The sequence below is a fragment of the Streptomyces sp. NPDC047081 genome (assembly GCF_040643775.1).
GTDB lineage: Bacteria > Actinomycetota > Actinomycetes > Streptomycetales > Streptomycetaceae > Streptomyces.
Window position 1 is genome coordinate 1 of record NZ_JBEYUY010000047.1, and the last position, 48,074, is coordinate 48,074.

The 48,074-nt window shown below is 71.7% G+C and carries 49 protein-coding genes and 2 pseudogenes; 24 read left to right on the top strand and 27 right to left on the bottom strand.

What is annotated here, in order from left to right:
• Nucleotides 1-184: 184 nt before the first annotated feature.
• A pseudogene (locus ABZ848_RS46520) lies at nucleotides 185-1,094 on the bottom strand (helix-turn-helix domain-containing protein).
• 62 nt (nucleotides 1,095-1,156) lie between these two features.
• On the opposite strand from ABZ848_RS46520, the gene ABZ848_RS46525 reads away from it, so the two are divergent.
• Complete coding sequence (locus ABZ848_RS46525; RefSeq protein WP_360842283.1) at nucleotides 1,157-1,975, top strand: phytanoyl-CoA dioxygenase family protein; 819 nt, start codon at nucleotides 1,157-1,159, stop codon at nucleotides 1,973-1,975.
• On the opposite strand, the gene ABZ848_RS46530 is transcribed toward ABZ848_RS46525, so the two are convergent.
• Nucleotides 1,976-2,947 carry an aldo/keto reductase gene (locus ABZ848_RS46530; protein ID WP_360842285.1) on the bottom strand — a complete coding sequence of 324 codons (972 nt, stop codon included), beginning with the start codon at nucleotides 2,945-2,947 and terminating at the stop codon, nucleotides 1,976-1,978.
• Between the two features lie 326 nt (nucleotides 2,948-3,273).
• Here ABZ848_RS46530 and ABZ848_RS46535 point away from each other — a divergent pair, with 326 nt between their 5' ends.
• The 7 genes from ABZ848_RS46535 to ABZ848_RS46565 all read left to right on the top strand — a co-directional run bounded on the left by ABZ848_RS46535 (nucleotide 3,274) and on the right by ABZ848_RS46565 (nucleotide 10,787).
• Nucleotides 3,274-4,557 carry an ABC transporter substrate-binding protein gene (locus tag ABZ848_RS46535; RefSeq protein WP_360842403.1) on the top strand — a complete coding sequence of 428 codons (1,284 nt, stop codon included), beginning with the start codon at nucleotides 3,274-3,276 and terminating at the stop codon, nucleotides 4,555-4,557.
• Between the two features lie 23 nt (nucleotides 4,558-4,580).
• On the top strand, nucleotides 4,581-5,546 hold the full coding sequence (locus ABZ848_RS46540; protein ID WP_360842287.1) for a sugar ABC transporter permease: 966 nt from the start codon (nucleotides 4,581-4,583) through the stop codon (nucleotides 5,544-5,546).
• Nucleotides 5,543-6,364: a carbohydrate ABC transporter permease gene (locus ABZ848_RS46545; protein ID WP_360842291.1), complete on the top strand. Its 822-nt coding sequence runs from the start codon at nucleotides 5,543-5,545 to the stop codon at nucleotides 6,362-6,364. Before ABZ848_RS46540 ends, ABZ848_RS46545 begins: the two co-directional genes overlap by 4 nt.
• Complete coding sequence (locus tag ABZ848_RS46550) at nucleotides 6,361-7,308, top strand: sugar kinase (protein WP_360842294.1); 948 nt, start codon at nucleotides 6,361-6,363, stop codon at nucleotides 7,306-7,308. The genes ABZ848_RS46545 and ABZ848_RS46550 overlap by 4 nt, the downstream gene beginning before the upstream one ends.
• Complete coding sequence (locus tag ABZ848_RS46555; RefSeq protein WP_360842298.1) at nucleotides 7,308-8,609, top strand: alpha-glucosidase/alpha-galactosidase; 1,302 nt, start codon at nucleotides 7,308-7,310, stop codon at nucleotides 8,607-8,609. The genes ABZ848_RS46550 and ABZ848_RS46555 overlap by 1 nt, the downstream gene beginning before the upstream one ends.
• Before the next feature lie 124 nt (nucleotides 8,610-8,733).
• On the top strand, nucleotides 8,734-9,579 hold the full coding sequence (locus ABZ848_RS46560; RefSeq protein ID WP_360842301.1) for a hypothetical protein: 846 nt from the start codon (nucleotides 8,734-8,736) through the stop codon (nucleotides 9,577-9,579).
• A 383-nt stretch (nucleotides 9,580-9,962) separates the two neighbouring features.
• On the top strand, nucleotides 9,963-10,787 hold the full coding sequence (locus ABZ848_RS46565; RefSeq protein WP_360842304.1) for an alpha/beta hydrolase: 825 nt from the start codon (nucleotides 9,963-9,965) through the stop codon (nucleotides 10,785-10,787).
• An 18-nt stretch (nucleotides 10,788-10,805) separates the two neighbouring features.
• On the opposite strand, the gene ABZ848_RS46570 is transcribed toward ABZ848_RS46565, so the two are convergent.
• On the bottom strand, nucleotides 10,806-11,333 hold the full coding sequence (locus tag ABZ848_RS46570) for a flavoprotein (protein WP_360842306.1): 528 nt from the start codon (nucleotides 11,331-11,333) through the stop codon (nucleotides 10,806-10,808).
• A 31-nt stretch (nucleotides 11,334-11,364) separates the two neighbouring features.
• Nucleotides 11,365-11,826, bottom strand: coding sequence for a nuclear transport factor 2 family protein (locus ABZ848_RS46575; RefSeq protein WP_360842309.1), 462 nt, complete (start codon nucleotides 11,824-11,826; stop codon nucleotides 11,365-11,367).
• 109 nt (nucleotides 11,827-11,935) lie between these two features.
• Between ABZ848_RS46575 and ABZ848_RS46580 the strand changes: the two genes are divergently transcribed.
• Complete coding sequence (locus tag ABZ848_RS46580; RefSeq protein WP_360842405.1) at nucleotides 11,936-12,484, top strand: TetR/AcrR family transcriptional regulator; 549 nt, start codon at nucleotides 11,936-11,938, stop codon at nucleotides 12,482-12,484.
• 3 nt (nucleotides 12,485-12,487) lie between these two features.
• Here the strand turns inward: ABZ848_RS46580 and ABZ848_RS46585 are convergent, their stop codons facing one another.
• Both ABZ848_RS46585 and ABZ848_RS46590 read right to left on the bottom strand, forming a co-directional pair.
• The gene (locus tag ABZ848_RS46585; RefSeq protein WP_360842312.1) at nucleotides 12,488-12,694 is read right to left on the bottom strand and encodes a ferredoxin; all 207 of its coding nucleotides are present in this window, start codon (nucleotides 12,692-12,694) and stop codon (nucleotides 12,488-12,490) included.
• Between the two features lie 13 nt (nucleotides 12,695-12,707).
• Nucleotides 12,708-13,907, bottom strand: coding sequence for a cytochrome P450 (locus ABZ848_RS46590; protein ID WP_360842315.1), 1,200 nt, complete (start codon nucleotides 13,905-13,907; stop codon nucleotides 12,708-12,710).
• Nucleotides 13,908-14,180: 273 nt separating this feature from the next.
• Here ABZ848_RS46590 and ABZ848_RS46595 point away from each other — a divergent pair, with 273 nt between their 5' ends.
• A complete protein-coding gene (locus tag ABZ848_RS46595; RefSeq protein ID WP_360842318.1) occupies nucleotides 14,181-14,633 on the top strand; it encodes a nitroreductase family deazaflavin-dependent oxidoreductase in 453 nt (150 codons plus the stop codon).
• A 59-nt stretch (nucleotides 14,634-14,692) separates the two neighbouring features.
• On the opposite strand, the gene ABZ848_RS46600 is transcribed toward ABZ848_RS46595, so the two are convergent.
• Nucleotides 14,693-15,673, bottom strand: coding sequence for a cation diffusion facilitator family transporter (locus tag ABZ848_RS46600; RefSeq protein WP_360842321.1), 981 nt, complete (start codon nucleotides 15,671-15,673; stop codon nucleotides 14,693-14,695).
• A 95-nt stretch (nucleotides 15,674-15,768) separates the two neighbouring features.
• On the opposite strand from ABZ848_RS46600, the gene ABZ848_RS46605 reads away from it, so the two are divergent.
• A complete protein-coding gene (locus ABZ848_RS46605; protein ID WP_360842324.1) occupies nucleotides 15,769-16,782 on the top strand; it encodes a glutathione S-transferase C-terminal domain-containing protein in 1,014 nt (337 codons plus the stop codon).
• Between the two features lie 31 nt (nucleotides 16,783-16,813).
• Nucleotides 16,814-17,128 carry a DUF4235 domain-containing protein gene (locus ABZ848_RS46610; protein ID WP_360842327.1) on the top strand — a complete coding sequence of 105 codons (315 nt, stop codon included), beginning with the start codon at nucleotides 16,814-16,816 and terminating at the stop codon, nucleotides 17,126-17,128.
• A gap of 9 nt (nucleotides 17,129-17,137) precedes the next feature.
• Here ABZ848_RS46610 and ABZ848_RS46615 read toward each other — a convergent pair whose 3' ends face one another.
• Together ABZ848_RS46615 and ABZ848_RS46620 are read right to left on the bottom strand one after the other, a co-directional pair.
• Entirely contained in the window at nucleotides 17,138-17,530 is a 393-nt protein-coding gene (locus ABZ848_RS46615) for a VOC family protein (RefSeq protein WP_360842330.1), read from the bottom strand.
• 77 nt (nucleotides 17,531-17,607) lie between these two features.
• Nucleotides 17,608-18,309: a helix-turn-helix domain-containing protein gene (locus ABZ848_RS46620; RefSeq protein WP_360842332.1), complete on the bottom strand. Its 702-nt coding sequence runs from the start codon at nucleotides 18,307-18,309 to the stop codon at nucleotides 17,608-17,610.
• Nucleotides 18,310-18,442: 133 nt separating this feature from the next.
• On the opposite strand from ABZ848_RS46620, the gene ABZ848_RS46625 reads away from it, so the two are divergent.
• The 3 genes from ABZ848_RS46625 to ABZ848_RS46635 all read left to right on the top strand — a co-directional run bounded on the left by ABZ848_RS46625 (nucleotide 18,443) and on the right by ABZ848_RS46635 (nucleotide 23,473).
• Nucleotides 18,443-19,945, top strand: coding sequence for an APC family permease (locus ABZ848_RS46625; protein WP_360842334.1), 1,503 nt, complete (start codon nucleotides 18,443-18,445; stop codon nucleotides 19,943-19,945).
• Nucleotides 19,946-19,955: 10 nt separating this feature from the next.
• A complete protein-coding gene (locus ABZ848_RS46630; RefSeq protein WP_360842338.1) occupies nucleotides 19,956-21,590 on the top strand; it encodes an amidohydrolase in 1,635 nt (544 codons plus the stop codon).
• Between the two features lie 176 nt (nucleotides 21,591-21,766).
• A complete protein-coding gene (locus ABZ848_RS46635; RefSeq protein WP_360842340.1) occupies nucleotides 21,767-23,473 on the top strand; it encodes a hypothetical protein in 1,707 nt (568 codons plus the stop codon).
• A 60-nt stretch (nucleotides 23,474-23,533) separates the two neighbouring features.
• Here the strand turns inward: ABZ848_RS46635 and ABZ848_RS46640 are convergent, their stop codons facing one another.
• The 5 genes from ABZ848_RS46640 to ABZ848_RS46660 are packed head-to-tail and all read right to left on the bottom strand — an operon-like array spanning nucleotide 23,534 to nucleotide 27,877.
• A complete protein-coding gene (locus ABZ848_RS46640; protein ID WP_360842343.1) occupies nucleotides 23,534-24,781 on the bottom strand; it encodes a cytochrome P450 in 1,248 nt (415 codons plus the stop codon).
• The gene (locus ABZ848_RS46645; RefSeq protein WP_360842346.1) at nucleotides 24,778-25,383 is read right to left on the bottom strand and encodes an ATP/GTP-binding protein; all 606 of its coding nucleotides are present in this window, start codon (nucleotides 25,381-25,383) and stop codon (nucleotides 24,778-24,780) included. Before ABZ848_RS46645 ends, ABZ848_RS46640 begins: the two co-directional genes overlap by 4 nt.
• Nucleotides 25,364-25,735 carry a DUF742 domain-containing protein gene (locus tag ABZ848_RS46650; RefSeq protein ID WP_242767437.1) on the bottom strand — a complete coding sequence of 124 codons (372 nt, stop codon included), beginning with the start codon at nucleotides 25,733-25,735 and terminating at the stop codon, nucleotides 25,364-25,366. Before ABZ848_RS46650 ends, ABZ848_RS46645 begins: the two co-directional genes overlap by 20 nt.
• A complete protein-coding gene (locus ABZ848_RS46655; RefSeq protein WP_030043913.1) occupies nucleotides 25,732-26,142 on the bottom strand; it encodes a roadblock/LC7 domain-containing protein in 411 nt (136 codons plus the stop codon). Before ABZ848_RS46655 ends, ABZ848_RS46650 begins: the two co-directional genes overlap by 4 nt.
• Before the next feature lie 4 nt (nucleotides 26,143-26,146).
• On the bottom strand, nucleotides 26,147-27,877 hold the full coding sequence (locus ABZ848_RS46660; protein ID WP_360842349.1) for an ATP-binding protein: 1,731 nt from the start codon (nucleotides 27,875-27,877) through the stop codon (nucleotides 26,147-26,149).
• Between the two features lie 315 nt (nucleotides 27,878-28,192).
• Here ABZ848_RS46660 and ABZ848_RS46665 point away from each other — a divergent pair, with 315 nt between their 5' ends.
• From ABZ848_RS46665 to ABZ848_RS46675, 3 genes are read left to right on the top strand one after another with little or no spacing between them, the layout of a single operon-like run.
• Nucleotides 28,193-29,407, top strand: a complete 1,215-nt coding sequence (locus tag ABZ848_RS46665; protein WP_360842352.1) for a helix-turn-helix domain-containing protein — start codon at nucleotides 28,193-28,195, stop codon at nucleotides 29,405-29,407.
• A 59-nt stretch (nucleotides 29,408-29,466) separates the two neighbouring features.
• Complete coding sequence (locus ABZ848_RS46670) at nucleotides 29,467-29,829, top strand: DUF1304 domain-containing protein (protein WP_360842354.1); 363 nt, start codon at nucleotides 29,467-29,469, stop codon at nucleotides 29,827-29,829.
• Nucleotides 29,826-30,389 (top strand): TetR/AcrR family transcriptional regulator, encoded by a 564-nt coding sequence (locus tag ABZ848_RS46675; RefSeq protein ID WP_360842356.1) that lies wholly within the window; start codon nucleotides 29,826-29,828, stop codon nucleotides 30,387-30,389. The genes ABZ848_RS46670 and ABZ848_RS46675 overlap by 4 nt, the downstream gene beginning before the upstream one ends.
• Before the next feature lie 4 nt (nucleotides 30,390-30,393).
• On the opposite strand, the gene ABZ848_RS46680 is transcribed toward ABZ848_RS46675, so the two are convergent.
• Entirely contained in the window at nucleotides 30,394-31,254 is an 861-nt protein-coding gene (locus tag ABZ848_RS46680) for a hypothetical protein (protein WP_360842359.1), read from the bottom strand.
• A gap of 68 nt (nucleotides 31,255-31,322) precedes the next feature.
• A complete protein-coding gene (locus ABZ848_RS46685; RefSeq protein ID WP_360842361.1) occupies nucleotides 31,323-32,282 on the bottom strand; it encodes a helix-turn-helix domain-containing protein in 960 nt (319 codons plus the stop codon).
• A gap of 71 nt (nucleotides 32,283-32,353) precedes the next feature.
• Here ABZ848_RS46685 and ABZ848_RS46690 point away from each other — a divergent pair, with 71 nt between their 5' ends.
• Complete coding sequence (locus ABZ848_RS46690) at nucleotides 32,354-33,304, top strand: NADP-dependent oxidoreductase (protein ID WP_360842364.1); 951 nt, start codon at nucleotides 32,354-32,356, stop codon at nucleotides 33,302-33,304.
• Nucleotide 33,305: 1 nt separating this feature from the next.
• Here the strand turns inward: ABZ848_RS46690 and ABZ848_RS46695 are convergent, their stop codons facing one another.
• The gene (locus ABZ848_RS46695; protein WP_360842366.1) at nucleotides 33,306-34,412 is read right to left on the bottom strand and encodes an NAD(P)-dependent alcohol dehydrogenase; all 1,107 of its coding nucleotides are present in this window, start codon (nucleotides 34,410-34,412) and stop codon (nucleotides 33,306-33,308) included.
• Between the two features lie 60 nt (nucleotides 34,413-34,472).
• Nucleotides 34,473-35,927, bottom strand: a complete 1,455-nt coding sequence (locus tag ABZ848_RS46700; RefSeq protein WP_360842369.1) for an aldehyde dehydrogenase family protein — start codon at nucleotides 35,925-35,927, stop codon at nucleotides 34,473-34,475.
• 103 nt (nucleotides 35,928-36,030) lie between these two features.
• Between ABZ848_RS46700 and ABZ848_RS46705 the strand changes: the two genes are divergently transcribed.
• Nucleotides 36,031-36,468 (top strand): MarR family transcriptional regulator, encoded by a 438-nt coding sequence (locus ABZ848_RS46705; protein ID WP_360842372.1) that lies wholly within the window; start codon nucleotides 36,031-36,033, stop codon nucleotides 36,466-36,468.
• 231 nt (nucleotides 36,469-36,699) lie between these two features.
• Nucleotides 36,700-37,080: an anti-sigma factor antagonist gene (locus tag ABZ848_RS46710; protein WP_360842374.1), complete on the top strand. Its 381-nt coding sequence runs from the start codon at nucleotides 36,700-36,702 to the stop codon at nucleotides 37,078-37,080.
• 17 nt (nucleotides 37,081-37,097) lie between these two features.
• Here ABZ848_RS46710 and tuf read toward each other — a convergent pair whose 3' ends face one another.
• Complete coding sequence (gene tuf, locus ABZ848_RS46715) at nucleotides 37,098-38,291, bottom strand: elongation factor Tu (protein ID WP_360842377.1); 1,194 nt, start codon at nucleotides 38,289-38,291, stop codon at nucleotides 37,098-37,100.
• A 54-nt stretch (nucleotides 38,292-38,345) separates the two neighbouring features.
• Complete coding sequence (locus ABZ848_RS46720; protein ID WP_360842379.1) at nucleotides 38,346-39,299, bottom strand: ribose-phosphate pyrophosphokinase; 954 nt, start codon at nucleotides 39,297-39,299, stop codon at nucleotides 38,346-38,348.
• A gap of 192 nt (nucleotides 39,300-39,491) precedes the next feature.
• Here ABZ848_RS46720 and otr(A) point away from each other — a divergent pair, with 192 nt between their 5' ends.
• Nucleotides 39,492-41,354 (top strand): tetracycline resistance ribosomal protection protein Otr(A), encoded by a 1,863-nt coding sequence (gene otr(A) / locus ABZ848_RS46725; RefSeq protein WP_360842382.1) that lies wholly within the window; start codon nucleotides 39,492-39,494, stop codon nucleotides 41,352-41,354.
• 7 nt (nucleotides 41,355-41,361) lie between these two features.
• Here the strand turns inward: otr(A) and ABZ848_RS46730 are convergent, their stop codons facing one another.
• Complete coding sequence (locus tag ABZ848_RS46730) at nucleotides 41,362-42,543, bottom strand: cytochrome P450 (protein WP_360842385.1); 1,182 nt, start codon at nucleotides 42,541-42,543, stop codon at nucleotides 41,362-41,364.
• Between the two features lie 149 nt (nucleotides 42,544-42,692).
• Here ABZ848_RS46730 and ABZ848_RS46735 point away from each other — a divergent pair, with 149 nt between their 5' ends.
• On the top strand, nucleotides 42,693-43,355 hold the full coding sequence (locus tag ABZ848_RS46735) for a DUF4230 domain-containing protein (RefSeq protein WP_360842389.1): 663 nt from the start codon (nucleotides 42,693-42,695) through the stop codon (nucleotides 43,353-43,355).
• Here the strand turns inward: ABZ848_RS46735 and ABZ848_RS46740 are convergent, their stop codons facing one another.
• The 6 genes and pseudogenes from ABZ848_RS46740 to ABZ848_RS46765 form a co-directional block, all read right to left on the bottom strand.
• Nucleotides 43,356-45,119, bottom strand: a complete 1,764-nt coding sequence (locus ABZ848_RS46740) for a complex I subunit 5 family protein (protein WP_360842391.1) — start codon at nucleotides 45,117-45,119, stop codon at nucleotides 43,356-43,358.
• Complete coding sequence (locus tag ABZ848_RS46745) at nucleotides 45,119-45,466, bottom strand: sodium:proton antiporter (RefSeq protein WP_360842407.1); 348 nt, start codon at nucleotides 45,464-45,466, stop codon at nucleotides 45,119-45,121. The genes ABZ848_RS46740 and ABZ848_RS46745 overlap by 1 nt, the downstream gene beginning before the upstream one ends.
• An 8-nt stretch (nucleotides 45,467-45,474) precedes the next feature.
• Nucleotides 45,475-46,215 carry an MnhB domain-containing protein gene (locus tag ABZ848_RS46750; RefSeq protein WP_360842394.1) on the bottom strand — a complete coding sequence of 247 codons (741 nt, stop codon included), beginning with the start codon at nucleotides 46,213-46,215 and terminating at the stop codon, nucleotides 45,475-45,477.
• Entirely contained in the window at nucleotides 46,212-46,472 is a 261-nt protein-coding gene (locus tag ABZ848_RS46755) for a hydrogenase subunit MbhD domain-containing protein (protein WP_360842397.1), read from the bottom strand. The genes ABZ848_RS46750 and ABZ848_RS46755 overlap by 4 nt, the downstream gene beginning before the upstream one ends.
• Nucleotides 46,465-46,918: pseudogene (locus ABZ848_RS46760) on the bottom strand (MrpF/PhaF family protein). The gene ABZ848_RS46755 and the pseudogene ABZ848_RS46760 overlap by 8 nt, the downstream one beginning before the upstream one ends.
• Nucleotides 46,915-47,097 carry a hypothetical protein gene (locus tag ABZ848_RS46765; protein WP_360842400.1) on the bottom strand — a complete coding sequence of 61 codons (183 nt, stop codon included), beginning with the start codon at nucleotides 47,095-47,097 and terminating at the stop codon, nucleotides 46,915-46,917. The pseudogene ABZ848_RS46760 and the gene ABZ848_RS46765 overlap by 4 nt, the downstream one beginning before the upstream one ends.
• A 332-nt stretch (nucleotides 47,098-47,429) precedes the next feature.
• On the opposite strand from ABZ848_RS46765, the gene ABZ848_RS46770 reads away from it, so the two are divergent.
• Complete coding sequence (locus ABZ848_RS46770; protein WP_360842409.1) at nucleotides 47,430-47,921, top strand: VanZ family protein; 492 nt, start codon at nucleotides 47,430-47,432, stop codon at nucleotides 47,919-47,921.
• The last annotated feature ends 153 nt before the right edge of the window (nucleotides 47,922-48,074 follow it).

A 48,074-nucleotide genomic window follows, 5' to 3' on the forward strand; every position in this document is an offset into this window, starting at 1 on the left:
ACATCGCCGCCGCCCTACGGCATCACGCACGCGACACCGACCGCCCCATCAACCTGCTCCTGACGGCGTGATCAACGACTTTGCCGGAGCCCTGGTATTCAGCTGGCCGCATGCCGACTCGATGCTCAACCATTGAACTACCTCCCCCACCACACAGGCTGCCGTTCGCCACGGCTGCCCCGCCTCACGTCCCAACCATTGAGCCACTTGTCCGGTACACGCCAGGCGGTACTCCATAGCGCGTGCGGAAGACACGGTTGAAGTGGAACGGGCTGACGAACCCGGAAGCCGCCGCCACCCGGTCCACCGACAGGTCGGTGCTCTCCAGGAGTCGCGCGGCGTGTCGCAGCCGGGCCTCGCGCAGGGCCCGCATCGGGGACTGGCCAAGCTGCTGGGTGAACAGATGGGCGAGGCGGGACGGCGACAGGGAGACGCTCTCGGCGAGCGAGCGGACGGTGTGCGGGGCCCCCGGGTCGGCGGCGATCAGCGCCTCGGCCCGGCGCACCCGGGCGTCGACACCGGGCACGGGTGCCGGAGGGCGAGCGGTGGCGGCGGTGAGCAGGACGACCTCCTCCAGTGAGGACAGGGCGAGTTCGCGGGCCGCAGTGCCGTGCGCGACGGCGACCCGGTCGTCCGCCGGGGCGGTGGTCGCGGGCGGCGGCTCGGTGCCGGTCCAGCGGGCGTCGGCGAGCATCCGCCGGAAGGCCGCCTCGATCCGCCCGTGCAGCGCGACGGGGGTCGGCGTGACGAGGTACAGGGCCGTCGCCGGTGTCGTACGGGCGCAGCCAGGGTGTCCAGGAGGGGCGGGCCTGGCAATGTGCCCACCAGAACTGCCAGTTGGGGGCGCCGGGTTCGACCGCGTACTGGTGGCGGACGCCCGGCGCGAGCACGACCAGGTCCCCGGCGCCGGCCCGCGCCTCCGCGGCGCCCTGGCGCACCCGGCCGCCGCCGCCCGTGGTCCAGAGGAACAGCCAGCTGTCGGCGCCGCCGGGCCGGTTGATGCCATAGCCCGGCAGCTCGTCGTAGCGGCCGGTCACCACCAGGCCGGGTGGCGGCGCAGCAGCCACGGGCAATCCGTCAGCGTTCACGGGCATCCTCCTGGAGCGGGCGTCGGCCTAGCGTTCCGGGTGTGGGAACCCGAACGAGGAGTGGAAGCATGACAGTCACGGACAACGACGCCACCGGCACCCCCACCCTGACGCGGAGCGGGCTGAGGCAGTTCCAGGAGGACGGCTTCACCGTCGTACACGGACTTTTCGGGTACGACGAGATCGAGCGCCTCTGCGCGGAGTTCGAGGCGCTGCACGCGGCCGGGCCGGTGCCGGGGCACTTCCAGCCGCGCGAGTCGGCGGACCCGCTCGCCGCGTATCCGAGGGTGATGCATCCGCACGAGATCAACGACCGGGCCCGGGGCGTGCTGCTCGACGCGCGGCTGCGAAGTGCCCTGGAAGCGCTGCTCGGTGAGGAGGTGCTGGCCGCGCAGAGCATGTTCTACTTCAAGCCGCCGGGGGCGCGCGGGCAGGCGCTGCACCAGGACAACTTCTATCTGCGGGTCGAGCCGGGCACATGTGTGGCGGCCTGGGTGGCCTGCGACGTGATCGACCGGGAGAACGGCGGCCTGGAGGTCGTACCGGGAACGCACCGCATGGACCTGTTCTGCCCGGAGGAGGCGGACGAGCGGGTGTCCTTCGCGCGGGAGTACGTGCCCCCGCCGCCGGGGCTCGCGGCCGTGCCCGTCGACATGGCGCCGGGCGACGTGCTGTTCTTCAACGGCAGCCTGGTGCACGGCTCGGGGCCCAACCGTTCGGCCGACCGGTTCCGGCGGTCCTTCATCGGGCACTACGTGGGGCGGTCGGCGGAGCGCGTCGGCGTGTACTACCGGACCCTGACCATGAGCGGCGACCGTGTCGTGCTGCCGGAGAGCGAGGGTGCCGGTCCGTGCGGCACGGAGTTCGCACCGCACGGACCGCACTAGTCAGCTGTGCCCGACGATCGGGTGCGGGGCGTACGGCTGCTCCAGCTCCTCGATCTCCTTGTCGCTCAGCTCCAGTTCGACCGCGGCCGACGCGTCCTCGATGTGGTGCGGCTTGGCGGCGCCGACGATCGGTGCCGCCACCGTGTCCTGGTGGAGGAGCCAGGCGAGGGCGACCTGGGCGCGCGGCACGGCACGGTCGTTCGCGATGCGGGTGACCGCCTCGACGATCGTGCGGTCGCCCTCCGGGTAGAGGCGGCTGCCGAAGTTGTCGTTGGCGCTGCGCTCGGTCACCGTGCCCCAGTCCCGGGTGAGCCGGCCGCGGGCCAGCGGGCTCCAGGGCAGCGCGCTCACGCCCTGGTCGGCGCAGAGCGGCAGCATCTCGCGCTCCTCCTCGCGGTAGAGGAGGTTGTAGTGGTTCTGCATGGACACGAACTTGGTCCAGCCGTGCCGCTCGGCGGTGTACTGCATCTTCGAGAACTGCCAGGCGTACATCGAACTCGCCCCGATGTAGCGGACCTTGCCCGCCTTCACCAGGTCGTGCAGGGCCTCCATGGTCTCCTCGACCGGGGTGTGCGGGTCGAAGCGGTGGATCTGGTAGAGGTCGACGTAGTCGGTGCCGAGGCGGCTGAGGCTGTGGTCGATCTCGGCGAGGATCGTCTTGCGGGACAGGCCCGCGCCGTTCGGTCCGGGCCGCGTCCGGCCGTGCACTTTCGTCGCGAGCACGATCTCGTCGCGGTTCGCGAAGTCGCGCAGCGCCTTGCCGACGATCTCCTCGCTGGTGCCGTCGGAGTAGACGTTGGCGGTGTCGAAGAAGTTGATCCCGGCCTCCAGCGCCTGCCGGATGAGCGGACGTGACGCCTCCTCGTCGAGGGTCCACTCGTGCACGCCCCGGTCCGGGAGGCCGTAGGTCATGCAGCCCAGACAGATCCGCGACACGTCCAGGCCCGTCGAACCGAGCTTCACGTACTGCATCGTTGCTGCTCCTGCCTTCGGGGTGGGGTACCAGTTCGGAGCGTACGTGGTTCCCTCCCCCGGGCCGCCGCTTTCCAGGCCCCTCTTGACGGCGGGCGGCACCCGGCGCTTTCATCCTGGACACGTGCCGCCGCGCGCAGCGGGGCACTCAGAGGTGCGCCCAGCCGGTAGCGGACGAGCTCCAAGTCCGGCCAAAGTCGCCAGGACCGACCGGACACCCGGTCCGAGGCGGGGTCGTACCCGCGATTGATGGAGCGGACATGCCCGTCAAGGGTGTCTACCGCGTCGGAGGTCCCGGGACGACCGTCGGCGCCTGTGTTCCCGGAATGTCACGCCGTCGGCTGTTGCTCGGCGCGGCCTCGGCCGCCGCCCTGAGCGGCTGTGCGGGCGGCGCCTCGGGCGGCGTCGGAGCCGACGGCAGGGTGACCGTGGAGCTGTGGCACGGGCAGGCCGACACGGCGCGCAAGGCGGTGGAGGCGCTGGTCGCCGAGTTCAACCGCACGCATCCGACGATCCGGGTCGACCCGGGCGGCGGCGGGGTGATCTCCGACGCGATGCTGCAGAAGGTGACCGCGGCGCTCGCCGCCGGCTCGTACCCGGACGTCGCCTACATCTTCGGCTCGGACCTGGCGAACATCGCGCGCAGCCCGCGCGTGGTCGACCTGACCGACGCGCTGCACCATGGCCCGACGCCGTGGAACGCGTACTGGAAGCCGGTGCGGGACGCGGTCACCGTCAACGGCCGCATCCGGGCGGCGCCCGCGCTGCTCGACTCGCTCGCCGTCGTCTACAACCGCAAGCTGTTCCGCCGGGCCGGTGTGCCCTTCCCGGAGGCCGGCTGGTCCTGGGACGAATTCGCCGCCACGGCAAAGGCGTTGACCGACCCCGGCCGCGGCGTCTTCGGCACCGGCTGGCCCGGCACCGGCGACGAGGACACGGTGTGGCGGCTGTGGCCGATGATCTGGGACCTCGGCGGGGACGTCGTCGCCCCCGACGGCAAGCACATCGGCTTCGCCGAGGAGGGTGTACGGGCGCTCGGGACCCTCGCCCGGCTCGCCGCCGACAAGAGTGTGTACGTCGACCCGAAGCCGGGCGGCGAGCAGATGTACCAGGCCTTCCAGAGCGGCCGTATCGGCATGGTCGGGACCGGGCCCTGGAAGCTCCCGGACATCGTCGAGGCGAGGATCGACTACGGCGTCGTACCGCTGCCGACGTACAGCGGGCGGGCGGTCACCATCTCGGGGCCCGACACCTGGACGGTGTTCGACAACGGCTCGGCCCGCTCACGGGCGGCCGTGGAGTTCGTGCGCTGGATGACCGAGCCCGCCCAGGACGTGCGCTGGGACGCCTCGGCGGGCAGTCTGCCGCTGACCACGACGGCCGCGAAGCTGCCCGGGTGGCGGCGGTACAGCGCCGGCACCACCGGCCTCGACGTGTTCACCGACTCGCTGTCCTCGGCCCGGGTGCGGCCCGTGCACCCCGCGTACCCGCAGATCTCCCAGCCGCTCGGCGAGGCGATCGTGTCCGTCCTGCTCGCCCAGGACTCCCCCGCACACGCCCTGCGCAGGTGCGCCGACAAGGCCGACGCGGCCCTGCGGATCCCCAGGTGACTTCCCCGGTACGGGAGACCGTCATGTCCACACTGCCCCGCGCCCTCACCCTCCCGCCGCCCACCGCGGCGGAGGTCCCCGCCGCGGCCCGCCGGGCCGCCCGTCGCCGCGCCCGCCGTGAACGGGCCACCGCCTGGGCCTTCATCGGCCCCTCGGTCGTGGTGATCCTCGGCCTGAGCGTGGTCCCGGTCGTCTGGTCCCTGCTGCTGTCCTTCCGGGCGGACGACCTGGTGACGCCGAGCCGCTGGGTCGGTCTCGACAACTACCGCGCCCTCGCCCAGGACCCGGGCTTCCGTACGGCGGTGGGCAACACGCTCCTCTACACCGCCCTGTACGTGCCGCTCAGCCTGGTCGGCGGGCTCGCCCTGGCCCTCGCGCTCAACCGCCGGATCCGCTTCATCGGCCTGTACCGGACGCTGGTGTTCATCCCGTTCGTGGTGTCGGCGACCGCGCAGGGCGTGCTGTTCTCCTTCATCCTCGACCCGGAGTTCGGCGTCGCCAACGCGCTCCTGCACCACCTCGGCATCTCCTCCCAGGGTTTCCTGACCGATCCCGGGCAGGCGCTGTATCTGCTGGTGCTGATCTCCCTGTGGAGCGGCGTCGGGTTCTGCGTCGTCGTCTATCTCGCCGCGCTCCAGGACGTGCCGCCCGAACTCGTCGAGTCCGCCCGCCTGGACGGCGCGAACCGGCGGCAGGTGCTGCGCCATGTCACGCTGCCCGCGCTGACGCCGGTGACGGTGTTCCTGCTGCTGTGGGAGTGCATCACTGCCCTTCAGGTCTTCGACCTGATCTACGTGACGACGAAGGGCGGGCCGCTCGGTTCGACGACGGTCGTCGTGTACTTCGTCTGGCAGCAGGCCTTCCAGATGTTCACCGCCGGGTACGGGGCGGCCGCGGCCTACGTCCTGGCGGTGGCGCTGCTGGTGGCGGGCGGCGCGCTGCGGATCGTGCGGCGCCGGCAGGTGCGTACGGAAGGAGCCGCCCGATGAACGCGCGCAGGTCGGGTCTCGGCTGGCATCTGCTGCTCGCGCCGATCGCGCTGGCGTTCGCGGTGCCGTTCGTGTGGCTGGTGCTGAGTTCGGTGATGTCGGACGCCGAGATCAACCGGTTCCCGCCGGCGCTGTGGCCCAAGGGCATTCATCTGGACGGCTACCGGTACATGCTGGGCAACGCGCTGTTTCCGCGCTGGTTCGGCAACTCGCTGATCGTCGCCTCGGTGGCGGTGCTGTCGAACCTGCTGCTCGGGGCGCTCGGCGGCTATGCCTTCGCCCGGATGCGGTTCGGCGGGTCGCGGCTGATGCTCGGCCTGATGCTGGCGACGATGGTCGTGCCGTTCCAGCTGACGATGATCCCGACCTTCCTGGTGATGAAGTGGCTCGGGCTGATCGACACCCTGGGCGCGCTGATCCTGCCGTCGCTGGTGACGCCGTTCGCGGTGTTCCTGTTCCGGCAGTTCTTCCTGTCGCTGCCGCGGGAGATGGAGGAGGCGGCCTGGATCGACGGGTGTTCACGGCTGCGGGTGCTGTTCTCGATCGTGCTGCCGCTGTCCCGGCCCGCGCTCGCGACGGTCGCCGTGCTGACCTTCCTGACCACCTGGAACGACCTGACCTGGCCGCTGATCGCCATCAACCACGACACCCAGTACACGCTCCAGCTGGGCCTGACCACCTTCCAGGGGCTACACCACACCAAGTGGTCGGCGGTGATGGCGGGCAACGTCATCACGGTGCTGCCGGTGCTGGTCGCGTTCCTGCTGGCGCAGAAGACGTTCGTGCAGTCGCTCACGTCGAGCGGGATCAAGGGGTGACCGAGGTGTCGTACGACCTGCTGGTGATCGGGGACGTCAATCCCGATGTGGTGGTCGGGCCGGTGACGGGCGGGCTCGCCTTCGGGCAGCGTGAACAGCTCGTGGAGCACGGCCGGTTGGTGCTCGGCGGGTCCGCGGCGATCATGGCGTGTGGGGCGGCGCGGCTCGGGCTGCGGGTGGCGTTCGCGGGGCGGGTCGGCGACGATCCGGCGGGGGCGTTCGTCCGGCAGGCGCTGGTGGCGCGGGGCGTGGACGTGAGCCACCTCGTCGTGGATCCCCAACTCCCCACCCCCCTCACGGCGATCGTGACCACCGCCGACGGCGACCGGGCCATCCTCACCTCGCCGGGCTGTCTGGCCGCGACCGGCCTCGAGGACGTGCCGGCCGGGCTCCTGGCCGCCGTCCGACATGTCCACTCCGCGTCCTTCTTCCTGATGCCGCGCCTCGCCCGCTCCCTGTCCGAGGTCTTCGCCGAGGCCCGCGCACACGGGGCGACGACCTCGCTGGACACCAACGACGACCCGGCGGGCAGCTGGGACCGCGCCCTCCTGGACCCGGTCCTGAAGGTGACCGACGTCCTCCTGCCGAACGCGGCCGAGGCCCGCGCGCTGTCCGGCGAGGCCCAACTGACCCATGCCGCGGCCGAGTTGACCCGGTACGGCCCGACCGTCGTCGTGAAGGACGGGGCGCGGGGCGCCCTCGCCCACACCGGAGCGGAGTCGCTGCGCGTCGCCGCCGTGCCCGTCGAGCCGGTCGACGCCGTGGGCGCGGGCGACAGCTTCGACGCCGGGTTCGTCGCCGCGCGGCTGCGCGGACTCGATCTGCGCGCGTCCCTGGCGGTGGCCGTCGCCTGCGGCTCGCTGTCGACGCGCGCCCACGGGGGTACGGCGGCACAGCCGACGTGGGACGAAGCGTGTACCGCCACCGAGCCGAAAGGGACTTGATGAAGATCGCCTTCGTGGGGGCGGGCAGCGTGGTGTTCACGCAGGGCCTGCTGGCCGACCTGTTCGCCTTCCCCGAACTCGCCGACGTCAGTGTCGCGTTGCACGACATCGCCCCGGAGCGGCTGGCCACGGCGGAGGGCGCCGCCCGCCACATCGCGGACGTACGGGGAGTGAAACCGGTGATCTCCGCGCACCTGGACCGGCGGGCGGCGCTGGCGGACGCCGACTTCGTCGTCAACATCGTCCAGGTCGGCATGGCCTCGGCCACCCGCACCGACTTCGAGGTCCCGGCGCGCTACGGACTGCGCCAGACCATCGGCGACACCCTCGGAATCGGCGGCATCTTCCGGGCGCTGCGCACCTTCCCGGTGCTGCGCGGTATCGCCGAGGACATGGCCGAACTCTGCCCGGACGCCCACCTGTTGAACTACACCAACCCCATGGCGATGAACGTCCTCTACCTCAGCCGCATCGCCCCGCGGCTGAAGGTCACCGGCCTGTGCCACTCGGTGTACTGGACGATGCACGACCTCTCCGCCCTGGTGGACGTGCCGTTCGAGGAGGTCTCCTACCTCGCCGCCGGCGTCAACCACCAGGCCTGGGTGCTGCGCTTCGAGCGCGCGGGACAGGACCTGTACCCGCTGCTGGACAAGGCGATCGCCCGCGACCCCGGTCTGCTGCGCCGGGTCCGGGTGGACATGTACCGCAGGCTCGGCCACTACCCGACCGAGACGAGCGAGCACTCCTCCGAGTACGTGCCCTGGTATCTGCGCCACGACAGCGAGATCGAGCGGCTGCGGCTGCCGGTCGGCGCCTATCTGGGGATCGTCGAGGAGAACGCGGCGAGCTACGAGCACACCCGTGAGGCCCTCGCCGCGGGGCGCCCGCTGCCGGTGGAGGGCACCCTGGAGTACGCCCCGCAGATCATCCACTCGATCGCCACGGGCACACCCCGCACGGTGTACGGCAATGTCCCCAACCGCGGCCTGATCGACAACCTCCCGGCCGACTCGGTGGTCGAAGTGCCGTGTCTGGCGGACGCGTTGGGCGTCCAGCCGACCCGCGTCGGCACGCTCCCGCCGCAGTGCGCGGCCCTGAACCGGTCGTACGTCTCCGTCACCGACCTGGTGGTCCGCGCGGCCACGGACGGCGACCCGCGCCACATCCGGCACGCGGCGATGACCGACCCGGCGACGGCGGCAGCGCTGCCGGTGGAACGGATCTGGGACCTGTGCGACGACCTCGTACGGGCACACGGGGAGCTGCTGGCGCCGGAGCTGCGGGAGGTGCTCGGGCACTGATGGTTGCTGCCCCCAGGTGACCGTCCGGCGTGGGAGCGGTCGGGGGGTCCGTCGGGTCCCGCATTCTCGGCGCAGGTGACCGGTGGTCGGCCGGTCGTGGCTCTGCGGGAGGAATCCGGTGCCGATGACGAAGCTCAGGACGCTGCTCGGAGCGGCGGTGCTGCCGCTCGCCCTGATCACCCCCGCGTGGGGCAGCCCCGCCCCGGCTCCGGCGCCTACGGCTGATGGTCCGTCAACCATGTGTGCCGAGGCGGGAGTTCTGCGGGGTGCGTATGGGCAGAAGGCCTCGGTCAGTCTCTGCGCGGGCAGCGGCAGCCCGGTCATGGCCGTGTCGGCGCCGGCGAACTGCCACCGGCTCGGCGCGGCCGACGGTCTCGCCTGTCTCACCTCGGGCACGTGGACCGCGCGACGGGACGGCGCGGTGGTCGCCTCGGGGCGGCTGCCGGGCTCGGGCGAGTATCCCGGTCCGGGGACGTACGACGTCGAGGCCGACGTCCGGGTGCGGTCCGCGCCGGCCGGCCTGGACCTGCACGGCACCGTCCACGCCAGGCTCACCCTGACCGCGCCCAAGCCGCTGGCCACGCACCGCATCGAGGTCGACCACGGCACCCTGCGACGAGGCTCGGCGACCACACTGACGTACCGGATCCACCGCGACAGCGAACAGGGCGACGGCAGTGCGCGGTTCGGGCTGATCGGCGAGGAGGGCTCCGGAGTGGAGCTGACCACGGACGACCCGCGCTGTGTGAACCCGCTGATCGGCCGTTACCCGGCCACGACCCGTCAGCCGCATGCCCTCGACTGCGCGCTCACCGACCTCCAGCCGGGGCACCCCGCGACGGTTGTCGTACGGGCGGTGGTGACGGGCTCGTGCTCCACCGTCGTGTCGAAGTTGGGCTACTGGATGCCGCAGGGACAGGCCCTGTACACGGGCGGCATGCTGGCGGGGCCGACGGTCGGGTGCGTTTGAGATCCGTACTCACGTTCCCGGGACAGACGTGTCATGAAATTGGTTGAATGACGGGGCTTCACGAGAACTGCCGAAGGGCGTCGTCGTGATCCTCAAGGGACGGTTCCGGGAACGTGAGCGGCTCGACGACCTCGTCACGGCGCTGCGCAAGGGACTGAGCGGGGTCGTGGTGCTGCGGGTTCTGAGGGTGGCGGGGGTCGAGCCCGAGTCCGGTTTCCCGTTCGATCTTCCGGAAGCTCGACGTCACCTCACGGCGGCAGCTGCGGCAGCTGCCGGGCCTCTGAGGCGGGTCACGACTACGCGCCGCACGGGATACGGGGTGCGCCGGGCCGTACGAGGATCGGCGCGTCGGACACGTCCGTCCCGCACAACGGGAGGCTCACATGCCGTACGTCACCGCAGCCGACGGGGCCGAGATCTTCTACAAGGACTGGGGCGCGGGCCGCCCCGTGGTGCTCAGCCACGGCTGGCCGCTCAACTCGGACAGCTGGGAGGCACAGCAGCTGTTCCTCGCCTCGAACGGCTTCCGCGCGATCGCGCACGACCGGCGCGGGCACGGCCGCTCCACGCAGACGTGGAACGGCAACGACATGGACACCTACGCCGACGACCTGGCCACCCTGATCGACACGCTCGACCTGCGGGACGTCACGCTCGTCGGGTTCTCCACCGGTGGCGGCGAGGTCGCGCGCTACGTCGGCCGGCACGGCACCACGCGCGTCGCCCAGCTGGTGCTGGTCTCCGCCGTCCCGCCGTTCATGCTGAAGACCGACGACAATCCGAGCGGGGTGCCGGTCGAGGTGTTCGACGGGCTCCGCGCCGGTTCGCTGGCCGACCGCTCGCAGCTCTACCGGGACCTGGCCGACGGGCCGTTCTTCGGCGACAACCGGCCCGGCGCCACCGTCTCGCAGGGCACCCGGGACGCCTTCTGGCGCCAGGGCATGGAGGCGGGTCACCGCGGCGCCTACGAGTGCGTCGCCGCGTTCTCCGAGACCGACTTCCGCCGCGACCTCGACGCGGTCGACGTACCGGCGCTGGTGATCCACGGCGACGACGACCAGGTCGTACCCATCGACGTCGGCGGCAGGGCGTCGGCGGCCCGGCTCAAGAACGCGTCGCTGAAGGTGTATCCGAGCGCGCCGCACGGCGTCACGGACACGCGCAAGGAGCAACTCGGCGCCGATCTGCTGGAGTTCCTCAACTCCTGACCGGACGGCGGGCGCCGCTCACCCGAGCAGGTCCAGCGCCCGCTCCCACCCGAACTCCGGTCGTACGCCGTCCTCCCCCGCCTCGCCGGAGTACGGCTCCCCGAACCGCACGCCCATCCCGCGCAGCCGGATCAGGCTCTCCCGGTACGCGGGGTGGGCCGCCAACGCGTCGGCCACGCACGGGAGTACGGCCACCGGGACGCCCAGGCCGTACGTCTCGCACAGGGTGGCGACGGCGAGGGTGTCGGCGAGACCCGCCGCCCACTTGTTGACCGTGTTGAAGGTGGCCGGCGCGACCACGACCGCGTCCGGCGGCGGGAAGGGGCGGGGGTCGCCGGGCATCCGCCAGGCCGAGCGTATGGGGCGGCCGGTCTGTGTGCGCACGGCGTCCGTGTCGAAGAAGCCGTTCATCGCCACTGGTGTGGCTATCACGCCGACCTCCCAGTCCCGCTCCTGCGCGGCGGTGATCAGCTTGCTGACCTCCGCGGCGATCCCGGCGGCGCAGACGACGACGTAGAGGAAGCGTTTCCCGGCCTGTTCGGTCATCCGGGCACCTTATGCGAGGGGGCCCGCCACCCTAGGCGAGAGGGAAGGACTCCCCGCGCTCGGACTCCGGCCTCGGTCCGTGGATCCGGCGCTCCTTCTCCTCGATCGGCACGTCGTTGATGCTGGCCTCGCGGCGGGTCATCAGGCCGTGCTCGTCGAACTCCCACAGCTCGTTGCCGTACGAGCGCCACCACTGGCCGTCGGCGTCCCGGCACTCGTACCGGAAGCGGACCGCGATGCGGTTGCCGTCGAAGGCCCACAGGTCCTTGCGCAGCGCGTACTCGTGCTCGCGCGCCCACTTGGCGGTCAGGAAGCCGACGATCTCCGCGCGGCCGGTGACGAAGACGGAGCGGTTGCGCCACACCGAGTCCTCGGAGTAGGCGAGCGCCACCTTGTGCGGATCACGGGTGTTCCAGGCGTCCTCGGCGGCCTGCACCTTCTGCGCGGCGCTCTCCCTGGTGAACGGGGGCAGGGGCGGGCGGTCGGCGGCCATGAGTCCTCCTCGGCTCGGAAACAGCGGAGAACGTGCGTTCTCCGGCTGGCTGCTACCGTAGGAGAACGCTCGTTCTCACGTCAAGGAGAGGTCGTACGGCATGGCCGTCATGGACAGCGCAGCCGCCCGGGAGCAGGCGCTGGACGCCGCCGAGGAGCTGTTCTACGGGCGGGGCATCCAGTCCGTCGGCATGGACGACATCCGCGGTGCGTCGGGGGTCTCGCTCAAGCGGCTGTACCAGTTGTTCCCGGCCAAGGAGCAACTGGTGGAGGCATACCTGGAACGGCGCGACCTGCGCTGGCGCGGACGGCTCGCCGAGTTCGTGGCGCGGCGCGAGGATCCGCGGGAGCGGATCCTCGCCGTCTTCGAGTGGCTGGAGGGGTGGTTCGGCGAGGACGGCTTCCGCGGGTGCGCGTGGATCAATTCGTACGGTGAGCTGGGGGCCACCTCGGACCGGGTGGTGGCCCAAGTGCGGGCGCACAAGCAGGCGTTGCGGGACTATCTCGCCGGGCTGGTGGCGGACGCGGGGCTGCCCGGCGCTGTGGCCGGGCAGCTGTTCCTGCTCGCCGAGGGCGCGATGGTGACCGCCGGCATCACCGGGAGCACCGAGCCCGCCCGGGAGGCGCGCGAGGCGGCCCGGGCGCTCATGGCCCGCTGACCGTCAGCCCTCCGCCACGGTGATGGCACCCACCGGGCAGGCCCGGGCCGCCTCCCGCACCATCGGGTCGCCGCCGCCGTCCTCGCGGCCCGGCAGCAACGTGCTGAATCCGTCGTCGTCCTGGGTGAAGACGTTCGGGGCGGCCAGGGCGCACTGCCCGGCGCCGATGCAGACGTCCCTGTCGATCTCGATACGCGTGTCGGTGTGCATGACCTCGAGCCTCTTACCAGGTCACGGGGAGTTCCAGCATCCCCTGGATCGTGTCGCCGGGTTTGAAGGGGATCTCGTCGGCCGGGGCGGCCAGGCGCAGCTCCGGCAGTCGGTGGAAGAGGGTGCGCAGGGCGATCTCCATCTCGGCGCGCGCCAGGTTCTGGCCGAGGCACTGGTGGATGCCGAAGCCGAACGCGACATGGTGGCGGGTCGGCCGGTGCCAGTCGAGGGCGTCGGGCTCGGCGTAGACGTCCTGGTCGCGGTTGATGACCGAGGTGGAGAAGACCACCCCGTCGCCCGCCCGGATGGTCGTGCCGCCGGCGTCGATGTCCTCGGTGGCCCGGCGCAGCAGTCCGTCGGCGATGGACAGCATGCGCATCAGCTCCTCGACCGCGGCGGGCAGCAGCTCCGGGTCGGCGCGCAACTCCGCCAGTTTCTCCGGGTGCTGGAGGAGGGTGAAGGTGCCGAGGGAGATCATGTTGGCGGTCGTCTCATGGCCGGCCACCAGCAGGATGGTCGCGAACGAGACGACCTCCTGGCGGTCGAGGACCCCTTCGCGCAGCTGCTGATGGACGAGTTCGTCGAGCACGCCCTCGCCGGGTTCCGGCTGCTTCTGCTTGCGGTCGATCAACTCCTCGAAGTATGCGTCGAGTTGACCCCGTGCGTCCTGAACGTCCTCGACCGCCGGGCCGCGCAGCAGCCGGCGCGACTGCGCCTCGAAGAAGTCGTGGTCGGCGTAGGGGACGCCGAGCAGGGCGCAGATCACCATCGACGGCACGGGCAGCGCGAAGGCGTTCACCAGCTCGGCGGGCGGCCCCTGCGCGACCATCGCGTCGATGCGTTCGTCGACGATCCGCTGAATCTGCGGGCGCAGTTCCTGGGCGCGCCGGAGGGTGAAGCTGGGCACCATCATCCGCCGCTGGGTGCGGTGTTTCGGGTCGTCGACGCCGAGCAGCGCGACCCTCCGGTTCTTGACCGCCGAGAACCGCTCGGTGGGCGCCGGGAAGTCGGGGTGGGTGCGGTCGGTCGACAGCCGCTGGTCGGCGAGCAGTTCGCGGGCGAGGGCATGACCGGTCACCAGCCAGGCCGGACGGCCGTCGTAGAGCGTGATCCGGGCCAGCGGGCGGGCGGCGCGCAGCGGGTCGTAGGCGGTGGGCGGGTGATAGGGGCAGGTCCGGTCCTGGGGGAAGGCGACGGGTTCCGTTTCCGTCATGGAAGACCTCGCAGACGAAGAGAGCGTCGTGCAGATCTTCATTAGATGCCCGGGGCATCTATGGGGCACCGAGAAGTTCGGCCAGATCGGTGGTGCGGCCGATCTGGCCGGGGATGCTCGCTCAGGCATCGGAACCGGTAGTCGGGCCCGGCCGGTTCGGGGTGAACCTGGCGTGATACGTGCGGACGAGGTGGCCGACGGCGGATGAAACGCGTCCGGTTCGGTGTTGAGTAGGAGCGATCAGCCGTACGCCTCGACGATGGGACGGATGCCATGCCTCTTGAGGGCGAGTACGAACCGAGTCCGGCGCAGTGGGTGCGTGACCAGGTGGAGCTGTACGAGAGCTCCGGCGGCACCAAGGGGACGACCCTGATGGACACGGGAATGCCGGTGATCGTGCTCACGACCCGTGGTGTGAAGAGCGGCAAGATCCGCAAGACGCCGCTGATGCGGGTCGAGCACGACGGCCGCTACGCGATCGTGGCCTCGCAGGGCGGGGCGCCCAAGCACCCGGTCTGGTACCACAACGTCAAGGGAGATCCGCGGGTCGAGCTCCAGGACGGGCCGGTGAAGCAGGAGATGACGGCCCGTGAGGTGACCGGCGTGGAGAAGGCCGAGTGGTGGGAGCGTGCCGTCGCGGCCTATCCCCCGTACGCCGACTACCAGAAGAAGACGGACCGGGAGATCCCGGTGTTCGTGCTGGAGCCGGTCGCCGGGGGCGAGTGAGCCGAAGAAAAATCTTCCGGCGCGGGTGCATAAACCTGTTCGCGTCGGGAAGCCGTGCGTCAGGCCCCGCCGCGTTCCCCCGTCGCGGCGGGGCTCTCCCGTGCCTCGCCGGCCGGCCGGTCGGTGATGTCGAGGAAGATCTGGTCCGCCTCGGGGACGGTGTCGGAGACGGTCCGCTTGATGCGTACGGCGACCTCCTCGACCCGTTCGCTGTCCAGGCCGGGCATCAGGTCGACGCGGGCGGCCACCAGAGCCGTGTCGAGGCCGGTCTTCATGGTGAACAGCGCCTCCACGCTGTCGATCTCGGGCTGCTCGGCGAGCAGGTCCCGGATCCGGTCGGCCGCCGCGGTGTCGGCGGCCTCGCCGATCAGCTGGTCGCGGGCCTCCCGGCCCAGGGTGTAGGCGACGTAGACGAGCAGCGCGCCGATCGCGAGCGAGGCCGACGCCTCCCAGACCACCTGCCCGGTGACCATGTGCAGGACCATGCCGACGGCGGCCAGCGTGACGCCGAGCACCGCGGTGCCGTCCTCGGCGACCACCGTGCGCAGCGCCGGGTCGCGCAGGCCCCCCTTGCCGCCCTGCCGGCGCACCTGGTGCAGGGCCCGCAGCAGTGAGACGCCCTCGGCGACGAAGGCGACGCCCAGCACGATCAGACCGGCCGCATAGCCGCTGAGCTTCTCCTCGGCGCCGTTGCGCAGCGCCTCGAAGCCCTGGAAGAAGGAGAAGCAGCCGCCCATGACGAAGATGCCGACGGCCGCGAGCAACGACCAGAAGAAGCGTTCCTTGCCGTAGCCGAAGGGATGCCGTTCGTCGGCGGGGCGGCGGCTGCGGCGCAGCGCGGCCAGCAGGAAGACTTCGTTGAGGCTGTCGGCCACCGAGTGCGCGGCCTCCGACAGCAGGGCCGGGGAGCCGGCGACCAGCCCGCCGACCGCCTTGGCCACCGCGATCACCAGGTTGGCCGTGAGGGCCACCAGCACGGTGACCCGGGTGCGCCGGTCCGACTTCTTTTCCGAGTGCTTGTCCGAGGTTGTCCCGCTCACCTTCGCCGACTGCCCCGCTCGGGTCGGCTCACACCGTGCGGGCGGCGGAATTCGGGGAACGCGGCAGTCAGACGAGCACTGCGCAGGGAGGCACCATGGGCGTCGGGGGCAACGACACGTACGGCAGGAAGGCGTTCAAGCGGTCCAAGAGCCACTTCACGGACCGGATCACCGCGGACGGCCGGGACGGCTGGCCGGTGGCGGCGGACCGCTACCGGCTGGTGGTCAGCCGGGCCTGTCCGTGGGCGAGCCGGGCGGTGATCTCACGGCGGCTGCTCGGTCTGGAAGGCGCGCTGTCGATGGCGATCGCCGACCCGATCCAGGACGACCGCAGCTGGCGCTTCACCCTCGACCCGGACGGCCGCGACCCGGTGCTCGGCATCCGCTACCTCGCCGAGGCCTACGACAAGCGGGAGACGGACTACCCGGGCGGGGTCAGCGTCCCGGCGATCGTCGACGTACCCAGCGGGAAGCTCGTCACCAACGACTACCAGCAGCTGACGCTGGACCTCGCCACCGAGTGGACCGCGCTGCACCGCGAGGGGGCACCCGAGCTGTACCCGCGGGCGCTGCGCGACGAGATCGACACGGTGATGGCCGACGTCTACGAGGACGTCAACAACGGTGTGTACCGGGCGGGTTTCGCCACCGGCCAGGAGGAGTACGAGGCCGCCTGCGCCGGTGTCTTCCGGCGGCTGGAGCTGCTCGAACCGCGCCTGGCCCGGCAGCGGTATCTCGTCGGCGACACGATCACGGAGGCGGACATCCGGCTGTTCACCACCCTGGTCCGCTTCGACGCCGTCTACCACGGCCACTTCAAGTGCAACCGCTGGAAGCTGGCGGAGAACCCGGTGCTGTGGGCGTACACGCGTGACCTCTACCAGACGCCCGGCTTCGGTGACACCGTCGACTTCGACCACATCAAACGGCACTACCACCAGGTCCACACCGGCATCAATCCGACCCGGATCGTGCCCCTGGGCCCGGACCTGTCCGGCTGGCTCGCTCCCCATCACCGGGAGGAGCTGGGCGGCCGGCCGTTCGGCGACGGGACACCGCCGGGGCCCGTGCCCGCGGGTGAGGAGGTTCCGGAGCAGGGGCGTCCATGACGACGCGTCCGTGACAACGAAGGAGGCACACATGGCCAAGAACAAGAAGGCCAAGAAGAAACTGAAGCTGCCCCTCGCCTACAAGCCGCTCGGCTTCGCCATGGGGTGGCTGAGCGGGGCGGTGGCGGGGCTCGCCTTCCGCAAGACATGGATGGCGATACGGCACGAGGAGGACGCCCCCGACGCGCTCGACCGGGACCGCGGCTGGGGGGAGATCCTGCTGGCCGCCGCGGTCCAGGGGGCGATCTTCGCCGTGGTGCGCAGTGCCGTGGACCGCGGCGGCGCGAAGGCCATCGAGCGCTCTACCGGTGTGTGGCCGACCGACGACAAGGGCGGCCGGGACTGACGCCGGGGCTCAGCCCTGCTTGGGTGCCGTCGGGGTGACGCGGCGCAGGGTGAAGGAGTGGCCCGCGGGGTCGGCGTAACCGCGCGCCTCGAAGGGCCCGGACGCGTCCTTGGTCTCCAGCGGACGCCCGCCCAGCTCCACCACCTTGCGCTCCGCCTCGTCCAGGTCCGTGACGACGAACTCCAGATGCGCCTGGAGGGAGTTCTCGGGGCGCGGCCAGCTGGGCGGTGTGGCGTTCACATCGCGGCGGAAGGCCAGCCGGGTGCCCTCGGCACCCCTGATCTCCACGCGGTTGGCGGACGCGTCCGTCTCCTCGGCATCCAGGAACTCCTTGTAGAACACGGCGAGTTTCTCGGGCTCGGCGCAGTCCAGCACCACGAAGCCCGCTTCCACCACTGGCATGTCTCCTCCGAACGGTCCGGGGCGCGGCACGGTCGTGCCGCGCGCCCGCCTCTTCCGGATATCCAGGTCCGGCCGTTTCAGTCCGCGACCAGCCGCGCACGCGCCGCGCTGAGCAGCAGGTCCAGGGCGGCCGGATAGGAGCTGCGGCCCATGTCCGCGACCAGATGGCGGGCGGTCGCCGCGATGTGCGGATGGGTGTCGGCGGGCAGCCGGGCATAGGTCGCCCGCCATACGTCGTCCTCCGCCTCCTGGGCCGGCTTCGGCATGGCGACGGTGGCCGAGTCCAGGGCGCCGAAGGCGAGGGCCTGGTCGACGAAGGCGTGATAGACGCGCACCGCCTCGGCGTCCGGGAAACCGGCTCCGCGCAGCACACCCAGAATCGCCTCGACGGCCTGGATCTCGTACGCCCGCCCGGTCACCCGGTAGGAACTCAGCACCGCCGCCCGGGGATGCGCGAGGGCGCCGGCGTGCATGCGCAGGCCGAGGTCGCGCAGGTCGGCGACCCAGTCGCCGGTGGGCCGCCAGCTGCGCATCGTGCGGCCGATGAGCTCGTCCGCGATGGCCAGCATCAGGTCGTCGGTGTGCCGGAAGTACCGGTACAGGGAGCTGGGGTCGGCGCCCAGGGCGCGGCCGAGGCGGCGCACCGACAGGGCGTCGGCGCCGTGCTCCTCGATCAGGCGCAGGGCGGTCTCGACGATCAGCTCCTCGGACAGGACCACGCCCTGCTTGGTGGGGCGCCTGCGCCGCCGGGCGGCGGGCGGGACGACGCGCTCGCTCATGGTCTGCCTCCATCGGGGCCGGTGCCGGTGCCCGCACCTTATGACAACAGTGTTGACCTGTTAAGGCCCCGGGCAGTTTCATGTCCGTTCACCGGGGCCGACCAGGCCCCCTGGTGCGAGCGGAGACCCGCCCATGTCCGACCAGCCCTTCGGCGCAGACCCTCCGGCGCGGCCCGCGCTGCGCAAGTCCCTCGGCGTCCTCGACAGTGTCGCCATCGCCGCGTCCAGCACGGCGGCGACCACCAGCATCGGCATCGGCCTGGGTGTCACGGCCGGTGTCGTCGGCCTCCATCTGCCGGCGATCATGCTGCTGGCGTTCCTGCCGGTGCTGGGCATCGCGGGCGCCTACTCACGGCTGAACAAGGTGGAGCCGAACGCGGGCAACGGCTATGTGTGGGTGGGCCGTTCGCTCAGCCCCTGGCTCGGCTTCATGGTCGGCTGGGTCAACATCGTGGCGACGGTGGCCTTCCTGGCGTACACCACCGCGGTCACCGGCTCGGCGCTCATCCAGCTGGCCGGGAAGGCCGGACTGCACCGTGTCGCCGGGCTCGACCTCGACCCGGGGTCCACCGCACAGACCACCGCCGTCGGCATCGTGGTCCTGATCGCCGTCACCCTCACCGCCGTCACGGGCATCCGCACCGCCGCCCGGCTGCAGACCGGGCTGCTGGTCTTCGAGTACGTCGTGCTGCTCGGCTTCTGCGGCTACGGCATCGTGCACGGCCCGCACGCCTTCAGCCTGAGCTGGTTCGACCCGTTCGCGATCCCGTCGGCGTCGGCGCTGGCCCAGGGGATGCTGCTGTCGGTGTTCTGCTACTGGGGCTTCGAGGCCGCGTTCAGCGTCAACGAGGAGGTGCGCGAGCCGCGGGATGCCTCCCGCGCCGGGTTCATCACCCTGCTGACCATGCTGGGGCTGTTCCTGCTCGGCTCGATCGCCTTCCAACGGGTCTTGTCGGAGGGCGAGTTGGCCGGACACGGCGCCGAGGGCCTGGCGTACTTCGGGGACCGGCTGGCCGCCGAGCCGCTGGCCGTGCTGCCGCTGGTGGCGCTGATGTTCTCGGCCGTGGCCTCGCTGCAGGCCGGGGTGATCCCGACGGCCCGGGCGATGTTCGCGATGAGCCGGGACCGTACCCTCGGACCGGTCTGGGCCAAGGTCAGCCCCCGGTACGGCACTCCGGCCTCCGGGACGCTGCTGATCGGCGCGCTGGCGGTGGCCGTCGCCGCGCTCGCCCTGGTGATCCCCCGGCTCGCGGACATGATCATGGCGACGGTGAGCGCGGTGGGCATCGTGGTCGCCCTGTCGTACGCGCTGACGGCGCTCGCGGCGGCCGTGCGCTTCCGCTCCCTGCTGCGCGAGGACTGGCGCCAGGGAGTACGGGCCGTGGTGCTGCCGGCGCTGAGCGCTCTCGCCCTGCTCGGCCTCGGTGGCTATCTCGGCTGGTCCTTCTACACCTCCACCGACCATCTCGAACTCCGCGCGGACAACGGCTGGTTCCTGCTGCTCACTCCCCTGGCGATGATCGCGTCCGGCTTCGTGGCCGCCGCGTGGGCCCGCTGGGTGCGCAGGTCGCCGTACTTCCACACGGGCCAGGGCACCGACGCGGACGCCCCGGCCCTGCTCCCGACACCCCACTAGGAAACGGAACATGCACGCAGACCTCCTGTTCACCGGCGGCCCCATCCTCACCCCCCAGGGCCGCACCGCGACCGCCGTGGCCGTCACCGGCGACCGCATCACCGCCGTCGGCCACGACGAGGTCCTGGACCTCGCGGGACCGCGGACCCAAGTGGTCGACCTGGCCGGGCGGTTGCTGCTGCCCGGCTTCCAGGACGCGCACGTCCATCCGATCCCGGCGGGCCTGGAGCTGAGCCAGTGCGACCTGACCGGGGCGCGGACCGCCGAGGAGACGGTCGCCGCCGTGCGCGCGTACGCCGACGCGCATCCCGGGCGGGAGTGGATCCTCGGCGGCGGCTGGTCGATGGAGGCCTTCGAGGGCGGTACGCCGACGAAGGAGCTGCTGGACGCGGTGGTGCCCGACCGGCCGGTCTATCTGCCCAACCGCGACCATCACGGCGCCTGGGTCAACAGCCGCGCCCTGGAGCTGGCCGGGATCACGAAGGACACGCCGGACCCGGCCGACGGGCGCATCGAGCGGGACGCCTCCGGTAAGCCCGGCGGCACTCTGCAGGAGGGGGCGATGCAGCTCGTCGGGCGGCTCACCCCGCCGGCCACCGCGGCCGACCGGCTGGCGGCCCTGCTGCACGCGCAGCGCCATCTGCACGCGCTCGGCATCACGGCCTGGCAGGACGCGCTCGTCGGGGACTTCCTCGGCATGGACGACCCGTCGGGGGCGTATCTCGCGGCCGTGCGGGACGGCTCACTGACCGCGCGGGTCGTCGGCGCGCTGTGGTGGGACCGTGAACGCGGGGCCGAGCAGATCCCCGAACTCGTCGAGAAGCGGGCGGAGTTGAGCCGCGGCCGGTTCCGGGCGACCAGCGTCAAGCTGATGCTGGACGGGGTCGCCGAGAACGGCACGGCCGCGCTGCTCGACCCGTACCTGGACCGGTGCGGCTGCGCCACCGCCAACCGCGGCAAGAGCTTCATCGACGCCGGTCAACTCCCCAAGTATGTCACCGAGTTGGACGCGCTCGGCTTCCAGTGCCACTTCCACGCGCTGGGCGACCGGGCCGTACGCGACGCACTGGACGCGATCGGGGCGGCGCGGGAAGCGAACAAGGCGAGCGGCACGCGGCCGCATCTGGCGCACCTCCAGGTCGTGCACCCCGAAGACGTGTCCCGCTTCGCCGAGTTGGGGGCCACGGCGAACATCCAGCCGCTGTGGGCCGCTCACGAACCGCAGATGGACGAGCTGACGATTCCCTTCCTCGGCTCCCAACGGGCCGCGTGGCAGTACCCGTTCGGCGCGCTGCTGCGCTCCGGCGCCACCCTCGCCGCCGGCAGCGACTGGCCGGTCAGCAGCCCGGACCCGCTCCAGGGGATCCATGTCGCGGTCAACCGCGTCGAGCCCGGCGCCGACGGATCCCGCGTCTTCCTGCCCGCCGAACGCATCACGCTCACCGAGGCGTTGACCGCCTACACGGCCGGATCGGCCTACGTGAACCACCTCGACGACACCGGCCGGATTCAGACGGGTGCGCTGGCGGATCTCGTGGTCCTCGACCGCGACCCGTTCGCCGGGCCGCCGGAGGCGATCGCGGAGACGCGGGTGGCGCTGACCTATGTGGGAGGGGAGGGAGTGTACGCAGCTCACGAGGTGTGAGCAGTAACGGAGATCACGGTGAGGTCACGCGTAGATCATTTACGCTCAGGGCAGCCTCGTACCGCTTCTCGATTCAACTTTCGTTCACAGAAGCTGAGTTCGAGGGCGCGGGTGACCATTTCGGCCATCCGGTTCGCAGGGGGGGCTCTGCATCGTCGTCTCCCGGAAGGAAGCACATGCCTCAGGACGTCACGTTCGATCTCCCCCTCGACAACCCCGGCAACAGAGTCGAGCCCACGGAGGCCGCCGACGCCCTCGCTCGCCTCTTTGTGGACCGTGTCAAGGCGAGCACGGAGGAGTACCGAAGTTGCCAGAGCGCCGCCCGGCAGCGGCTGGACGCGCTCGGCTCCCCCAACTACAGCACCACGCTGCCGGTGGAGGGAGCCCTCCATCTGGCGCGGCCCGCGTTCCTGCCGCCCGACGAGGAGGGCTACGCCCGGTTGCGGCACCTCGACACCAGTCTGGGCATGATCCAGGCGGCCTTCCCCGAGGTCGGCAACGATGTCGAACTCTGCCGGCTGACCTGCGCGATGCTCGAAGGGGCCTGGCGGAGCCGGGCGCTCGCCCCGGCCCGCGAGGAGGAGCCGTCGGCCGTCTGCTCCTGCCCGCTGTGCCGCCGGCTGCCCACTCCCCCGGCACGGACGCTGGACGACTACCGCTGGCGGCAGAGCGCCGGCCGACCCCTGAGCGTCAAGACCTGGCCGTACCGCCGGGAGCTCGACAGCGTCCTGACCGGCGGCTGGTCCTGGACCCGGCAGATGAACGACCTGGAGCGGGACCTCGGCCACCGCCACCGCTTCGAGGACGACATCCTCGTCTTCCACGAGTACAAACGCGTGATCGAGACCATCGACACGGCCCGCCTCACCGAGCACGTCGAAGGCCGCCTGGCCGAGAACTTCAGCACCAACAGCGCACGCGCCCTGGTCTCCGGACTCTTCTCGGCCCACAAGCGATCCGTCGACGAGTACTGGCTCCGGCAGCACCACGCGGGCAAGGTCACGCTCCCCCAGGGCAACCCGCTCAGCCAGAGCACCTACTCGATCCTGCAGATGCTGGACTGCCTGTTCTGGCACGTCGCCCCCGACAGCGAACTCTGGCAGGAGGAGAACCTCGCCTCCCTGCTGCTGTGCCGCGCCATCGACGACATGGCCGACGTCCGGGCCGACGCCCTCACCGGCGAGATCAGCAACTTCTGGCTCGCCGACATGCCCACCCACTCCAAGGCCCTCTACGCCGCCTGTGCGATAGCCATCGTCAAGTACGGCTGCATGCCCGAGGCGCACACGCCGATGTGGAACACCTGGCTGATGACCACCACCATCGTCTGGATGGGGCTCACCGGTCGCCACGCCCTGTGGTTCGACGGCATCACCCAGGGCCTGCCCCCGGCCGACGACTGCGCGCTGTGCGACCTGCAGCCCAACTCGTGCAGCGGCATCCTCACCCACGGCACGGACCTGACCATCGCCCCGCGGCCCACCGTGCCCGAACTGAGCGCCCGGGCCGCCGAGTTGTCCACGCGCTGCCGGGCCGAGTTCCCCCGGACCTGGTCCCTCTTCGACGCCGAGCTGCGTGCCTTCGAAGCGATACACGGCCCCTGGTACGGCAACGTCGACGGCGCGTGGGAGATCCTGCGCCGCACCTACATGGCCGCCGTGGAGGCGTCCGCCGCGGCAGCGTCCACGGACCGCGCCCGTCAGGTCCAGCAGGACGCCGGTGTGGTCGGATCCGAGATGTTCCACACCCTGCACGACCCCCGGACCGGCAGGGAGGACACCGCCCTGCTCGCCTACATGTTCGGCGCCGCCCACCCGCACTTCCTCTGGAACGCCACGGGCTACCGCCCCACCGGCGTCACGGGCGACTGGCTCGACGGCTGACGCCGGCACCGTGAAGACACGCCGCTGCCCGGCCGGGGGTCCGGCCGGGCGGCGGAGGTGTCAGACGGAGAACTCGACCGGCAGGCTGTCCAGCCGGGACTCCCAGGTGGAGGCGGTCGAGGAGAGCTCCTCCGACGGCACGGCCAGGCGCAGGCCCGGCAGCCGGTGCAGCAGGACGTCCACGCCGATCTCGATGATGGACTGGCCGATGTTCTGCCCCGGGCACTCGTGCGGCCCGGCGCTGAACGCCAGATGCGACTGGTTGCCCTGTACGGCGACGCCCGCGTCGGGCCGTACCTCCGGGTCGAGGTTGCCGGCCGCCAGGCCCAGGACGAGCATCTCGCCCTCCTGGATGTGATGGCCTCCGAGCTCCAGGTCGGCGGCCGCGAACCGGCCCGGCAGCACGGCCAGCGGCGGGGTGTCCCACATGACCTCCTCCACCACCGAGGAGACGTTCAGCTGCCCGCTGACCAGACCGGACAGCCGGCCGGCGTCGCTGAGAACCAGCTGCAGGACCCGCGCCAGCAGGTTGCTGGTGGTGGTGTGCGCGGCGATCAGCACCAGGCGCAGATGGCTGACGACCTCGTCGTGGTCGAGGCCGGCCGGGTGCTCCAGCAGGGCCGTGGCGAAGTCCGCGCCCGGCTCGGTCCGCTTGCGGTCGGCGAGTTCGGAGAGGATCTGCATGATCCGGTCGTTGTGCTCCAGGGCGCCCTCGCCGCCCTTGAAGACCTCGGCGCACGACTCGACCAGGCGTGCCCCCTCCGCCGTGGGCAGGCCCAGGATCCGGGTGAGCACGAGCATCGGCAGGTGCTCGGCGTAGTCGGCCACCAGGTCGGCACGCCCGGCGTCGGCGAACGCGTCGATCTGCTTGTTCGCGAAGAAGGTGGCGTGTCGCCGCACACCGCGGCTCGACGCCGCGAGCAGCCCGTCGGTGACCGCGCCGCGCAGCCGGCGGTGCGGTTCGCCGTCCTGGGAGACGCAGTCGGGCCGCCAGCCGACCATCGGGATCAGCGGATGCGTCTCGGAGACCCGCCCCTCCCGCCAGTCCCGCCAGATCCGCGCGTCCCGGCTGAACTGGCGCGGGTTGTCCAGCACCCGCCGGTTGTCGCGGTAGCCGAGGACCAGCCAGGCGGGGACGTCGCCCTCGAGCAGCACCGGCGCCACCGACCCGTGCTCCTTGCGCAGCCGCTCGTAGATGCCGTACGGGTCGGTCGACGCCTCCGGCCCGAACAGCCGGGTGAGGTCGCCGCCGTGGGCGACCGGGCAGCCGCGCGGGGCGTCGGGACCGTTTAAGGGCTGGGCGTTCATCGGGGCTCCAGTGCGACGGCCGAGCGGTCCTTCAGGTGACGTATCAGCGTGACCAGCACGTCACGGCTGGAGGCCCGGTCGCGGGCGTCGCAGGCCACGACCGGGATGTGTTCGGGGATGTCGAGGGCGTCGCGGATCTCCTCGACCGGATAGTCCTTGGAGTCGGGGAAGACGTTCAGCGCGACGACGAACGGCACGTCCTGCCGCTCCATCTCCTCGATGGCCCGGAAGCTGGAGGCCAGCCGCCGGGTGTCGACCAGGACGACCGCGCCGAGCGCGCCCTTGAACAGGCCGTTCCACAGGAACCAGAAGCGCTCCTGGCCGGGCGTGCCGAACAGGTACAGCATCAGGCTCTCGTTGAGGCTGATCTTGCCGAAGTCCAGGCTGACGGTGGTCTCCGTCTTGTCGGCGACACCGATGAGGTGGTCGACGTCGGCGCTGGCCTGGGTGAGCGTCTCCTCGGTGGTCAGCGGCTTGATGTCGCTGACCGAGCGGACCATGGTGGTCTTCCCGGTGCCGAAGCCGCCGGCGATCATCACCTTCACCGAGCGGGGGCCGGACCCACCGGGCCGCCCCGGACGGTCAAAGCCTTTCAAGTCCACTGAGTACCTCCTCAAGGAGCGCGAGGTCGGGCCCGCGACCGACGCCGTGCGCCGGGATGGGGTCACGGGCTTCGACGCGGCCTGCCTCGAGCAGATCCGTGAGGAGCACCGCGAGAATGTTGAAGGGCAATCCGAGATGGGCGCCGAGTTCGGCCACCGACAGCGGATCGCGGCAGCGCCGGAGGATCTCCTCGTGCTCGTGCTGCATGCCCGGTACGGGGGCGGCCAGGGAGACGATGAGGGTCGCCACGTCGAGACTCGACGCCGAACCGCCCGGTCCGCTGCGTCCTCCTGTCAGGACGTAGTAACGCTCAAGACCGGACGGGTCGGTGGGCCGGCGGGGAGCACTCATCCAGAGTGCTCCTCCAGGCGCGGAGTGGTGCCGAGGAGCTCGCCCATCCTGCGGGCCAGATCCCTCATCTGGTGTCCGAGCAGGCCCTGGTCGAGGCCTTCGCGGGCGAGCACGCCGAGATACGTCTCCACGCCGGCCCGTACGACGAAGAGGTGGCCGCCGTCGACCTCGATCATCGCCAGCCTGAGCTGCCCCGCGTACTTGGGGAACTGCTCGGCGACCGGCTGGGCCAGCGCCTGCAGTCCGGCCACCACGGCCGCGAACCGGTCCACGTCGTCGGGGTCTTCGGCGCCAAATGAGGTGATGGCCTTGCCGTCGCTGGAGGCCACGAGGGCGAAGCGGATCTCCGGGATGGACTCCACCAGATCGCGCAGCGCCCAGCTCACGTCGGTTCCCTGTTGCGTCATGGGACTAGTCGCTCTCTTCAGTGTGGTGCTCGGTGGATCCGCGCCCGGCACGTGCGGTCTCCTCCTCGGTGGACTCCTCGCCGACCTCCCGGCCGGCGGTGGCGAAGGCGGCCAGGCCGGCGAACGAGGCGTCCGGCGGGACGGCGGAGACGGTGCTCTCCTCCCGTCGCCCGGCGCGCTCCTGCCGTACCGAGCCCTCGTCCTCGTGCCGCTTGCTGCGGCGCCGGGGCAGTCCGCCGGGCGTGGTGTCCACGGCCTCGTCCGGTTCGGCCGCGGGCGTAGCGGTCGCCGTGGCGCGCGCCGGGGCGCCGGTCGACGCCTGGGCGGCCTGGGGCGCCGGAGCCGGGGGTGTGGCGGGGCCGGCGGGCAGCGGGCTGAAGTACTTGTGCGGAACCACGACGACCACCGAAGTGCCGAGCCAGGGCGAGTCCGCGAAGGTGACGCGGATGCCGTAGCGACGGGCGAGGGCACCCACCACGCGCAGACCGATGTTGGCGTCCTCGGAGATGCCGCCGAGGCCGGGTCCGGCCGCGGTGCCCGCGAGGGCGTCGGCCGCCTCGCGCTTCTTCTCCTCGCTCAGGCCCTTGCCGGAGTCCTGGATCTCGATGCCGACGCCGTTCGGGACCTCCTTGCCGGAGACGAGCACCGGCTCGGTGGGCGGCGAGTAGCGGGCCGCGTTGTCCAGCAGGTGCGCGAAGATCAGCGTGAGGTGGTCCACCAGGCCGCCGTCGACGCCCAGTTCGGGCAGATGGCGCACCTCGACGCGGTGGAAGTCCTTGATCCGGCCGATGCCGCCGCGCACCACGCTGAGCAGCCGCTGGGGCTCCTGCCACTGGCGTCCGGGGCGGTCCGAGCCACCGAGCACGCCGATGCTCGCGGCGAGCGAGTCGGCGGGGCCGAGTTCCTGGTCGAGCTCCATCAGACCGCGGGCCACGGTGGGCAGCCGGCCGTGCTCGCCCTGCATCTCGTGCAGCCGGCCGCGCAGCTTGCTGGTCAGGACGTGGATGCGGTTGCCGATGCTGATCACGGCCTGTTCGGCGGAGGTGGAGCGGTTGAACTCCTCCTCGACGCCGATCAGCGCGGTCCTGAGCACCTTGCGCAGCTCGGCCTGCAGGTCGGCGCCGACCTTGGCGCACTGGTTGGCGGCGGGCAGCAGGTCCTCGACGGCCTCACCGGCCCGCAACTGCTTCAGTGCCTCGGGCAGTTGCTCGTCGGCGAGCCGCGCGACAGCTTCCTGCTGGTGCGCGAGCTGCTCCTGCCAGACCTCGGCCTGGTCGGCGAGCTGGGCCTCGTACGACTTCGCCTGCTCGGTGAGCCGCTCCTCGAAGGCCCGCGCCTGCTCGCCCAGTTGGGCCTCGTAGGCCGAGCCCTGCTCGGCGAGCCGCGCCTCGTAGCCGCCCACCTGCTCCGTGAGCTGGGCCTCCAGGGAGGCGCGCTCGGCGGTGAACTTCCGCTCCAGGCCCGCGACATGCTGCTGCCACTGCTGGGAGTGCTCGGCCTGCGAGCTGCGGAAGGAACCCTCGGTGCGGGTCAGCTGGGAGCGGGTGCGGATCAGCAGCCGTACGCAGACGGCGCTTGCGGCCGTCGCGGCGGCTCCGGCGACGCCGGCGAGTATTCGCTCCGAGCTCATGAACGTGGCGGCAACCGTCCCGCCTCCTAAGGCCAGCGGCATCAACCACCAGCTGTACCAGGCGACAGGGGCCCGCGCCGCCGGCGGCGGAGTGGCGAGTTCCATCTGCATCCTTCGAAGCAACACGATCGAACAGGGGGGTGTTCAAGGGGGGTTCGCACGAGTGCGCACGCACTGCGGGAGAACGAAAGTGATCGCGTCAACTCGCAGCGCCGAACGGGAGCTTATCTGGTTCGAAGCGAAAAAGATCAACCTCGAACGCCCTGCGGAAGTGAGGGTTCCGTCACTGTCCGCCAGCGGACCACACGTCGACAAATCCCTTTGCGGACCTGGACTTTGTCACAGATCGACAATGCACCCGCCCGCTCCTGTCCGCCGCTGATAAGCCCTGCCGGGTTACCGCCGGGTATCGTCGCGGCCGTGCCGAAGAGAGCCGCTGTGCTGCACGACAACGGGGACGGGCCCTTCAACGCGTTGCCGACGGGCCTGCACCACCACCTCAGACCGTTCTTCGCCGACATCACCGAGGAGGTGGTGAGGGCGATCAGAACCGAGATCCCGGAGTACGCGCGTCCCGCCGACGACACCTACATGCAGGGCGTGCACCGGGGCGTGGACCACGCGTTGCGGGGTTTCCTGGAGCGGATGGCGAAGCCGGACACGGACTGGGAGCCGGTGCTGGAGACGTACCAGCGCATCGGGCGCGGGGAGGCGGAGGAGGGGCGCAGCCTCGACTCGTTCCAGTCGGCGCTGCGGCTGGGCGCGCGGGTGACCTGGCGCCGGGTGAACGCCCTCGTGGACGCGGACCTGCTGCCGCGCAATGTGCTGGCCGCGTTCGGCGAGGCGCTGTTCCTGCACCTGGACGAGATGGCGGCCGCGACCACCGCGGGCTACACGGAGGCGCGGCTGCACGCCGCCGGTGAGCTGCAGCAGCGGCGGACCCGGCTGATCGACCTGCTGACCGCGGATCCGCCCGCCTCGCCCGAGGCCATGACGGAGCTCGCACACAGCGCGCGCTGGCCGGTGCCGCGTTCTCTTGCCATGGTCGCGATCGACCACCGCGCGCGGGCGGGCACACAGCCGATCGTGGCGCCGGAGTTCCTGGTCCGCTTCGACATCCACCCGGCCGTGCTGGTCGTACCCGATCCCGAGGGGCCGGGCCGGGCGCGCGCGGTGGCCGGGGCGCTGCACGGGCTGCGGGCTGCGATGGGCCCGACCGTGGCCCTGCAGGAGGGCGCGCGGTCGCTGCGGTGGGCGTCGGAGGCGCTGGGTCTGGTACGGCGGGGCGTGCTCGCGGACACCGAGATGGTGCGCTGCCAGGACCACCTGGCCACGCTGCTTCTCCTGCGCGACGACGCCCTCATCGACGCCCTCGCCGAGCACCGGCTGCGCCCGCTGCAGGAGGTGCGCCCACCGCAGCGCGAGCGCCTCGCCGAGACCCTGCTCAGCTGGCTGCAGTGCGGCCACAACGCCAGCGAGGTCGCCGTACGGCTGGCGGTGCACCCGCAGACGGTGCGCTACCGGATGCGGCAGCTGGACGACCTCTTCGGCGGTCAACTGCACGACCCGGTGGCCCAGTTCGAGATGCAGCTGGCCCTGCACGCACTGGAGCTGCGCCGGAGCGCCGCGAACTGAGGCTTCCTGGACAGGTGTCCAGCTATAGTGGACACCTGTCCAAGAAATGGAGCTCGGTAATGGAGACGCTGGCCAACGTGCTCGTCGGTCTGGTGGCCGCCCTGCACGCCTACGTCCTGGTGCTGGAGATGTTCCTGTGGCAGAAGAAGCCCGGGAGGGGGCTGCACGGGTTCGACCGGGAGATGGCGCGGGCGACCGCGCCGTTGGCCGCCAACCAGGGGCTCTACAACGGGTTCCTCGCGGCCGGTCTGGTGTGGGGCCTGATCGCGGCGGACCCGACCGGCTTCCGCGCCCAGGTGTTCTTCCTGTCCTGCGTGGTGGTCGCGGGCGTCTACGGCGCCGTGACTGCCAACCGCCGCATCCTCTTCGCGCAGGCCCTGCCCGGCGCACTCGCCCTGGCCGCCGTCCTCGTCGCCCGGTGACCCGCCCCGCGCCCGAGGACCCGCGGGCCGCGCGCACCCGGGCCCGGCTGCGGGAGGCCCTGCTCGCGGAGTGCGCCGAGCGACCGCTCGCCGAGGTCGGCGTGGCCGCCCTGGTGCGCCGGGCCGGGGTCGGCCGGGCCACCTTCTACGTCCACTACGACGGCCTGGAGGCACTGGCGGTCGACGCGTGCGCGGACGTCGTACGGGAGGCGGTGGAGGCGCTGCACTCCTGGACGGGCCGGCCGGACCCGGTGCACGCGCCGCCCGCGCTGGCCGAGTTCTTCGGCTCGCTCGCCCCGCATGCCGGTCTGTACCGGGAGTTGCTTGCGCCGGGCGGCGGCGGGCCGCTGGGCCGGGTGCTCCACCGGGACCTGCGGGCCTACAGTCTGCGCGAGCGCACCCGGGCGGGTGCGGCGGACGCCCCGCTGGTCGCCTCGGCGGTGGCCGCGACCTTCGCGGGCGTCCTGGCCGACTGGCTGCACGGGCTGTTGGAGGGTGACGCCGGCCAAATCGCCGACGAGGTCTGGCAGTTGCTGGTGGCCCTGCACGCGAGCCGGTGACGGTTCACGCGCAGGCCGTGCCCTCCTTCACCAGCGGCCAGGCCTCCACGCCGTGGGAGGTGCGGACGTAGGCCCTGGCCGGGTCGTCCGTCAGCCACAACTGCCGCCCGTGGTAGCGGTATCCGGTGTCGTGCGCGTCGGCGGGCATACGGACATCGCCGTCGTACGGGGAGGTCAACATGCCTTCCGGGAGCACTCCGTCGGGATCGCGGGCGTACAGCCTGCCCTTCTTCCCCTCCCCCAGGGACAGGAAGTGCGCCTTCTGCCAGTCGCAGTGTTCCGGGCCCGCGTTGCTGCTCACCTTGGTGATCGGCACCCGTTCGCCGTGCCGGTCGGTCCAGATCTCGTACCACTGCTGGTCGGTGAAGCTGGCCGGGAGTTCGGCGGGGTCGCAGGAGGCGCTGGTCTCCGGGCCCCAACCGGGCCTGTTCTTCCGGTCCTTGGCGACGACGACGGCGACCTTGGTCCGGCCGTTCACGTCGAAGGAGTACAGGACGCGGTCCGTCTCCCGGCGCTCCACCCGGTAGCCGTGGTGCGGGACTTCGGGCTGCTCGATGTCGAAGTACGCCTGGAGACCCTCCTCCGGTGTGGCGCCTCCGTCGCCCTCGCTCCACGGGTCGCTGCCGCCGCCCGAGTAGATCTCCCCGTCGCACTCCAGGGCCCGGCCCGCGGCGCCCGACTCGATCCGGGTGGCCCGGACGCTGTCCTCGTCGAGGTTCTTCGCGGGCACGTGCAGCGGCCCGCTGTAGGGCACGGCCGGGGCCGTGCCGGTGACCACGAGATCCTCCCGGGCGGCCTGCTCACCGCCGCACGCCACCGCCGCCGACGCGACCAGCACGGTCATGGCCACCAGTCCTCCGCGCATCCCCCACCCCTTGTTCCGCTCGCCGTCCTACGGTCCTTCGACGCGAGGGCGGTGCGGAACGTTCGCGGCTAGCGGGCCGCCGTCCGGAAGGTACGGCGGTACGCCTGCGGTGAGACGCCGATCGCGGCGTGCAGGTGCTGGCGCAGCGAGGCGCCGGTCGCGAAGCCGACCTGTCCGGCGATCTGGTCGACGGACAGGTCGCTCGACTCCAGCAGCTGCCGGGCGCGGGCGACCCGCTGCTGGACGATCCAGCGGCCGGGGCTGAGGCCCACCTCGTCGTTGAAGCGGCGGGCGAAGGTCCGCAGGCTCATCCGGGCGTGGCCGGCGAGGTCGGCCAGCGTGAGGTTCTCGTCCAGGCGCTCCAGGGCCCAGGCGCGGGTGGCGGCCGTGTCGGCGGCGCCGCTGTCCGGGACCGGCTGCTCGATGTACTGGGCCTGGCCGCCGTCCCGGAACGGGGGTACGACACAGCGGCGGGCCACGGCGTTGGCCAGCTCGCTGCCGTGGTCGGTGCGGACGATGTGCAGACAGATGTCGACACCGGAGGCGGCGCCGGCCGAGGTGAGGACGCGGCCGTCGTCGACGAAGAGGACGTCGGGGTCGAGCTCGACCTGTGGGTAGCGCTGCCGGAACGCGTCGGTCAGCTGCCAGTGCGTGGTGGCCCGGCGGCCGTCGAGCAGGCCCGCCGCCGCGAGGACGAACGCGGCCGTGCAGATGGAGACGATCCGGGCGTCCGGGCGGATGCGGGCGAGCGCGGCGGCGACCTCGGCCGGCAGTTCGGCGGGGATCCGCGTGGGCGTCATGGAGGTGACCACCACCGTGCCGGCCGTGGCGAGGACCTCGGGCCCGTGCTCCACGCCGATCGTGAAGTCGGCGCAGGTGCGCACCGGTTGGCCGTCGACGCTGCACGTCATCACCTCGTACCGGCCGTCGGCAGCGCCGAAGATGCGGCTGGGGATGCCCAGCTCGAAGGGGTACACGCCGTCCAGGGCCAGCACCACGACCCGTTCCACCTGCCGTTCACCACTCATGGCACGATCTTATCGAAGGTTGGCAATCGTGCCATTTCCTTGTGGGGCGGCGCCCGGCAGGCTGGTTCACCATGAGCACTGTGAACACGATGCGAGCCATCAGCCAGGACGTCCTGGGCGGTCCCGAGGTCCTGAAGGTGGTTGAAGTTCCGCGCCCCGAACCGCGGGCGAACGAGGTGCTGGTCCGCGTCCGCGCGGCCGGCGTCAATCCGACCGACTGGAAGCACCGCGCGACCGGCGGATTCCTGGGCGAGCCGCCCTTCGTCCTGGGCTGGGACGTCTCCGGCGTGGTGGAGGCGGTCGGCGTCGGCGTCGCCCGCTTCCGGCCCGGCGACGAGGTCTTCGGCATGCTGGCCTACCCGTGGGGCCACGGCTCGCACGCCGAGTACGTGAGCGCCCCGGCGCGCTGGTTCGCGCACAAGCCGGCCTCCGTCGACCACACGGAGGCGGGCGCGCTGCCCCTGGTCTCCCTCACCGCCTGGCAGGCCCTGGTCGAGTACGCCGGTGTGCAGACGGGGCAGCGTGTGCTGGTCCATGCCGCCGCGGGCGGGGTCGGGCATGTGGCCGTGCAGATCGCCAAGGCGCGCGGCGCGTATGTGATCGGCACCGCGAGCGCGGGCAAGCACGAGTTCCTGCGCGGGATCGGCGTGGACGAGACGGTCGACTACCGGGAGACGGACTTCGCCGAGGCCGTCAAGGACGTCGACGTCGTCCTGGACACGATCGGCGGCGAGACGTCCACGCGCTCGCTGCGGGTGCTGCGCCCGGGCGGGATCGCGGTGTCGATCCTCCCGGTCGGCGGGAGCGAGTTCCACGAGGAGGCCGAGCGGCTCGGCGTCCGCTCGCTGCGGATGCTCGTGGACGCCTCGCACTCCGGTATGACGGCGATCGCGGAGCTGGTGGAGGCGGGGAAGCTGCGCCCCGCGATCGCCGGCACCTTCCCGCTGGCCGATGCCGCCGAGGCACACAGGCTCGGCGACACCGGCCGGACCACGGGGAAGCTGGTCCTGACGGTCGGCTGACTCAGAACGTCAGCACGGGCTTGATGGCCTTGCCCGCGCCCATGTCCCGCACCGCCTGGTCGATGTCCGCGAACGGATAGGTGCTGATCAGGCGGTGCAGCGGCAGCCTTCCCTCCTTCACCAGCCGCACGAGGGACGGGATGAAGGACTGCGTCTCGGCGTCGCCCAGGGTGAGCCCGACGATCTGCTTGCCGCCGAGCAACCCGTTGACGTCCAGGGCGACTTCGGTGCCGAACGGCGGTGCCCCTACGACGACCAGGGTGCCGCGGGCGGCGAGCGCGTCGACGCCCTGGCGCAGCACGGCGACGCTGCCGGTGGTCTCGACGATGCCGTCAGCGCCCTGGCCGTCGGTGATCCCGACGAGCGCCTCGCCGAGGTCGGCCTCGCCGACGTTGACGGTGTGGGTGGCGCCCAACTCCTTTGCCAGGGAGAGGCGTTCGGCCACCTTGTCGACGGCGACGATCCGGGTGGCGGGGGTGAGCGCGGCGGCCATGACGGCGGAGAGGCCGACGGCTCCGGCGCCGAGGACGACGATCGTGCCGCCGGTGACCGGCTTCAGCACGTTCCAGACGGCGCCGACCCCGGTCTGCACTCCGCAGCCCAGCGGAGCGATGGACTCCAGCGGTACGTCCGCGTCGACCTTGACGAGGCTGCGCTCGTCGACCAGCGCCCGCTCGGCGAAGGAGGACTGGCCGAAGAAGTGCCCGCCGAGCGGCTCCCCGTCCCGGCTGACGGTGCTGCTGCCGTCGGCGCGGCGGCCGCCGATGAGGTTCAGCGGCAGCCAGGTGGCGCAGTAGGCCGGGTGACCGCCGTTGCAGTTGCGGCACTCGCCGCACGAGGTGAACGACAGCACGACGTGGTCGCCGGGCGCGACACCGGTGACGGCCGGGCCGACGACCTCGACGACGCCCGCGCCCTCGTGGCCGAGGACTCCCGGCAGCGGGAAGGGCAGGCCGCCGCCGGCGACCCCGAGGTCGGTGTGACACAGGCCGACGGCCACCATGCGGACGACCGCCTCGTGCGGCCCCGGCTCGTCGAGCTCGACGTCGGCGAGGGTGAAGGGCGCTCCGCCGGACTCGACGACCGCGGCGCGGGTGGGGATGGACATCGTACGAACTCCCTTGGTTCTCGGGCGTGTTCAGCCGGAGCGAGCCGGATTCGGCCGGGTTCAGTCGAGCGAGACGACGACGGACTTGACCTTGGTGTAGGCGGCGAGGGCCTCGGGGCCGTACTCGCGGCCGAAGCCGGAGTCCTTGACGCCGCCGAAGGGGACCGCGGGATCGAGCATGGCCCAGTCGTTGATCCAGACGATGCCGGCCTGGAGGCGGTCGGCGATCCGGTGGGCGCGGGCGAGGTTCTGCGTCTGGATGCCCGAAGCCAGGCCGTACGGCGTGGAGTTGGCGAGCTCGATCGCCTCGTCCTCGGTGTCGAAGGGCTGCACGGTCAGGACCGGGCCGAAGATCTCCTCCTGGACGACCCGGGCGTCGTTGGACAGGTCGGCGATCACGGTGGGCGTGTAGTAGTAGCCGCCGTCGAGGTCGAGGCGCTCGCCGCCGCAGACGATGCGGCCGCCCTCCTTGCGGGCGAGGTCGACGTACTCCTCGACCTTCTTCAGGTGCTTCTCCCCCGCCATCGGGCCCACGACGGTCTCGGGGTTGCGCGGGTCGCCGACCGGGACACCGGGGACGGCGTCGCCGAGGATGCCGAGGAGAGTGCTGTAGACCGGGCGGGCCACCAGCAGGCGCGGGCCGCCCATGCAGAACTGGCCGGTGTTGAAGACGAAGGCCTTGATGATCGCGCCGACGGCCTTCTCCAGGTCGGCGTCCTCGAAGACGATGTGGGCCGCGTTGCCGCCGAGCTCCATGGTGACCGGCTTGAGGGCTTCCCCGGCGGTGGCGGCGACGTGGCGGCCGATCGCGGTGGAGCCGGTGAAGGCGACCTTGTCGATGCCCCGGTGGCGCAGCAGGGCCTCGCCGGCGACCGGGCCGCTGCCGGTGACGACGTTGACGACGCCGTCCGGGACGCCCGCCTCCTGGAGCAGCCTGGCCATGTAGAGGGCGCTGAGCGGAGTCTCGTCGGCGGGCTTGTGGACGACGGTGTTGCCGGCCGCGAGCGCCGGGCCGATCTTCGAACCCGCCAGGATCAGCGGGAAGTTGAAGGGCGTGATCGCGGCGACCACGCCGATCGCCTCGCGCTTGGTGTAGGCGAGGGCGTTCATGGGGGTGTCGCGGATCGCGCCGTCCAGGGAGTAGGCGAGGGCGGCGAAGTGCTCGTAGTCGTTGGCCGCGTTCGCGATGTCGACGGCGTGACAGAGCGAGATGGGCTTGCCGACGTCCAGGCTCTCCAGGTGGGCCAGCTCGTCGGCGTTCTCGCGGATCAGCTCGGCGACCCGGTGCAGGATCCGGCCGCGCTCCCGGCCGCTCAGCCCCGACCACGTGCCGCTGTCGAAGGCCTCCCGGGCGGCGCGCACGGCCGCGTCCACGTCGGCGGCGCCCGCCTCCGCGACGGTGGTGACGACCGCGCCCCGGGACGGGTCGACCACCTCGGTGCGCGCTCCGTCGGCGGCATCGCGCCACTGGCCCCCGATGAACAGCCGTCCGGGTTCGATCTCGAAGGTGGTCATCACCGCTCCTCAGCCTCTTCGCCAAGATTTCAACCAACAGGATTCCTGTTGGTTCGCAGTTTCATTACAGACAGGTTTCCTGTCAATGCTCTACGCTGAACTCATGCTCGATTCCCAGGCGACCAAGACATCTCCGTCCCTGCTCTACATGGTGAAGCAAGTGGAGCTCGTGGTGCGATCGCACCTGGACGAGCTGGTCCGGCCCTCCGGGATCACCGCGCTGCAGTACACCGCGCTCACCGTCCTGGAGCGGCACGACGGACTGTCGGCCGCGCAGCTGGCGCGGGACTCGTTCGTCACCGCGCAGTCCATCGCCGACCTGGTGCGGTCCCTGGAGAACCGGGGGCTGGTGCGCCGGGAGCGCAATCCGCAGAGCCGGCGCGAGCTGCTGATCCTGCTGACCGAAGCCGGGCGGGAGCTGCTCGGGCAGTGCGCGGGGCCGGTGCGGGAGCTGGAGGAGCGGATGGTGAGCGACCTCACGGCCCACCAGACCGAGCAGTTCCGCCAGGCGCTGTCCAAGGCCTGGCACGCCCTGTCGTAGTCCGGCCACGCCAGTCGCAGGAACCCTCCGTCGCAATTCGAAGACATATGTCAATCGAACATGCTCAAATTCACTCGATCGAGGGTAACTTGCAGGGCGGGGAACGGTTTTGCGCTCACTCGGGACCCGGGGGACAGGCCTGCGCTCATACGCTCGCTTCAACGACGTCACCCGGGCCCCCGGTGACCTGCAACACCGCAGCGGACGGAGCAGGTTGGAGGCGATGTCGTCGTGGAGCAGGAGCCTGCGCCGCTCACCCGGCATCTGCGCGTCCACCGCGACCGGGGACACACGGTGCTGGAGTTCCGGGGCGAGATCGACATCGCCGCGGCGGTGGAGATCGCGCCGTATCTGGACCGGGTGACCGCGCACCCCGAGGTCCGGCTGGTGATCGACCTGCGGCGGGTGGACTTCTTCGACTGCTCCGGGCTGCGCCTGCTCTACCGGGCCCGGCGCCGGGTCCTCGACCAGGACGGGGAGCTGCGGCTCGTGTGCACGCATCCGCTCACCCTGCGCATCATGCGGGTCACCGGCCTGGCCAAGCTGCTGCCCGCGCACGCGAACCTGGACGCGGCCCTGGGCCAGCCCGAGGCCACGTCCGGCTCGTTATGACCGTCCGCTGACGGCCGCTACTTGAGGATCTTCGTCACCTGCCCGGCGCCCACCGTCCGGCCGCCCTCGCGGATCGCGAACTTCAGGCCCTCCTCCATCGCGATGGGCTGGATCAGCACGACGTTGATGCTGGTGTTGTCGCCCGGCATGACCATCTCGGTGCCCTTGGGGAGCGTCACCACGCCCGTCACGTCCGTCGTACGGAAGTAGAACTGCGGACGGTAGTTCTCGAAGAACGGCGTGTGCCGGCCGCCCTCGTCCTTCGACAGGATGTACGCCTGCCCCTCGAACTCCGTGTGCGGGGTGACCGTGCCGGGCTTGATGACGACCTGCCCGCGCTCCACGTCCTCACGCTTGACGCCCCGCAGCAGGAGACCGACGTTCTCCCCGGCCCGGCCCTCGTCGAGCAGCTTGCGGAACATCTCGATGCCGGTGACCGTCGTCCTCGTCTTCTGCTCGTGGATGCCGATGATCTCGACCTCGTTGTTGACGTGCAGCACCCCGCGCTCGATCCGGCCGGTGACGACGGTGCCGCGGCCGGTGATGGTGAAGACGTCCTCGATGGGCATGAGGAACGGTTTGTCCACGTCACGCTGCGGTTCCGGGACCGCCGTGTCGACCGCCTCCAGCAGGTCGAGCACCGACTGGGTCCACTGCGGGTCGCCCTCCAGGGCCTTGAGCGCGGAGACCTTGACGACCGGCACGTCGTCGCCGGGGAACTCGTACTCGGTCAGCAGCTCGCGCACCTCCAGCTCCACGAGCTCCAGGATCTCCTCGTCGTCCACCATGTCGGTCTTGTTGAGGGCGACGACGATGTACGGCACGCCGACCTGCCGGGCCAGCAGCACGTGTTCCTTGGTCTGCGGCATCGGCCCGTCCGTGGCCGCGACGACCAGGATCGCGCCGTCCATCTGGGCCGCGCCGGTGATCATGTTCTTGATGTAGTCGGCGTGCCCGGGGCAGTCGACGTGCGCGTAGTGCCGGTGCTCGGTCTGGTACTCGACGTGGGCGATCGAGATCGTGATGCCGCGCTGCCGTTCCTCGGGAGCCTTGTCGATCTGGTCGAAGGGCGTGAACGGGTTCAGGTCGGGAAACCTGTCGTGCAGCACCTTCGTGATGGCCGCGGTGAGCGTCGTCTTGCCATGGTCGATGTGACCGATGGTGCCGATGTTCACATGCGGCTTGGTCCGCTCGAACTTCGCCTTCGCCACTGCAACCCCTCCTGAGCATCCGGTTGATGCCAGCGTTGCTCCGCTACCTCATGTCTATTCGCTTCGCGGCGCGTCGAACAGGGCGCTGACCGACTCACCGTTGTGAATGCGGCGCACGGCTTCCGCCAGGGCCGGGGCGACGGTCAGGATCCGCAGCTTCTCGGTCCGCTCCTCCTCCGGGACCGGCACGGTGTTGGTGCACACGATCTCCAGTACGTCGGGCTGCTCGCCGATCCGCTTGAGCGCCCCGTCCGCGAACAGGCCGTGCGTGCAGGCCACTCGGATCGAGCGCGGGCCCAACTCCCGCAGCCTGTCGAGGAGTTCGAGGACGGTACTGCCCTTGGCGATCTCGTCGTCCAGCACGATCACGTCCCGGTCGGTCACCTCGCCGATCACCGAGCTGATGGAGACCCGGTCGTCCGCGTACCGCTGCTTGGCGCCTGCGGCCACCTGGGCGCCGACCATCCGCGCGAACGCGGCCGCCTCCTTGGCGTTGCCCAGGTCCGGGGAGACGACGGTCGTACGGGACAGGTCGTACCGGCGGAAGTGGGCGGCCAGTTCACGCCGGGCGTGCAGATGGTCGACCGGCACCGAGAAGAAGCCGTGCACCTGGGGCGAGTGCAGGGTCATGGCCAGGACGCGGCTCGCCCCGGCCGCCACCATCAGGTCGGCGACGAGCCGGCCGCCCAGCGAGATACGGGGCGCGTCCTTCTTGTCGGAGCGGGCGTAGGAGTAGTGCGGCATGACGACGGAGATCCGGGCCGCCGACGCCCCGCGGGCCGCGTCGCACATCAGCAGCAGCTCCACCAGGTGCTCCTGGACCGGCTTGACCAGCGGCTGGATCAGGAAGACGTCCCGCTCCCGGCAGTTGGCCTGGAGCTGCACCTCCAGACAGTCGTTGGCGAAGCGGCTGACCCGGGTGGGGCTGAGCGGTACGCCGAGGTGCGCGCAGACCTCGGCGGCCAGCTCGGGGTGGGCACTGCCGCTGAACACGGAGATGTCTCGCACGGTCGCTCCTCGCATGGTCATGACCGGGGGCCTCCCGCCGTGGCCGCCGTAATTCGCTTGCGCCGGGCCACCGCCGGCACGCCATCATGGCGCCGTCCGTGTTCCCTCACGTCAGGATCCCTCGCATGCGCCGACTCCTCGGAATCCCCCAGCCCTTCCACAGGCCCACGGTTCTCGAGGACGCGACCCCGTATGCACACCCTGAACATCGGAATTCTGGCCCACGTCGACGCCGGTAAGACCAGCCTCACCGAGCGGCTGCTGTTCGACCACGGCGCGATCGACCGGCTCGGCAGCGTCGACGCCGGTGACACCCGCACGGACGACGGCGAGATCGAGCGCCGGCGCGGCATCACCATCCGCTCCGCGGTGGCCGCCTTCACCGTCGGCGACACCCAGGTCAACCTGATCGACACCCCCGGGCACTCCGACTTCATCGCCGAGGTCGAGCGCGCCCTGGAGGTCCTGGACGGCGCGGTGCTGCTGCTCTCCGCCGTGGAGGGCGTCCAGGCGCAGACCCGCGTGCTGATGCGGACGCTGCGCAGGCTGCGGCTGCCCACGCTGGTGTTCGTCAACAAAATCGACCGAGCCGGCGCCCGATCGGGTGAACTGCTCACCGACATCCGCCGCAGACTGACTCCGTACGTCGCCCCGCTCGTGGAGGTGACGGGCATCGGGACCGCCGGCGCTCGCGTGACGCCCTGTCCGCCCGGGGACCCCTTGCTGGCCGAGGCGCTCGCCGAGGTCGACGCGGACGTCCTCGCGGCGGTCGTGGACGGCCCCGCACCCACCCCGGACGACCTGCGCAAGGCCCTGGCCGCACGCACCGCCGACGGCAGCTTCCACCCGCTCTACTTCGGCTCGGCGCTCGGCGGCCAGGGCGTCGCCGAACTCATCCAGGGAGTCGTCCGGCTGATCCCGCCGGCCCCCGCGACCGCGGGCACCGAACCGCGCGGCACGGTGTTCGCGGTACGTCCGGGACCGGGCGGCGAGCGGACGGCGTATCTGCGGTTGTACGAGGGTGAGGTGACGCCTCGTCAGCGGCTGACACTGCTGCGGCGCGAGGCCGACGGCCGGACCACCGAGGTCCCCGGGCGGGCCAACCGCCTTGATGTCATCGGCCGTTCCGGGCCGCTCACGGCCGGGAACATCGCGGCGATCACCGGCCTGTCCGGTGTCCGCGTGGGTGACCGGCTCGGCGAACTCGGCGACCGTGCCCCGCAGTTCGCGCCGCCGACGCTGGAGACCCTCGCGCGGGCCCGCCGCCCCGAGCAGTCGGCGCACCTGCGCACGGCCCTCCTCGCCCTCGCCGACCAGGACCCGCTGATCCACGCCCGGCCCGCGGCCGAAGGCGCCACCGCGCTGCTCCTGTACGGCGAGGTCCAGTTGGAGGTGCTCGCGGCGACGCTCGTCCAGGACTTCGGCGTCGAGGCCGACTTCGGGCCGGGCCGGGTCCGCTTCCTGGAGCGGCCGCGCGGCGTCGGCGAGGCCTCGGCGGAGATGCCGTGGCACCTCGGCACCCGCTACTGGGCGACCATCGGGCTGCGCGTCGAGCCGGGACCGCACGGCTCTGGCGCGGTGTTCACGTACGAGACGGAACTCGGCGCACTCCCCCGCGCCTTCCACCAGGCCATCGAGGACACCGTGCACCCGACCATGCTCAGCGGGCTGACCGGCGCGCCGGTGACGGACTACCGGGTCACGCTGATCCGGTCCGGCTTCTGTGCCCCGATCAGTACGGCGGCCGACTTCCGCGGCCTCACCCCGGTCGTGCTGCGCCGGGCCCTGGAGGCGGCCGGTACCAGGCTCTACGAGCCGTATCACGCCTTCGAGACCGAGGTCCCGCTCGACGCGCTGGCCCCCGTGACGGCCCAACTCGCCTCGTGCGGCACCGAGTTCACCGGTACCACGGGCGGGTCGGCCTCCTGGGTGATCACCGGGGAGCTGCCGGCCCGCCGGGTGCGGGAGGTGGAGCTGCGTCTGCCGGGGCTCACGCACGGCGAGGGGGTGTGGTGGTCGCGGCCCTCGGGCGACCGGGAACTGCGGCCGCACTAGGGGTTGTTCACCAGGACACCGGCAGCCGGCGTGGGCTGCGGGTCATCTGGCCCTCCCGCCACTCGATCGTCTCGGCCGTGAACTCGGCGCGCAGGCCCGGGAAGCGGGCGGCGAGGCGGTGCAGGGCCAGGCCGAGTTCCAGGCGGGCGAGCCAGGCGCCGAGGCAGTGGTGCGGGCCGGCGCCGAAGATCACGCTGGGCGAGGTGAGCGGTGTGAAGAGGTCGGGCGGCCCCGGCGGGAAGACGTCGGGGTCGCGGCTCGCGGAGACGGTCTGCACGGCGACCACACCGCCCGCCGGGATCGTCACACCGCCCAAGTCGGTGTCCTCCACGGCCCGGCGGATCAGGCCGGGCAGCACCCGCCCCTCGCTCAGCGGGACGGCCCGCAGCAGCTGTTCGGCCGCGGTGGCCGCCGCGTCCTCGTCCTCGGCGAGCCCCGCCCAAGCGTCCTGCCGGTCGGTGAGCAGGTAGACGACGATGTTCCCGAGGGCCGTCATGGTGGTCTCGTGTCCGGCCACGACCAGCCCGCACACCAGCTGCCGTTCGTCGATCCCGAGCCCGTCACCCGCCGCCACGAGGCTGCTGACCAGGTCGTCGCCGGGTGACTTCCGCCGCTCGTCGATCAGCTGGGCGCCGAACGCCCCGAACTCGGTCATCGCGGCCACGACTTCCTCACGCGTGTGCGCGCCTCCCGAGAGCGCGTGGTCGGCCCAGTGGCGGATGCGCTCGCGGTCCAGGTCGTCGAGCCCCATCAGCCGGCAGATCACCGAGACGGGCAGCGGCCGGGTGAACCCCTCGATGATGTCGGCGGGTCGGTCCCGCGCGGCGAAGTCGTCGAGCAGCGCGTCGACGACCGAGGCCACCCAGGGCCGCCAGCGCGAGATCGCCCGGGGCGTGAACGCCCGCTGCACGGTCCCGCGCAGCCGCTGGTGCGGCTCGCCGTCCAGGTTGACCATCCCGTTCGGATCGTCCAGCAGATTCGGTACGACGAGCAGCGGCGGGGCGTCCGGTGCGTGCAGCGAACTGCGGTCGAAGCGCGGGTCCATGAGCACCTGACGTACGTCCGCGTACCGGGTCACCAGCCACACAGGGGTGCCGGTGGCGAGGGTGGCGGGCCGGGGCGGGGCCGCCTCGGGGAGGTCGACGCGGTGCATGGGACACAGGGGCCGGGACGTGCTGTCTGTACTCATCCGGGACTCCAGACGTGCCGGTACGGACAGGTCCTCCACGCTAGTGCGCCCCGCATGCCTCGACCAAGGGCGGCGTTCGGCCAACGCGGCGGTCTGCCAAGGGCTTTGGCGGGCATTCGTTGAAGTAGTCAGGAAGGAGGACCGTCGCCATGACGACTCCCATCAGGCGCGTGTCCAGGCGCATGCCCGGCTGGGCGAAGGTGGTCGCCGCCGTCGTGCTGGTGATCGCGGTGTTCTTCGCCGGGATCCGGCTGGCCGTGCTGCCGGGCCTCAAGGACCTGTTCGGCACGGAGACGCACGACCGCTCGGGACCCGCACTGCTCCAGTCCATCCAGGACATGAGCCGTTACGACGCCGCCTCCGGCAACTTCCAGGTCGTCGTGGACCTGGAGAAGGACACCAAGTACCTGCCCGACGCGATCCGCGGCTCCCGCGTCCTGTACGTCGGGGCGGGCACCGTGGACGCGTACGTCGACCTCGGCAAGGTCGCCAAGGACGACGTGACGGTCAACGGCGACCGCACGTCGGCGACCCTCCGGCTGCCGCACGCAGCCCTCGGCAAGCCGGCCCTCGACCCGGACCGCTCCTACGCCGTCTCCAAGCAGCGCGGTCTCCTCGACCGCCTCGGCGACTTCTTCTCGGACAACCCCAACAGCGAGCAGGCCGTGCAGAAGCTCGCCGTGAAGCACATCGGCGAGGCGGCCAAGGACAGCGGTCTGACCAAGCGGGCCGAGACCAACACCACGGACATGCTGGAGGGCCTGCTGCACTCCCTCGGCTTCAAGGAGGTGCACGTCTCCTACCAGAGCTGATCAGGCGCCCATGATCCCCGGCAGCGCCAGCGCGCCGAGCAGCACGGCACCGGCCAGCAGCCAGGCCACGTAGTCCCCCACGTGCCCGGACTGCAGGTGCCGCAGCCGCGAGGCGCGGTAGGCGCCGGCGAGGAGCTTCGGCCGGACCACGGCGAGGGCCGCGAGGCCCACGGCCAGCACGGTCGAGGCGAGTCCCAGCAGCACACCGGCCGGTGTCCAGTGCGGGTCCGAGACCACGACCCCACCGGACCCGGCCTCGCTCATGGCGTGCCCGACCACGGCGGCGAAGCCGGGGACGACACCGACGGCGAGCGCCGCGGCGAGCAGCAGCGCGGGCACCGCCGTCATGGTGTCCGGGACCCGGCCGAGGCGGTGCCCGGTCTCGGGCTGCTCGCCGGAGCCGGTCGTCTCGTACTCCGAGTCCGCCGCGGGCCTGGGGCCGAGGCCGAAGAAGACCCGCGCGGTCACGCGCAGCACGGCGGCGCCGGTCAGGGCGCTCGCGGCGACGTACAGCACGGTGAGCGGGGCGCCCACTGCCTCCTCGGTGACGGCCTTGCCGAGCCCGGTGCCGAAGGGCGGCAGCCCGGCGAGCCCGAGGCCCCCGAGGCCGTACAGTACGGCGACGCCGCGCAGCCGCCGGGCGCGTCCGTGCAGGGTGTACTCGTCGACGCTGCCGAAGCGGTCGAGCAGGATGCCGGTGCAGGCGAACAGGGCGGCCTTCACTCCGGCGTGGCCGAGGACGTACAGCGCGACCCCGTCGTCGCCCTCCGGCGTCAGCACCCCGATGCCGATCAGGAACAGGCCCGTGTGGGCGACGGTGGAGAAGGCCAGCTGCCGTTTGATGTGCCGCTGGAACCAGCACATCACGGCGCCGATCACCGCCGTGAGCGCGCCGAGCACCACGAGCGCCCGTTGCAGGTCGGCGGCCGGTACCCCGCCGGGCCCGGAGAACACGGTGGCGTACACCCGCCAGACGCCGTAGACGCCGAGTTCGACCATGACGCCCGACAGCAGCATGCACACCGGGGTGGGGGCCACCGCGTGGGCGTCGGGCAGCCAGAAGTGGAAGGGCACGGCGGCGGCCTTGACCAGCAGACCGGTCACGACCAGCACGAAGGCCGCGAGGGTGAGCGCGTCGGGCCCGCCGTGCCCGTCCAGTCCCCGCCCGATCTGGGTCATGGACAGCTCGCCGGTGCGGGCGTACAGCAGGCCGATGCCCATGAGCATGGCGTACGCGCCCAGCGAGTTGACCACCCCGAAGGTCAGGGCGCCCTGCACGGCCCTGGCCTCCTCGACCCGGGTGCCGGTCAGCGCGTAGGCGACGACGCTCATCAGCTCGAACCACACGAACGCGTTGAACAGGTCCCCGGCCAGCGAGAAGCCGCACATGGCGCCCTGGAAGACCAGCATCAGCGCGGGGAAGGAGCCCGCGTGGCGGCGGGGTGGCTCGTCGAAGTAGTGCCAGGAGTACGCCAGTGCCGCGAGCGTGAGCAGTGAGGCGAGCGCGGCCATGCCGAGGCCGGGCCCGTCCCCGGTCAGGACGATGCCGACGCTCTCGCCGTTCCGGGGCGTCCAGCCGCCGACCCATTCGGTCATGGGCGGCGAGGAGTCGAGGAGCAGGACGATCGCCAGCCCGGCCGTACCGGCGGACACGGCGCAGCCCACGGACTCGGCGACGGCCCTGGGCATACGGCGGCCGGCGGCGACCAGGAGGGCGGCGCCGAGCAGGGGCACGGCGACCAGGAGGGGCAGCAGGTCGTTCATCAGCCGCGCAGCTCGGAGAGTTCGTCGGGGTCGACGGTGTCGTGGCGTTTGGAGATCTGGACGACGAGGGCGAGCAGCAGGGCGGTGACGGTGGCGCCCACGACGACGTCGGTGAGGGTCAGCGCCTGGACGACCGGGTCGACGACCGGCCGGGAGCCGGGCTTGATGTCGGAGTACACGGGCGCGGTGGCCTTGTCGCGGTAACCGACGGCGAGGAGCAGCACATAGGTGCCGGCCTGGCAGACGGACAGACAGCCGACGGCGTGGATGAGGTTGCGGCTGGTGGCGAGGCCGTAGCAGCCGACCAGGAAGACCCACCCGGCGATCAGGTACGGCAGTACGTCCATCACGGCGCTCACGACCCGCCCTCCCCCTCGATCTCGACGGCCTGGTCCAGGAAGCGGGCGAGCAGCACGACGACCGCGCAGGCGACCTCCATGCCGATGGCCGCGTTGAGGAGCGGAACGGTGCCGCCGGAGGACAGGGTGTTGAAGGTGCCGTACGGCAGGAAGGTGTTGGCGAGGAAGGCGCTGGAGCCGATGAGGCCCGCGAGGCCGGTGACGAGGTAGGCGGAGGCGGCGAGCGCGTCGCCGACCTCGTAGCGGCCGACCGGGCGGACGCGTTCGAGGGCGCGGTAGTCGGCGCCGAGGTAGAGCAGGTGGAGGGCGGTCGCGGCGACGACGCCGCCCTGGAAGCCGCCGCCGGGGCTGAGCTGGCCGTGCGCGACGACGTACAGGCCGCTGACCAGGGCGACGGGCAGGACGATCAGGGCGTAGCGGCGCACCGGCAGGGCCACCTCGGCGGGTTCGGGGCGGGCGCGGTGTTCGTCGCGGGTCTGCCGCAGCAGCACCACGCAGCCCAGCACGGCGGCGAACAGGATGGTCATCTCGCCGAGGGTGTCGAAGGCGCGCTGGTCGAAGTTGACGGAAGAGATGGTGTTGGCGGTGTGCCGGGCGAGGGAGGCGCGCACCGCCCGGTCGCCGTACGGGTGGTGGTCGCCGCCGAAGGCCGGCAACTTGAGGCAGGCGGCGGCGAGCAGGACGGCGAGGCCGGCGGCGCCCGCCAGCAGGAGCCACAGCCGGGCGCGCCGGGTCATCGTCCGCGTCCCTTCTCCTGTCCGCGTCGCCTGACCTTGCGGACGGTCAGCATCAGCAGCAGGGGGGTCAGCGCGGAGCCCACGGCCAGCTGCGACAGGCCGACGTCGGGTGCCTGCAGGACGGTGAACAGGACGGCGAGGACGACGCCGAGCACGGAGAGGACGAGGGCCTGGCGGACCGGGTCGCGGGTCGCCACCGCCACGGTCGCGGATGCCGCGACGAGCAGCAGCGCGACCACGATCACCGCGTCAGCCACGGCGGACCCCCCGGAAACCGCCGGACAGCGCACGGGAGGCGACCACGTTCCCGCCGATCAGCAGCGCCCCGATCACCAGCAGCTTGACCATGGCCCGGCTCGGCCCGGTCGCCACGCACAGCGCGATCACCGTCACCGCGCCGAGGCCGGCGACCGCCCAGGTCAGCCCCCCAGGCACGCGGCGGGTCCTCGGCCAGCTCGTCGGCGAGCAGCCGCGCGAAGACCAGCGTGCCGACGGGGCCGAGCAGGGCCAGGACCAGGCCGAGGTCGACGTAGGACGGGCGGCCGTAGGCCTGGGAGAGCAGGAGCAGGCCGGGGCAGGCGAGGGCGGTGGAGAGGTTCTGGGCGACGACCCGGCGGCGCAGCGGCCCGGTGGCCACGCCCCACAGGGCGGTCCCCAGGCCGCCGGCGAGGCCGACGGTCGCGGCGGGCGTCCAGCCGTTCACGGTCCGCTCACCGCCCGGCGCGCGGACCGTGCCGCGAGGGCGCCGAGGCCCGCGGCGGCCGCGCCGACCACGCGCTCCAGCGTGTCCACGGTGCTGATGAGCACCAGCCACAGCAGGGCGAAACCCGCCCACCAGGCCGCCAGCTCGGCGGCGGCGAGAAACGTCGTACGCGGGCTCATGCGCCCGGAGTGCCCCTGTGGCGGGAAGGGAAACGCACAGCCGTGTCGTCCGGATCCGGCGGTACGGCTGCATCCTCCGGGGCACAGCGGGTAACCGCCTTAGAACGCAGGTAAGTTGAAGACTGGAGGACCTGATGGCCCGGGCAGCCTTGAACCCACGTTCAGCGATACGCCTGCGTACGACCAAGTCGGGGAAGGACGACCCGAAGAACGCCAAGTCCCCGAAGAACGACAAGGCCGGCAAGCCCTCGAAGGGCAAGAAGGCCGAGAAGCCGCCGAAGGGCGGCAAGGCCGCGCGCGCGTCGCGACCGCCCCGCACCGAGCGGTCCGTCATGCCCTGGCCACTGCGGGTGCTGGCGATGCTGTGCGCCTTCGGCTTCATGGTGGCGTTCGCCGTGGTGCTGGCCAAGCTGACCCTGGAGCCCTCCCCCGCCTCGGTGTCCATGGCGCACACCAACCTGCATCCGGGGAGCACGCTGCACACCTATCTGGACCAGCCGGCGCTGCGGGACGCGGTGAAGCAGATAGGCGGCAACGTGCTGCTGGGCGTTCCGTTCGGCATCCTCGTCCCGGTGGTCGCGCCGCGGGCCCGTGGGCTGCTGCGGGTGCTGCTGCTGACGGCCGTGGTCATGCTGCTGGTGGAGTTCGCACAAGGGGCCCTGGTCGAGGGGCGCGCGTTCGACATCGACGACGTCATCCTCAACACGGCCGGTGCGCTGATCGGCTACGTCCTGCTGGGGCGGCGGCTGGGCCGGGCGGTGCACGCGCGCGAGCGGCTGCCGCGCCGGACCACCAAGCAGACCAAGCAGACCAAGGGCGCATAGCCGGACAGCTTCAACTGCTGGTCCGTACCAAGGTATTGACGCTCCCCTTATCTCACTCCTTAAATCAAGAGGCGACGCCTTCACCCCCCACCCCGGGCGGGGGGCCCGCGGGCCCGCCCCCCCCCGGGGAGAGCAGGCGGGGGGGCCCCCACC

Excerpts from the sequence above, each read along its gene's own strand:
- ABZ848_RS46525 (WP_360842283.1), top strand. The coding sequence starts at position 1,157 with ATGACAGTCACGGACAACGACGCCACCGGCACCCCCACCCTGACGCGG.
- ABZ848_RS46530 (WP_360842285.1), bottom strand. The coding sequence starts at position 2,947 with ATGCAGTACGTGAAGCTCGGTTCGACGGGCCTGGACGTGTCGCGGATC.
- ABZ848_RS46535 (WP_360842403.1), top strand. The coding sequence starts at position 3,274 with ATGTCACGCCGTCGGCTGTTGCTCGGCGCGGCCTCGGCCGCCGCCCTG.
- ABZ848_RS46540 (WP_360842287.1), top strand. The coding sequence starts at position 4,581 with ATGTCCACACTGCCCCGCGCCCTCACCCTCCCGCCGCCCACCGCGGCG.
- ABZ848_RS46545 (WP_360842291.1), top strand. The coding sequence starts at position 5,543 with ATGAACGCGCGCAGGTCGGGTCTCGGCTGGCATCTGCTGCTCGCGCCG.
- ABZ848_RS46555 (WP_360842298.1), top strand. The coding sequence starts at position 7,308 with ATGAAGATCGCCTTCGTGGGGGCGGGCAGCGTGGTGTTCACGCAGGGC.
- ABZ848_RS46560 (WP_360842301.1), top strand. The coding sequence starts at position 8,734 with ATGACGAAGCTCAGGACGCTGCTCGGAGCGGCGGTGCTGCCGCTCGCC.
- ABZ848_RS46565 (WP_360842304.1), top strand. The coding sequence starts at position 9,963 with ATGCCGTACGTCACCGCAGCCGACGGGGCCGAGATCTTCTACAAGGAC.
- ABZ848_RS46570 (WP_360842306.1), bottom strand. The coding sequence starts at position 11,333 with ATGACCGAACAGGCCGGGAAACGCTTCCTCTACGTCGTCGTCTGCGCC.
- ABZ848_RS46575 (WP_360842309.1), bottom strand. The coding sequence starts at position 11,826 with ATGGCCGCCGACCGCCCGCCCCTGCCCCCGTTCACCAGGGAGAGCGCC.
- ABZ848_RS46580 (WP_360842405.1), top strand. The coding sequence starts at position 11,936 with ATGGACAGCGCAGCCGCCCGGGAGCAGGCGCTGGACGCCGCCGAGGAG.
- ABZ848_RS46585 (WP_360842312.1), bottom strand. The coding sequence starts at position 12,694 with ATGCACACCGACACGCGTATCGAGATCGACAGGGACGTCTGCATCGGC.
- ABZ848_RS46590 (WP_360842315.1), bottom strand. The coding sequence starts at position 13,907 with ATGACGGAAACGGAACCCGTCGCCTTCCCCCAGGACCGGACCTGCCCC.
- ABZ848_RS46595 (WP_360842318.1), top strand. The coding sequence starts at position 14,181 with ATGCCTCTTGAGGGCGAGTACGAACCGAGTCCGGCGCAGTGGGTGCGT.
- ABZ848_RS46605 (WP_360842324.1), top strand. The coding sequence starts at position 15,769 with ATGGGCGTCGGGGGCAACGACACGTACGGCAGGAAGGCGTTCAAGCGG.
- ABZ848_RS46610 (WP_360842327.1), top strand. The coding sequence starts at position 16,814 with ATGGCCAAGAACAAGAAGGCCAAGAAGAAACTGAAGCTGCCCCTCGCC.
- ABZ848_RS46615 (WP_360842330.1), bottom strand. The coding sequence starts at position 17,530 with ATGCCAGTGGTGGAAGCGGGCTTCGTGGTGCTGGACTGCGCCGAGCCC.
- ABZ848_RS46620 (WP_360842332.1), bottom strand. The coding sequence starts at position 18,309 with ATGAGCGAGCGCGTCGTCCCGCCCGCCGCCCGGCGGCGCAGGCGCCCC.
- ABZ848_RS46625 (WP_360842334.1), top strand. The coding sequence starts at position 18,443 with ATGTCCGACCAGCCCTTCGGCGCAGACCCTCCGGCGCGGCCCGCGCTG.
- ABZ848_RS46630 (WP_360842338.1), top strand. The coding sequence starts at position 19,956 with ATGCACGCAGACCTCCTGTTCACCGGCGGCCCCATCCTCACCCCCCAG.
- ABZ848_RS46635 (WP_360842340.1), top strand. The coding sequence starts at position 21,767 with ATGCCTCAGGACGTCACGTTCGATCTCCCCCTCGACAACCCCGGCAAC.
- ABZ848_RS46640 (WP_360842343.1), bottom strand. The coding sequence starts at position 24,781 with ATGAACGCCCAGCCCTTAAACGGTCCCGACGCCCCGCGCGGCTGCCCG.
- ABZ848_RS46650 (WP_242767437.1), bottom strand. The coding sequence starts at position 25,735 with ATGAGTGCTCCCCGCCGGCCCACCGACCCGTCCGGTCTTGAGCGTTAC.
- ABZ848_RS46655 (WP_030043913.1), bottom strand. The coding sequence starts at position 26,142 with ATGACGCAACAGGGAACCGACGTGAGCTGGGCGCTGCGCGATCTGGTG.
- ABZ848_RS46660 (WP_360842349.1), bottom strand. The coding sequence starts at position 27,877 with ATGGAACTCGCCACTCCGCCGCCGGCGGCGCGGGCCCCTGTCGCCTGG.
- ABZ848_RS46670 (WP_360842354.1), top strand. The coding sequence starts at position 29,467 with ATGGAGACGCTGGCCAACGTGCTCGTCGGTCTGGTGGCCGCCCTGCAC.
- ABZ848_RS46680 (WP_360842359.1), bottom strand. The coding sequence starts at position 31,254 with ATGCGCGGAGGACTGGTGGCCATGACCGTGCTGGTCGCGTCGGCGGCG.
- ABZ848_RS46685 (WP_360842361.1), bottom strand. The coding sequence starts at position 32,282 with ATGAGTGGTGAACGGCAGGTGGAACGGGTCGTGGTGCTGGCCCTGGAC.
- ABZ848_RS46690 (WP_360842364.1), top strand. The coding sequence starts at position 32,354 with ATGAGCACTGTGAACACGATGCGAGCCATCAGCCAGGACGTCCTGGGC.
- ABZ848_RS46695 (WP_360842366.1), bottom strand. The coding sequence starts at position 34,412 with ATGTCCATCCCCACCCGCGCCGCGGTCGTCGAGTCCGGCGGAGCGCCC.
- ABZ848_RS46700 (WP_360842369.1), bottom strand. The coding sequence starts at position 35,927 with ATGACCACCTTCGAGATCGAACCCGGACGGCTGTTCATCGGGGGCCAG.
- ABZ848_RS46705 (WP_360842372.1), top strand. The coding sequence starts at position 36,031 with ATGCTCGATTCCCAGGCGACCAAGACATCTCCGTCCCTGCTCTACATG.
- ABZ848_RS46730 (WP_360842385.1), bottom strand. The coding sequence starts at position 42,543 with ATGAGTACAGACAGCACGTCCCGGCCCCTGTGTCCCATGCACCGCGTC.
- ABZ848_RS46735 (WP_360842389.1), top strand. The coding sequence starts at position 42,693 with ATGACGACTCCCATCAGGCGCGTGTCCAGGCGCATGCCCGGCTGGGCG.
- ABZ848_RS46740 (WP_360842391.1), bottom strand. The coding sequence starts at position 45,119 with ATGAACGACCTGCTGCCCCTCCTGGTCGCCGTGCCCCTGCTCGGCGCC.
- ABZ848_RS46745 (WP_360842407.1), bottom strand. The coding sequence starts at position 45,466 with ATGGACGTACTGCCGTACCTGATCGCCGGGTGGGTCTTCCTGGTCGGC.
- ABZ848_RS46750 (WP_360842394.1), bottom strand. The coding sequence starts at position 46,215 with ATGACCCGGCGCGCCCGGCTGTGGCTCCTGCTGGCGGGCGCCGCCGGC.
- ABZ848_RS46765 (WP_360842400.1), bottom strand. The coding sequence starts at position 47,097 with ATGAGCCCGCGTACGACGTTTCTCGCCGCCGCCGAGCTGGCGGCCTGG.
- ABZ848_RS46770 (WP_360842409.1), top strand. The coding sequence starts at position 47,430 with ATGCCCTGGCCACTGCGGGTGCTGGCGATGCTGTGCGCCTTCGGCTTC.